This window comes from Microbacterium sp. bgisy189 (assembly GCF_965345345.1).
Taxonomy (GTDB): Bacteria; Actinomycetota; Actinomycetes; order Actinomycetales; family Microbacteriaceae; genus Microbacterium.
Window position 1 is genome coordinate 1 of the sequence record NZ_CBDRMZ010000001.1, and the last position, 54,943, is coordinate 54,943.

The 54,943-nt window shown below is 70.1% G+C and carries 59 protein-coding genes (1 of these 59 cut by a window edge); 33 read left to right on the forward strand and 26 right to left on the reverse strand.

What is annotated here, in order from left to right; translation table 11 throughout:
* The first annotated feature begins 231 nt into the window (after positions 1–231).
* The 3 genes from ACSF8R_RS00005 (at position 232) to ACSF8R_RS00015 (ending at position 2,237) form a co-directional block, all read left to right on the forward strand.
* Positions 232–510, forward strand: a complete 279-nt coding sequence (locus tag ACSF8R_RS00005) for a hypothetical protein (protein ID WP_434809779.1) — start codon at positions 232–234, stop codon at positions 508–510.
* Positions 511–705: 195 nt separating this feature from the next.
* Positions 706–1,353 (forward strand): YdeI/OmpD-associated family protein, encoded by a 648-nt coding sequence (locus ACSF8R_RS00010; protein WP_434809780.1) that lies wholly within the window; start codon positions 706–708, stop codon positions 1,351–1,353.
* Positions 1,354–1,571: 218 nt separating this feature from the next.
* Positions 1,572–2,237 carry a TetR/AcrR family transcriptional regulator gene (locus ACSF8R_RS00015; protein WP_434809781.1) on the forward strand — a complete coding sequence of 222 codons (666 nt, stop codon included), beginning with the start codon at positions 1,572–1,574 and terminating at the stop codon, positions 2,235–2,237.
* A 7-nt stretch (positions 2,238–2,244) separates the two neighbouring features.
* Here ACSF8R_RS00015 and coaBC read toward each other — a convergent pair whose 3' ends face one another.
* Positions 2,245–3,450: a bifunctional phosphopantothenoylcysteine decarboxylase/phosphopantothenate--cysteine ligase CoaBC gene (gene coaBC, locus ACSF8R_RS00020; RefSeq protein WP_434809782.1), complete on the reverse strand. Its 1,206-nt coding sequence runs from the start codon at positions 3,448–3,450 to the stop codon at positions 2,245–2,247.
* A 43-nt stretch (positions 3,451–3,493) separates the two neighbouring features.
* Between coaBC and ACSF8R_RS00025 the strand changes: the two genes are divergently transcribed.
* Positions 3,494–4,201, forward strand: a complete 708-nt coding sequence (locus ACSF8R_RS00025; RefSeq protein WP_434809783.1) for an NRDE family protein — start codon at positions 3,494–3,496, stop codon at positions 4,199–4,201.
* 10 nt (positions 4,202–4,211) lie between these two features.
* On the opposite strand, the gene ACSF8R_RS00030 is transcribed toward ACSF8R_RS00025, so the two are convergent.
* The 8 genes from ACSF8R_RS00030 to ACSF8R_RS00065 form a co-directional block, all read right to left on the reverse strand.
* Positions 4,212–5,189: a lytic transglycosylase domain-containing protein gene (locus tag ACSF8R_RS00030; RefSeq protein WP_434809784.1), complete on the reverse strand. Its 978-nt coding sequence runs from the start codon at positions 5,187–5,189 to the stop codon at positions 4,212–4,214.
* A gap of 2 nt (positions 5,190–5,191) precedes the next feature.
* Positions 5,192–6,064 (reverse strand): phospholipase, encoded by an 873-nt coding sequence (locus ACSF8R_RS00035; protein WP_434809785.1) that lies wholly within the window; start codon positions 6,062–6,064, stop codon positions 5,192–5,194.
* A 161-nt stretch (positions 6,065–6,225) separates the two neighbouring features.
* On the reverse strand, positions 6,226–7,929 hold the full coding sequence (gene pgi / locus ACSF8R_RS00040; RefSeq protein WP_434809786.1) for a glucose-6-phosphate isomerase: 1,704 nt from the start codon (positions 7,927–7,929) through the stop codon (positions 6,226–6,228).
* 222 nt (positions 7,930–8,151) lie between these two features.
* Positions 8,152–8,772 carry a hypothetical protein gene (locus tag ACSF8R_RS00045; protein ID WP_434809787.1) on the reverse strand — a complete coding sequence of 207 codons (621 nt, stop codon included), beginning with the start codon at positions 8,770–8,772 and terminating at the stop codon, positions 8,152–8,154.
* A gap of 9 nt (positions 8,773–8,781) precedes the next feature.
* Positions 8,782–10,008 carry an MFS transporter gene (locus ACSF8R_RS00050; protein ID WP_434809788.1) on the reverse strand — a complete coding sequence of 409 codons (1,227 nt, stop codon included), beginning with the start codon at positions 10,006–10,008 and terminating at the stop codon, positions 8,782–8,784.
* 41 nt (positions 10,009–10,049) lie between these two features.
* A complete protein-coding gene (locus tag ACSF8R_RS00055; protein WP_434809789.1) occupies positions 10,050–10,892 on the reverse strand; it encodes a hypothetical protein in 843 nt (280 codons plus the stop codon).
* Positions 10,889–11,566 (reverse strand): response regulator, encoded by a 678-nt coding sequence (locus ACSF8R_RS00060; protein WP_434809790.1) that lies wholly within the window; start codon positions 11,564–11,566, stop codon positions 10,889–10,891. The genes ACSF8R_RS00055 and ACSF8R_RS00060 overlap by 4 nt, the downstream gene beginning before the upstream one ends.
* On the reverse strand, positions 11,554–12,810 hold the full coding sequence (locus ACSF8R_RS00065) for a sensor histidine kinase (protein ID WP_434809791.1): 1,257 nt from the start codon (positions 12,808–12,810) through the stop codon (positions 11,554–11,556). The genes ACSF8R_RS00060 and ACSF8R_RS00065 overlap by 13 nt, the downstream gene beginning before the upstream one ends.
* 97 nt (positions 12,811–12,907) lie before the next feature.
* Between ACSF8R_RS00065 and ACSF8R_RS00070 the strand changes: the two genes are divergently transcribed.
* The gene (locus tag ACSF8R_RS00070; protein WP_434809792.1) at positions 12,908–13,714 is read left to right on the forward strand and encodes a Cof-type HAD-IIB family hydrolase; all 807 of its coding nucleotides are present in this window, start codon (positions 12,908–12,910) and stop codon (positions 13,712–13,714) included.
* Between the two features lie 12 nt (positions 13,715–13,726).
* On the opposite strand, the gene ACSF8R_RS00075 is transcribed toward ACSF8R_RS00070, so the two are convergent.
* The gene (locus ACSF8R_RS00075) at positions 13,727–14,524 is read right to left on the reverse strand and encodes a siderophore-interacting protein (protein WP_434809793.1); all 798 of its coding nucleotides are present in this window, start codon (positions 14,522–14,524) and stop codon (positions 13,727–13,729) included.
* 103 nt (positions 14,525–14,627) lie between these two features.
* Here ACSF8R_RS00075 and ACSF8R_RS00080 point away from each other — a divergent pair, with 103 nt between their 5' ends.
* The 4 genes from ACSF8R_RS00080 to ACSF8R_RS00095 all read left to right on the forward strand — a co-directional run bounded on the left by ACSF8R_RS00080 (position 14,628) and on the right by ACSF8R_RS00095 (position 18,499).
* Positions 14,628–15,620 (forward strand): siderophore ABC transporter substrate-binding protein, encoded by a 993-nt coding sequence (locus ACSF8R_RS00080; protein ID WP_434809794.1) that lies wholly within the window; start codon positions 14,628–14,630, stop codon positions 15,618–15,620.
* A gap of 107 nt (positions 15,621–15,727) precedes the next feature.
* Positions 15,728–16,723, forward strand: a complete 996-nt coding sequence (locus tag ACSF8R_RS00085) for an ABC transporter permease (RefSeq protein ID WP_434809795.1) — start codon at positions 15,728–15,730, stop codon at positions 16,721–16,723.
* Between the two features lie 79 nt (positions 16,724–16,802).
* Positions 16,803–17,747 carry an iron chelate uptake ABC transporter family permease subunit gene (locus ACSF8R_RS00090; RefSeq protein ID WP_434809796.1) on the forward strand — a complete coding sequence of 315 codons (945 nt, stop codon included), beginning with the start codon at positions 16,803–16,805 and terminating at the stop codon, positions 17,745–17,747.
* The gene (locus ACSF8R_RS00095) at positions 17,744–18,499 is read left to right on the forward strand and encodes an iron ABC transporter ATP-binding protein (RefSeq protein ID WP_434809797.1); all 756 of its coding nucleotides are present in this window, start codon (positions 17,744–17,746) and stop codon (positions 18,497–18,499) included. Before ACSF8R_RS00090 ends, ACSF8R_RS00095 begins: the two co-directional genes overlap by 4 nt.
* A gap of 25 nt (positions 18,500–18,524) precedes the next feature.
* Here the strand turns inward: ACSF8R_RS00095 and ACSF8R_RS00100 are convergent, their stop codons facing one another.
* The 4 genes from ACSF8R_RS00100 to ACSF8R_RS00115 all read right to left on the reverse strand — a co-directional run bounded on the left by ACSF8R_RS00100 (position 18,525) and on the right by ACSF8R_RS00115 (position 21,038).
* Positions 18,525–18,749 (reverse strand): hypothetical protein, encoded by a 225-nt coding sequence (locus ACSF8R_RS00100; RefSeq protein WP_434809798.1) that lies wholly within the window; start codon positions 18,747–18,749, stop codon positions 18,525–18,527.
* 38 nt (positions 18,750–18,787) lie between these two features.
* Positions 18,788–19,261 carry a VOC family protein gene (locus ACSF8R_RS00105; protein ID WP_434809799.1) on the reverse strand — a complete coding sequence of 158 codons (474 nt, stop codon included), beginning with the start codon at positions 19,259–19,261 and terminating at the stop codon, positions 18,788–18,790.
* Positions 19,262–19,286: 25 nt separating this feature from the next.
* Positions 19,287–20,252, reverse strand: coding sequence for a DNA-3-methyladenine glycosylase family protein (locus ACSF8R_RS00110; protein ID WP_434809800.1), 966 nt, complete (start codon positions 20,250–20,252; stop codon positions 19,287–19,289).
* Positions 20,253–20,324: 72 nt separating this feature from the next.
* Positions 20,325–21,038, reverse strand: a complete 714-nt coding sequence (locus ACSF8R_RS00115) for a winged helix-turn-helix domain-containing protein (protein WP_434809801.1) — start codon at positions 21,036–21,038, stop codon at positions 20,325–20,327.
* A gap of 421 nt (positions 21,039–21,459) precedes the next feature.
* Here ACSF8R_RS00115 and ACSF8R_RS00120 point away from each other — a divergent pair, with 421 nt between their 5' ends.
* Complete coding sequence (locus ACSF8R_RS00120; protein ID WP_434809802.1) at positions 21,460–21,759, forward strand: GNAT family N-acetyltransferase; 300 nt, start codon at positions 21,460–21,462, stop codon at positions 21,757–21,759.
* Between the two features lie 2 nt (positions 21,760–21,761).
* Here the strand turns inward: ACSF8R_RS00120 and ACSF8R_RS00125 are convergent, their stop codons facing one another.
* On the reverse strand, positions 21,762–22,247 hold the full coding sequence (locus ACSF8R_RS00125) for an alpha/beta fold hydrolase (protein ID WP_434810364.1): 486 nt from the start codon (positions 22,245–22,247) through the stop codon (positions 21,762–21,764).
* Positions 22,248–22,658 carry an alpha/beta fold hydrolase gene (locus tag ACSF8R_RS00130; protein ID WP_434809803.1) on the reverse strand — a complete coding sequence of 137 codons (411 nt, stop codon included), beginning with the start codon at positions 22,656–22,658 and terminating at the stop codon, positions 22,248–22,250.
* A 53-nt stretch (positions 22,659–22,711) separates the two neighbouring features.
* Here ACSF8R_RS00130 and ACSF8R_RS00135 point away from each other — a divergent pair, with 53 nt between their 5' ends.
* From ACSF8R_RS00135 to ACSF8R_RS00150, 4 genes are all read left to right on the forward strand, one after another.
* Positions 22,712–22,999 carry a DUF2277 domain-containing protein gene (locus tag ACSF8R_RS00135; protein ID WP_434809804.1) on the forward strand — a complete coding sequence of 96 codons (288 nt, stop codon included), beginning with the start codon at positions 22,712–22,714 and terminating at the stop codon, positions 22,997–22,999.
* A 26-nt stretch (positions 23,000–23,025) separates the two neighbouring features.
* A complete protein-coding gene (locus ACSF8R_RS00140) occupies positions 23,026–23,418 on the forward strand; it encodes a (deoxy)nucleoside triphosphate pyrophosphohydrolase (RefSeq protein WP_434809805.1) in 393 nt (130 codons plus the stop codon).
* Between the two features lie 69 nt (positions 23,419–23,487).
* Positions 23,488–24,636, forward strand: coding sequence for an exonuclease SbcCD subunit D (locus ACSF8R_RS00145; RefSeq protein ID WP_434809806.1), 1,149 nt, complete (start codon positions 23,488–23,490; stop codon positions 24,634–24,636).
* The gene (locus tag ACSF8R_RS00150; RefSeq protein WP_434809807.1) at positions 24,633–27,614 is read left to right on the forward strand and encodes an AAA family ATPase; all 2,982 of its coding nucleotides are present in this window, start codon (positions 24,633–24,635) and stop codon (positions 27,612–27,614) included. Before ACSF8R_RS00145 ends, ACSF8R_RS00150 begins: the two co-directional genes overlap by 4 nt.
* 8 nt (positions 27,615–27,622) lie before the next feature.
* Here ACSF8R_RS00150 and ACSF8R_RS00155 read toward each other — a convergent pair whose 3' ends face one another.
* On the reverse strand, positions 27,623–28,282 hold the full coding sequence (locus ACSF8R_RS00155) for a response regulator transcription factor (protein WP_434809808.1): 660 nt from the start codon (positions 28,280–28,282) through the stop codon (positions 27,623–27,625).
* 1 nt (position 28,283) lies between these two features.
* Complete coding sequence (locus tag ACSF8R_RS00160; RefSeq protein ID WP_434809809.1) at positions 28,284–29,774, reverse strand: ATP-binding protein; 1,491 nt, start codon at positions 29,772–29,774, stop codon at positions 28,284–28,286.
* Positions 29,775–29,864: 90 nt separating this feature from the next.
* On the opposite strand from ACSF8R_RS00160, the gene ACSF8R_RS00165 reads away from it, so the two are divergent.
* The 3 genes from ACSF8R_RS00165 (at position 29,865) to ACSF8R_RS00175 (ending at position 31,831) form a co-directional block, all read left to right on the forward strand.
* Positions 29,865–30,986, forward strand: coding sequence for a phosphotransferase (locus tag ACSF8R_RS00165; protein ID WP_434809810.1), 1,122 nt, complete (start codon positions 29,865–29,867; stop codon positions 30,984–30,986).
* 61 nt (positions 30,987–31,047) lie between these two features.
* Positions 31,048–31,542 (forward strand): hypothetical protein, encoded by a 495-nt coding sequence (locus ACSF8R_RS00170; RefSeq protein WP_434809811.1) that lies wholly within the window; start codon positions 31,048–31,050, stop codon positions 31,540–31,542.
* A 109-nt stretch (positions 31,543–31,651) separates the two neighbouring features.
* Positions 31,652–31,831, forward strand: coding sequence for a hypothetical protein (locus tag ACSF8R_RS00175; RefSeq protein ID WP_434809812.1), 180 nt, complete (start codon positions 31,652–31,654; stop codon positions 31,829–31,831).
* Here the strand turns inward: ACSF8R_RS00175 and ACSF8R_RS00180 are convergent, their stop codons facing one another.
* Positions 31,832–32,392 carry a nucleoside phosphorylase gene (locus ACSF8R_RS00180; RefSeq protein ID WP_434809813.1) on the reverse strand — a complete coding sequence of 187 codons (561 nt, stop codon included), beginning with the start codon at positions 32,390–32,392 and terminating at the stop codon, positions 31,832–31,834.
* Between the two features lie 4 nt (positions 32,393–32,396).
* Positions 32,397–33,866 (reverse strand): phytoene desaturase family protein, encoded by a 1,470-nt coding sequence (locus ACSF8R_RS00185; protein WP_434809814.1) that lies wholly within the window; start codon positions 33,864–33,866, stop codon positions 32,397–32,399.
* A gap of 97 nt (positions 33,867–33,963) precedes the next feature.
* On the opposite strand from ACSF8R_RS00185, the gene ACSF8R_RS00190 reads away from it, so the two are divergent.
* Positions 33,964–34,506 carry a hypothetical protein gene (locus ACSF8R_RS00190; protein WP_434809815.1) on the forward strand — a complete coding sequence of 181 codons (543 nt, stop codon included), beginning with the start codon at positions 33,964–33,966 and terminating at the stop codon, positions 34,504–34,506.
* Between the two features lie 139 nt (positions 34,507–34,645).
* Positions 34,646–35,824 carry a carbohydrate-binding domain-containing protein gene (locus tag ACSF8R_RS00195; protein WP_434809816.1) on the forward strand — a complete coding sequence of 393 codons (1,179 nt, stop codon included), beginning with the start codon at positions 34,646–34,648 and terminating at the stop codon, positions 35,822–35,824.
* Positions 35,825–35,955: 131 nt separating this feature from the next.
* Here the strand turns inward: ACSF8R_RS00195 and ACSF8R_RS00200 are convergent, their stop codons facing one another.
* A complete protein-coding gene (locus ACSF8R_RS00200; RefSeq protein ID WP_434809817.1) occupies positions 35,956–38,046 on the reverse strand; it encodes an NAD(+) synthase in 2,091 nt (696 codons plus the stop codon).
* Between the two features lie 90 nt (positions 38,047–38,136).
* Between ACSF8R_RS00200 and ACSF8R_RS00205 the strand changes: the two genes are divergently transcribed.
* Entirely contained in the window at positions 38,137–41,619 is a 3,483-nt protein-coding gene (locus tag ACSF8R_RS00205) for a TM0106 family RecB-like putative nuclease (RefSeq protein WP_434809818.1), read from the forward strand.
* A 35-nt stretch (positions 41,620–41,654) separates the two neighbouring features.
* Here the strand turns inward: ACSF8R_RS00205 and upp are convergent, their stop codons facing one another.
* A complete protein-coding gene (upp, locus tag ACSF8R_RS00210; RefSeq protein WP_434809819.1) occupies positions 41,655–42,287 on the reverse strand; it encodes a uracil phosphoribosyltransferase in 633 nt (210 codons plus the stop codon).
* Positions 42,288–42,337: 50 nt separating this feature from the next.
* On the opposite strand from upp, the gene ACSF8R_RS00215 reads away from it, so the two are divergent.
* Positions 42,338–42,811: a nucleoside deaminase gene (locus ACSF8R_RS00215; RefSeq protein ID WP_434809820.1), complete on the forward strand. Its 474-nt coding sequence runs from the start codon at positions 42,338–42,340 to the stop codon at positions 42,809–42,811.
* A gap of 86 nt (positions 42,812–42,897) precedes the next feature.
* Positions 42,898–43,812, forward strand: a complete 915-nt coding sequence (locus ACSF8R_RS00220; protein WP_434809821.1) for a DUF808 domain-containing protein — start codon at positions 42,898–42,900, stop codon at positions 43,810–43,812.
* A 52-nt stretch (positions 43,813–43,864) separates the two neighbouring features.
* Here the strand turns inward: ACSF8R_RS00220 and ACSF8R_RS00225 are convergent, their stop codons facing one another.
* Positions 43,865–44,977 (reverse strand): alpha/beta fold hydrolase, encoded by a 1,113-nt coding sequence (locus tag ACSF8R_RS00225; RefSeq protein ID WP_434809822.1) that lies wholly within the window; start codon positions 44,975–44,977, stop codon positions 43,865–43,867.
* A 120-nt stretch (positions 44,978–45,097) separates the two neighbouring features.
* Between ACSF8R_RS00225 and proC the strand changes: the two genes are divergently transcribed.
* Positions 45,098–45,931 (forward strand): pyrroline-5-carboxylate reductase, encoded by an 834-nt coding sequence (gene proC / locus ACSF8R_RS00230; RefSeq protein WP_434809823.1) that lies wholly within the window; start codon positions 45,098–45,100, stop codon positions 45,929–45,931.
* Between the two features lie 117 nt (positions 45,932–46,048).
* Here the strand turns inward: proC and ACSF8R_RS00235 are convergent, their stop codons facing one another.
* The gene (locus ACSF8R_RS00235; protein WP_434809824.1) at positions 46,049–46,720 is read right to left on the reverse strand and encodes a potassium channel family protein; all 672 of its coding nucleotides are present in this window, start codon (positions 46,718–46,720) and stop codon (positions 46,049–46,051) included.
* Positions 46,713–48,155, reverse strand: coding sequence for a TrkH family potassium uptake protein (locus ACSF8R_RS00240; protein WP_434809825.1), 1,443 nt, complete (start codon positions 48,153–48,155; stop codon positions 46,713–46,715). The genes ACSF8R_RS00235 and ACSF8R_RS00240 overlap by 8 nt, the downstream gene beginning before the upstream one ends.
* 80 nt (positions 48,156–48,235) lie before the next feature.
* Here ACSF8R_RS00240 and ACSF8R_RS00245 point away from each other — a divergent pair, with 80 nt between their 5' ends.
* The 5 genes from ACSF8R_RS00245 to ACSF8R_RS00265 all read left to right on the forward strand — a co-directional run bounded on the left by ACSF8R_RS00245 (position 48,236) and on the right by ACSF8R_RS00265 (position 49,807).
* The gene (locus ACSF8R_RS00245; protein ID WP_434809826.1) at positions 48,236–48,640 is read left to right on the forward strand and encodes an ArsR/SmtB family transcription factor; all 405 of its coding nucleotides are present in this window, start codon (positions 48,236–48,238) and stop codon (positions 48,638–48,640) included.
* A 155-nt stretch (positions 48,641–48,795) separates the two neighbouring features.
* Complete coding sequence (locus ACSF8R_RS00250) at positions 48,796–48,987, forward strand: helix-turn-helix domain-containing protein (RefSeq protein WP_203189579.1); 192 nt, start codon at positions 48,796–48,798, stop codon at positions 48,985–48,987.
* Positions 48,988–49,070: 83 nt separating this feature from the next.
* The gene (locus tag ACSF8R_RS00255; protein ID WP_003792170.1) at positions 49,071–49,169 is read left to right on the forward strand and encodes a 30S ribosomal protein bS22; all 99 of its coding nucleotides are present in this window, start codon (positions 49,071–49,073) and stop codon (positions 49,167–49,169) included.
* A gap of 87 nt (positions 49,170–49,256) precedes the next feature.
* Positions 49,257–49,511: a glutaredoxin family protein gene (locus tag ACSF8R_RS00260; RefSeq protein ID WP_434809827.1), complete on the forward strand. Its 255-nt coding sequence runs from the start codon at positions 49,257–49,259 to the stop codon at positions 49,509–49,511.
* Positions 49,508–49,807, forward strand: coding sequence for a Dabb family protein (locus tag ACSF8R_RS00265; RefSeq protein WP_434809828.1), 300 nt, complete (start codon positions 49,508–49,510; stop codon positions 49,805–49,807). The genes ACSF8R_RS00260 and ACSF8R_RS00265 overlap by 4 nt, the downstream gene beginning before the upstream one ends.
* Before the next feature lie 26 nt (positions 49,808–49,833).
* Here ACSF8R_RS00265 and aspS read toward each other — a convergent pair whose 3' ends face one another.
* On the reverse strand, positions 49,834–51,192 hold the full coding sequence (gene aspS / locus ACSF8R_RS00270; RefSeq protein ID WP_434809829.1) for an aspartate--tRNA(Asn) ligase: 1,359 nt from the start codon (positions 51,190–51,192) through the stop codon (positions 49,834–49,836).
* Between the two features lie 79 nt (positions 51,193–51,271).
* On the opposite strand from aspS, the gene ACSF8R_RS00275 reads away from it, so the two are divergent.
* From ACSF8R_RS00275 to resB, 5 genes are all read left to right on the forward strand, one after another.
* The gene (locus tag ACSF8R_RS00275; protein ID WP_434809830.1) at positions 51,272–52,285 is read left to right on the forward strand and encodes a DUF368 domain-containing protein; all 1,014 of its coding nucleotides are present in this window, start codon (positions 51,272–51,274) and stop codon (positions 52,283–52,285) included.
* 64 nt (positions 52,286–52,349) lie between these two features.
* The gene (locus ACSF8R_RS00280) at positions 52,350–52,979 is read left to right on the forward strand and encodes a histidine phosphatase family protein (RefSeq protein WP_434809831.1); all 630 of its coding nucleotides are present in this window, start codon (positions 52,350–52,352) and stop codon (positions 52,977–52,979) included.
* Entirely contained in the window at positions 52,979–53,575 is a 597-nt protein-coding gene (locus ACSF8R_RS00285) for a TlpA family protein disulfide reductase (RefSeq protein ID WP_434809832.1), read from the forward strand. Before ACSF8R_RS00280 ends, ACSF8R_RS00285 begins: the two co-directional genes overlap by 1 nt.
* Complete coding sequence (locus ACSF8R_RS00290; protein ID WP_434809833.1) at positions 53,572–54,414, forward strand: cytochrome c biogenesis CcdA family protein; 843 nt, start codon at positions 53,572–53,574, stop codon at positions 54,412–54,414. The genes ACSF8R_RS00285 and ACSF8R_RS00290 overlap by 4 nt, the downstream gene beginning before the upstream one ends.
* A gap of 1 nt (position 54,415) precedes the next feature.
* A protein-coding gene (resB, locus tag ACSF8R_RS00295) for a cytochrome c biogenesis protein ResB (RefSeq protein ID WP_434809834.1) crosses the window boundary here: on the forward strand, positions 54,416–54,943 show its beginning. The gene runs 1,155 nt beyond the window's last position; only the first 528 of its 1,683 coding nucleotides appear in the window; the start codon lies at positions 54,416–54,418; the stop codon falls past the right edge of the window.

Here is a 54,943-nt window from a genome sequence, read left to right on the forward strand (position 1 = left end):
CGAGCCCGGCGCCGACGACCTCGGTCCCGGCGATCACGCCGCGGCCCACGTCGCTCGCGACTACGGTGCCCGCGCCGACGACGCGCCCCACGACCACGCCCACCACGCGCCCGACGACCCGTCCGAGCGTCCCCGCAGTGAAGGCGGTGCAGCGCACCTTCCAGGTGGACCGGTACATGCCCAAGACCGCGGCTCAGGCCCGGGTCGTGGCGCGCCTCGACGACGAACGGCGTGCTGCGTTACCGCGATGACCGCGCCCTCTGGGGCGCGAACAACTGGCAGTTCGTGACGGTGCGGGTGCCCGCCGACGCGAGCAAGGCGCAGGTCATGGCCGTGATCAACGCCAAGACGTCCTCGCGTGTGGGTGACGTGCACACCGGTTCGCGCCTGCGTTCCATCACGCGTGGTCGCTCGGTGACGATCGCGTGGGAGCTCGGCAAGGGCGCCCGCCCCACCTCCGCCTGGGGTGCGAACAAGTCCGTCAACCAGATGTTCTTCGCCCGCTCCTGAGCGACCACAGGTGGGCGTGGCCATCACCACCACGCCCACCTGTGGCGGGCCTGCATCGCCGAGCCCGGCCGAGCGACGCGTCACCCTTGCGAGGGTGGCGCCGTCGCCGCATGTCGGCTCCGCCCCTCGGGGGCACGGGCGCCCGCCGGCACGGGGAGGCGGCCGAGTGTCGGCGCCGCCGCGTAGAGTCGCGGCATGCACGAGGACGGCACGACCGAACGACCAGCGGTGTTCTTCGACGACGCGACCGAGTTCAGGGCGTGGCTCGAGGCGAACCACGAGTCGGCGACCGAGCTGTGGATGGGCCTGTACCGCAAGGGCGACCCGCGGCAAGGGCTGACCTGGGCGGATGCCGTGCCCGAGGCGCTCTGCTTCGGCTGGATCGACTCGGTCAGTCAACGCATCGACGAGACCTCGCGGCGGCAGCGCTGGTCGCCGCGCAAAGCGACCAGCATCTGGAGTGACGTCAACATCGCACACGTCGAACGACTCACTGCGGAGGGCCGGATGATGCCGGCCGGCATCGCCGCGTACGAGCGCCGCAGCGCCGATCGGACCGGCGTGTACTCGCATGAGCGCCCCATCGGCTTCGACGCCGAACAGCAGGCGGCGCTCGACGCCGACCCCGCGGCGGCAGCGTTCTGGGAGGCCGCGACCGCGACATACCGCCGCATGGCGACCCACTGGGTGCAGTCCGCCAAGCGCGAGCAGACGCGGATCGACCGACTCGCGACGCTCATCTCCGACAGTGCCGCCGGGCGGTTGATCCCGCCGCAGCGGTATGGCGACACGCCTGCATGGCTGCAGCGCGCCGCGGCGGCCGCCGAGGCTGCGCGCGGCTGAGAAGCCTCGAGTGTGGGGTGGCGGCCGCGGAGCGGGGGGTGCGACGGCCGCCACCCGAATGCCGTTCTCCCGGGCCTGGCGCCGAGGCGCTTCGCCGTGCGGTGTACACAACGGGGACAGCCGCCTTACTCCCGTAAGGCGTACGGCCATGGTAGATGTACGGCTGTATGGTGTGCAACACCCGGCACCAGTGGGATGCGACCGAGGAGCATGCAGCGATGGCACATCGTGGACTGACCCAGCAGCTCGTGATCGAGGCTGCCGCTGCGGTCGCCGACCGCGGCGGGCTCGCATCCGTCAGCATGCGCACCGTCGCGGCAGAACTCGACGTGCAGGCGATGTCGCTGTACCACCACGTCGCCAACAAGCACGCGCTGCTGTTTCTGCTCGCTGACGGCGCCTACGGCGCGATGGTCGTTCCCGACGATGCCGAACCGTGGCGTGAAGGGATGCGGCGACGCGCCTGGGCCCTGCTCGACGACACCAAACGGCACCCCTGGATCCGCGATGTCTTCGGGGCGCCCGACCCCGGTCCTCTCCAGTTGGGGCATTGGGAGGCGATGTTCCGCTACCTGTCGGTGCACGGCTTTCCGACGGCGTTCGCGTCGAGCGCGCTGTACGCGATCGATTCGTACGTGCTCGGCTTCGCGACGATGACCCGCAGCGTTCCCCTCGTCGGCGAGTCGAGGCGCGACGTCGACGCGTTCGTTGCAGACCTGGCGCCGGCGATCGCGGATTATCCGCTCGTCGCAGCTGCGGTCGCGAGCAACATCGCCCAGCCTCAGGGTTCGGTCATCGAGCAGTTCGACATCGGGCTCGGCTTCATCGTCGACGGGCTCGACCGTTCCCTCGCCGCCCTTGTGGCCGAGGCTGCGCGCTCCTGACGCTCGATCAGCCCCGCACGCTCGCGACGGCATCCCACAGGCCATCCGCAACGGCGCGCTTGTCGCCCGCGACCTCGGCGCGCACGCCGTCGGAGGCGTCGAGCACGATGACTGCGTTCTCGCCCGCGCCGAACCCCTGATCCCAGCCGACCGCGTTGACGGCGAGCAGGTCGACGCCCTTGCGCGCACGTTTGCGGCGCCCGCGCTCGCGCAGCTCGGCGTCGTCGGCGGCCGTCTCAGCGGCGAAGCCGACGATCGTCTGCCCGACCTGTCGCTGTGCGACCAGTTCGGCCAGCACGTCGGGGTTGGTGACCAGGTCGAGGGTCGGGGTGCCGTCTTCCTTGCGCAGCTTGTGGTCAGAGACCTCCGCGACACGATAGTCCGCGACGGCGGCGACCATGACGGCGACGTCGGCGTCGGCGGATGCCGCGAGCATCGCGGTGCGCAATTCGACCGCCGTCGCGACCCGTACGACCGTCACGCGCGGGTGGCGCAGCGCCGCAGCGAGCACGCCCTCGTCGACGTACGCCGCGACGAGGCGCACGTGCGCGCCGCGGTCTGCGGCGGCGACGGCGACTTCGGCACCCTGCGTGCCGCTGGAGCGGTTGCCGAGAAAGCGCACCGGGTCGATCGGCTCGCGGGTGCCGCCGGTCGAGACGGCGACGGTGAGTCCGGCGAGATCGGTGCGATCCGGAACGATCGCGAGCGCCGCGGCGAGGATGTCGTCGGGTTCGCTCATGCGGCCGGGGCCGCTGTCGCCGCCGGTGAGGGGGCCGTCTTCGGGGCCGATCACCTGCACGCCGCGCGCGCGGAGCACGGCCATGTTCTCGCGCGTGGCGGGGTGCTCCCACATGGCCGTGTGCATTGCGGGCGCGACGAGCACGGGCGCGGTCGTCGCCAGCAGGGTGACGCCGAGCAGGTCGTCGGCGATGCCGGCAGCCATGCGCGCGAGCGTGTTGGCGGTGGCGGGCGCGACGATCACCAGGTCGGCGCGGGTGCCGAGTGAGACGTGCCGCACGTCGGCGACGTCGTCGTGCACGCTGGTCGTGACAGGATGGCGACTGATCGCCTCCCAGGTGGTCGTGCCGACGAAGCGGAGCGCGTCTTCGGTGGGGATGACATGCACCTCATGCCCCGCGGTGACGAGGCCCCGCACCAGTTGCACGGACTTGTAGGCGGCGATGCCGCCGCTGACACCCACGACAACGAACATGCCCCGATCCTCCCATGCGGGAGGCGTGAGACAGGAGCCGCCGATGTGCACCGTCATCGTGCGCGTGCCCGAACAGCCCGGTGCGTCGGTTCGTCTGCTCGCCGTGCGCGACGAGGACCCGACCCGATCGTGGGACCGGCTCGGCCCGTGGTGGCCTGACGAACTGCCCGGCGTCGTGGGGGTGCGCGATGCGCGGGCCGGCGGGGCGTGGCTGGCGGCCGATCCCGCCCGGAGCCGGCTCGCCGTCGTGCTGAACCGTGCGGATGTGCTCGACGACGCGCCGGCATCGCGGGGTCGGATCGTGCTGGATGCGGTGGCCGGTCGTCCGATTCCCGACCCGCCCCGCACCCACGGCTTCAACCTCGTGCAGGTGACGGCCGATGGTGTCGAGGTGACGATGTGGGACGGCGCGTCGGTGCGGACGATCGCGCTCGCCCCCGGCGTCCACATGATCGCCCACGACGACGTCGACGACGCCCAGACCCCGCGCATCGTGCACTGGCAGGGCGTGTTCGCCTCGCAGGCAGTGGATGCCGGGGCCGACTGGCGCGAGGAGTGGCTGGCGACGCTCGCGCGCAGCGCCGAGCTCACACCCACCGACGATCGCGCCATCATCCGCGACAATCGTCCGCACGGCTACCCGACCCTGTCGCTGCTGGTGTGCACCGCCGAGGTCGGGCCCGACGGTGCGGACGTCCGCTACGCGGAGTTTGCCGAGCCGGGCCGGTGGAACAGCATCCACCCCGCCTGAGCGGGCGCGATCAGTACCAGCCGACCGACTCGGAGTGCGACCAGGCGCCGCACGGGGTGTCGTAGCGCGACGAGATGTAGCCGAGGCCCCAGATGATCTGGGTCGTCGCGCTGGTCTCCCAGTCGGCTCCCGCCGAGCCCATCTTGCTGCCGGGGAGCGCCTGCGGAATGCCGTAGGCGCCGCTCGACGCGTTGTAGGCCTGGTAGTTCCAACCCGATTCGCGGTTCCACAGGTCGACGAGGCAGGAGAACTGGTCGTCGCCCCAGCCGTACTCCGACGAAGCGATCGAACGCGCGGTCGCCTGCGCGCCGGCGACCGAGTTGTCACCCGACGATGCGGCGGAACCGGCCGACAGCGACGAGCCGCCCGAGGACGACTCGGCGGCTTCTTCGGCGGCGGCTGCTTCGGCCGCAGCCTCGGCTTCGGCGGCTGCCGCGGCGGCCGCTTCTTCCTCCGCCTTCTTCTTCGCGGCGGCTTCGGCTGCCCTGCGCTTGGCCGCTGCGGCCGCGAGGCGTTCGGCCTCCGCCTGCTCGGCGGCATCCAGGGCGCCGGCGAGTTCACCGGAGGCGGCGTTGGTCAGCGAGACCTCCACCAGCAGATCCTCGGTCATCTCGGGCAGCATCAGCGACGGAATGAGCTCGTGCTGTTCGAGCTCGTCCATCGCCGCCTCGAGGTCGTCGACGTCGATCGTGACGTCGGCCGCGCCAAGGTCGAGTTCCGATGCCTTGACTTCGGCTTCAACGGCCGCGGCGTCGTCGATCGCGGCTTCTGCCTGCACGAGCGCGAACTCGACGTCGGACGCGGCCTGGGCGAAGGTCGGGGCTTCGGTGGCGGCGCTGGCGACAGCGACGGCGTACGCAGGGGCTGCCGCGCCGGCGATGACGACGCCGACGGCGGCGCCGGCGGCGAGCCGGCGCAGCGGGTGGTGCGTGTTCCGCGCTTTCAGCGAGGACCGCGTCGGTGCCTCATGCGTTTCGAGGGTGTTCATGGTCAGTACCACCCCACCGACTGCGAGTGGCCCCACGCGGAGCACGGGGTGCCGTACACCGATGAGATGTAGCCGAGGCCCCAGATGATCTGGGTGGTGGCGTTGGTCTGCCAGTCCGAACCGGCCGACGCCATCTTGCTGCCGGGCAGCGCCTGCGGAATGCCGGTCGCGCCGCTGGACGCGTTGTAGGCCTGGTAGTCCCAGCCGGACTCCTTGTTCCACAGCGACTCGAGGCACGAGAATTGGTCGCTGCCCCAGCCGTAGTCGGACGATGCGATGGATGCCGCGGTCGCCTTGGCGCCGGCGACCGTGTTGCCTTCGGCGAGGACGGCGGCCGCTGCAGCGGCTTCGCGTTCCGCCTCGGCGGCGGCCTTCTGCTCGGCAAGGGCTTCGGCGATGCGCTGGGCCTCGGTGGCCTCGGCCTCGGCGAGTGCGGTTTCGAGGGTGTCTGCGGCCGACGCGACGACGGCCGTGGCAACCAGCACGTCTTCGGTGCGCTCGGGCAGCATCAGCGACGGCACGAGATCGAGGTCTTCGACCTCGGCGAGGGCGCTGCTGAGTGCGGACGTGTCGATCGTGGCGTCGACCTCGCCGAGCGGCAGGCCGGATGCGGCAGCCGCCTCGGTGAGCGCCTGCGCGTCTGCGAGGGTCTGCTCGGCGGCCGTGACGGCCGACTCTGCGTCGGACGCAGCCTGGTCGAAGGTCGGTGTCGCCGTGACGATGGCTGCGGCCGTGGCGGCGTAGGCGGGGGCGGCCGCACCGCTGAGCGCCGTCGCGATCGCGACCGCGATGCCCACGCGACGCAGCGGGTGCTGCGTGCGGCGCCGCGAGTCGCGGCGCCGGCGGGCAGGGGTGAGCTCGGAGGTTTCGGGCATGCGGGGGGTCCTTTCGTCGGCGCGCACAAGCGCGTCGGCATCGCGCCCCTTCGGGTGAGACGCGACCCCCTACCTTGAACCGTCAGTCTGGACGGTTCAGCAGGAAACCCTGGACGACCGGTGGGAGCCCGCTATGACCGGGCTCCGACCAGCAGTCCTGATCAGCGGCGATTTTCGCGATAGTAGGCAAGCAGCGCCTGGGTCGAGGCGTCCTGCGCGGCCACGGCATCCTGGTCGCCTTCGATGGCCGGCGCGATCTGCAGCGCGAGCTGCTTGCCGAGCTCGACACCCCACTGATCGAACGAGTTGATGCCCCAGATGACGCCCTGCGTGAAGGTGATGTGCTCGTACAGCGCGACCAGCTCACCGAGGGTGCGCGGGGTCAGATCTGCCGCGAAGATCGAGGTCGTCGGGCGGTTGCCCGCGAAGGTGCGGGCGGCCACGAGGGCGCCCGTCGTGCCCTCGGCCTCGACCTCTTCGGCGGTCTTGCCGAACGCGAGCGCCTTCGTCTGCGCGAGGAAGTTCGCCAGGAACAGGCCGTGCACGTCGCGGCCGTCGTCGGCGAGCGCGTAGGCGGGGTTCACGAACGCGATGAAGTCGGCGGGGATCAGCCGGGTGCCCTGGTGGATGAGCTGGTAGAAGGCGTGCTGGCCGTTGGTGCCCGGCTCGCCCCAGAAGATCTCACCGGTGTCGCTCGTGACCGGCGTCCCGTCCCAGCGCACGCTCTTGCCGTTGGATTCCATCGTGAGCTGCTGCAGGTAGGCGGCGAACCGGCTGAGCTGCTGCGCGTACGGCAGCACAGCGTGCGACTGCGACCCGAGGAAGTTCGTGTACCAGACGTTGAGCAGACCCATCAGCACCGGTACGTTCTGTGCCAGCGGAGTGGATGCCGTGTGCTCATCGACCGCGTGGAATCCGGCGAGCAGTTCGCGGAACGCGGCGGGACCGACGGTGATCACGAGCGACAGGCCGATGGCGGAGTCGACCGAGTAGCGGCCGCCCACCCAGTCCCAGAATCCGAACGCGTTGGCGGTGTCGATGCCGAAGGCCGCGACCTTGTCGAGCGCGGTCGACACGGCGGCGAAGTGGTGCGCCACGGCATCCGTCTTCTGCGCGTCGGAGTCGTCGATCGCGCCGACGGCCTGCAGGCCAGCCCACAGCCAGTCGCGTGCGAGGCGCGCGTTGGTGAGGGTCTCGAGCGTCGTGAACGTCTTCGATGCGACGATGAACAGCGTCGTCTCGGGGTCGAGATCCTTCGTCTTGTGCGCGAGGTCGAACGGGTCGATGTTCGACACGAAGCGCGCCTGGATGCCGGCGTCGGCGAACGGCTCGAGCGCTTCGCTGATCATGACCGGGCCGAGGTCGGAGCCGCCGATGCCGATGTTGACGACGTGCGTGACCTTCTTGCCGGTGACACCGACCCAGTCGCCGCCGCGCACACGCTCGGCGAACGCGTCCATCGCATCCAGCACCTGCTGCACGTCGGTGTCGATGTCCTGTCCGTCGACGACGAGCGCGGGGCTCGCGCCGGCGGGGCGGCGAAGCGCCGTGTGCAGCACTGCGCGGTCTTCGGTCGTGTTGATGTGCTCGCCCGCGAGCATCGCGGCGTACCGCTCGGCGACGCCGGTCTGTTCGGCGAGGCGCACGAGCGCTGCGACGATCTCGTCGGTGACGAGGTTCTTCGACAGGTCGACGCGAAGGTCGGCGAGGTCGAAAGTGAGCCGCTCGACGCGGCCGGGGTCGGTGTCGAACCAACCCCGCAGATCGGGAGAGAACCCGTCGCGCAGCGCGGTCAGGTCGTTCCAGGCGGGCGTGGTCGTGGCATCGATCGGCGTGGTCACGAGCAACACGCTAGTCGGGTGCATGCGGGCCGTTCACCCGTATGACGCAAAGAGTAGGGCCGGTCGGGGAAACCATCCGACCGGCCCTGTCATCCCTTGCACCAGAGAATCGCACACAGAGGGGGGAATCTGTGTCTTACGCAGTCGGGGGAACTGCGATGACTCGACTGTATAACGGCACGGTAACGACCGCCATGCTCTCGGCTGGACCCATAACGGACGCATAGGGAGCGTTCAGGAATCCACTCATGCAGCCGGGACTGCCAACTCCCACCGGTCGCCGACGGGTGTGAAGCCGATGCGGCCGTAATACGGGTCCTTCATGCCGGCGGGAGAGAGGATGCGGGTGAACCCGCGACGCGAGAACACGTCGGAGGTGCGGAAGACGAACTCGCCCGGCGACAGATCGCGGCGGCGCGGCGTCACCCAGTCGAGCACGATCTCGACAGTGCCCTCGCCGGCGTCGCGGGCCAGTACGACGCCGACGGTCTCGTCGCCGTCGAGCACGAGGTAGGCGACATCGGCCGGCAGTCGTTCGCCTGCGAAGCCTGGGTTGTACCGGGCGATGTCGCCCGCGTGCACGGCGAGGACGTGCTGCAGGTAGCGGTCGTCGCCGTCGACCTCGAGCACCGTGTACGCGGATTCGTCATGCCGGCGCCGCAGCATGCGCAACAGGTACACGATGTTGATGACGGCGAGCACGACGTTCAAGCCGACCATCGGCCAGACGCCGACGACGGCGTTGTAGCCGATCAGCACGAGGCACCCGACGAGGTTGATCAGTCGCAGCCGCGCGACCCGGGTCTGCAGCAGTGAGACGACGAGGATGGCAGAGCCGAGCCAGCCGACCGCTTCGATGAGGTCCATGCGCCCACCCTATTGAGCGGGCCCCGCGGGCGCGGCGTGCCGTCCGTCTGCGCGCAGCCACGCGACCGCGAGCCCCGCGGCGATCGCCACCATGACCAGCACGCCGCCCGCCACTCCCGGCCACGCGAACCCTGCGAACGCGAAGCCGAGCAGCCAGCCGAACAGGCTCGACCCGCCGTAATAGCCCAGATAGTAGAGCGACGCGGCCTGCGCGCGTGCTTCGGGGGCGCTCGCGACCGGTGCCCACCCCGACGCGATGGCGTGGGCCGCGAAGAAGCCGGCCGTCATCGCGAGCAGCCCGATCACGACCGCCCAGATCGTGTCGACGAGGGTGAGGGTGAGCCCACCCGCCATGACCGCCGTCGAGGCGAGCAGCACCGGCAGTCGCCCGGAGCGTGCGCCGAGACGGCCCGCCCACGGCGAAGCCACGGTGCCCGCCAGATAGGCGAGGAACAGGAACGACACGACCCACAGGGGCAGCGCGAACGGCGGCGCCAGCAAACGGAACCCGAGGTAGTTGTACACCGCCACGAACCCGCCCATCAGTAGGAATCCCTGCGCATAGAGCGCCACCTGACGCCGGTCGCCGAGGTTCATCCGCAGCCGCGCCCACAATGACGGCCCGCCGCGACGGATGCCGGGCTCGAAGCCGCGCGCCGCCGGGATCAGCGTCAAGAACAGAACGGCTGAGACCACGCAGACGGCGGCGACGGCGAACACGCCCCACCGCCACTGCCCGATGTCGCCGAACGGTCCCGCGACCAGCCGGCCCGCGAGCCCCCCGATCGACGTGCCCGCGATGTAGCTGCCCGCCGCGGCGGCGGTGTGCCCGGCATCCACTTCTTCGGCGAGGTAGGCCAGCGCGATCGCCGGCACCGCGCCGAGTGCCACGCCTTCGAGACCCCGCGCCAGCAGGAGGAGCTCGAGCGTGGGCGAAAGTGGCGCGACCAGGCCGCACAGGGTCGCCGCGACGATGCCGACCGTCATCGCCGGCACCCGCCCGATCCGGTCGGCGACCACCGACCAGCCGATGACGGATGCCGCGAGCCCGAGCGTCGTCACCGAGACGGACAGTGCGGCATCGGCGGGCGAGGCCGAGAACTCCTCGGCGATGAACGGCAGCACCGCCTGCGTCGAGTACAGCTGTGCGAACGTTGCGATCCCGGCGAAGAAGAGCCCCGCCAGCAGGCGCCGGTACTCGCGACTGCCGGGCAGATGGCCGGTGAACGCGTGCACCCTCCCACGCTAACGGTGGAAGGGTGCACGCGGATGCCGGATCAGTCCTGTCGCAGCACGACCTCGCCGGCCGAGACGCGCACGTCGACGGTCGAGGTGGCGCCCGAAGACGTGTCGAGGTTGTTGTCGAACGTGCCGGCCGACACGTCCGAGGTGACCCGGTAGGTGCCGTCGGGGAGGGCCAGGTGCACCGAGCCCGCACTCACGCCGATGTCGAGGCTATCCGAGGGCGCTCCCGTCAACTGGCCCTTCACCGTGCCGGCACTGACGTCGATCACGACCGTGCGAGGTGCGTCGACGTCGAGGTTGACGGTGCCGGCGCTCACGTGCGTATCGAGCGATGCCACGACGCCCGACAGGTCGATCTCGCCGGCGCTCAGCTCGAGCCGTACGTCGCCGAACGCGCCCGAGGCCTCCACCGAGCCGGCGCTCACGTCGAAGGTCGCGTCGATGCCGGTGAGTTCCATCGGCAGGGTCAATACGGCGCGATCTCCTTCTGACCCGAACCAGCTCCAGCCGCCGAACCAGCCGCGGTCCACCGACACCGTCAGCTGGTCGCCGGAGCGGTCGAGCTGCCAGTCGTCGGCTCCCGGGCCTTCGACGGTGAGGGTGGCTTCGTCGACGCGTTCGAAGACGACGTCGAGTTCACCGGCTGACGTCGACGTCTCCACGGACTCGACATCGTCGGCGCTCGCCGACCGCTCGATCGTCTGGGTGGCGGCGGTGCGCAGGGCGCCGAGGATGCCGAAGACGACCGTGCCGAGAATGAGGACCGCGCCGATCACGATCGCGATGATCGCGATGGCTGTTGCGGAGCCGCGGGGCTGCGGCGCCGGGGTCGGGGGAACCTGCTCGGGCGTCGGGGGTGTGATCGTGGCGCTCATCGCGCTGCTCCGTTCTGCGGCTGGCCGCCGCCGTGTTCGAGGTGGGCGAGCACCGCCAGGACGCGGCGGTTGCCGTGCTCGTCCTGTTCGAGGTCGAGCTTCTGGAACAGCGACGTGATGTGCTTTTCGACGCTGGCCTCGGTGATGAAGAGGGTCTGTGCGATCGCCTGGTTGCTCTTGCCCTCGGCGATCAGGGCGAGCACGGTGCGCTCGCGGTCGGTCAGGCGCGACATCCGTTCGTCGCGTGCCCGTCGGGTGAGTAGCTGTGCGACGACCTCGGGGTCGAGCACCGTGGCCCCCGCGGCGATCCGGTCGATCGATGCGAGGAAGTCCTTCACATCGGCGACACGGTCCTTCAGCAGATACCCGAGGGCGGCGCCGTGGCTCGTGATGAGCTCGCTGGCGTAGCGCTCCTCGACGTACTGGCTGAGCACGAGCACCGGCAGGTCGGGGTCGGCCGTGCGCAGCGCGAGTGCGGCGCGGATGCCTTCGTCGGTGAATGTCGGCGGCAGTCGCACGTCGACGATGCACAGGTCGGGCGAGGTCTCGGTGGCCGTGTCCGACAGGTGTGTCGCGTCGGGGAGCGCGGCGACCACGTCGTGGCCGGCGTCTTCGAGCACGCGCACGAGGCCCTCCCGCAGGAGCGCGGAGTCTTCGCAGATCAGGATGCGCACGGGACGCTCACCTCCAGGGCGGTCGGGCCGCCGGTCGGGCTTTCGAGTCGGGCGGTGCCGCCGGCGGCGAGCACGCGGTTCGTGATGCCGTCGAGGCCGCCACCGGGCTGCACGTGGGCGCCGCCGATGCCGTTGTCTTCGACGCGGGCCCACAGGGTGCCGTCGTCGCGGCGTCGCACCGTGACCCGGGCCTGCGAGCCGCGGGAGTGCTTGGCCGCGTTCGTGAGCGACTCGGCGATCGCGAAATACAGGGCGGCTTCGGCGGTGGCGCTGCACCGCCCGTCGACGCGCACGTCGAGCTGCACCGGAATCGGGGAGCGTGCCGCGAGGGCCGAGAGGGCGGCATCCAGTCCGCGGTCATCGAGCACCGAAGCGTGGATGCCGCGGGCGAGCTGTCGCAGTTCGGTGATCGCCGCCTTCGTCGAGGTGTGCGCCTCGTCGACGAGCGCCTTCGCAGCTGCGGGATCGGAATCGATCTTCTGCTGTGCGAGGCCGAGCGTCATGGCGACCGACACCAAGCGGGGCTGGACGCCGTCGTGCAGGTCGCGTTCGATGCGGGTGCGCTCCACCTCGCTGGCACGGACGGCTCCGGCGCGTTGCGTCGAGGCGGCGCGCGCCTGCTCGGCGAGGATCGCCTCCCGCGACGGCACGAGGATCGCGCGGGTCAGCACAGCGTGCAGCAGCGCGACACCCAGCAGGATGGCGAGTGAGACGACGATGCCGGCGACACCGGCGGCGAGCGCCCAGCCGCTGTCGATGATGAGTCCGGTGCCGGGAAGGCGGACCGGCTCGGTGCCGCGCAGGGGAGCGAACAGCAGCCCGATGCTCGACGTCAGCCACGCGATCGTCGGCAGCACGATGAAGCCGAGGACGGTGCCGACGGCGGCGCTGGCGACACCGCGCCACATCGCGCCGTCGATGAACTGCTGCCACAGGGTGCGCAGCCATCCGCCGAATCCTGGGCGGCCGCTGCTGCGCGGTCGCAGTCGGGGAATGCCGAAGCCGTAGAGGCCCTCGACCCGCTCGTGCTCGACCCAGGCCAGGGCGAACAGCACGTAGAGGAACGCGACGAGGATCGCTGCGCCGACGACGACGATCAGCAGGCTGATGCCGACGCTGAGCAGCGTTGCGAGGAGGGAGAAGGCGAGCGCGCCGAGCAGGCCGAGCGCCGCCAGTTGCGCGAGCGCGCCGAGGTGCGTGAGCAGCCCGGGTCGTCGCTTGGGGGATACGGGTTCTGAGGTCATGGCTCCACGCTATTTTCGGCGGTCTTCGGCGGCATCCGAGGCATCCGGAGACCTGGGGTGGGGATAACCCCCGGTCTGAGCCTGACACGATGGAGGCGTGACAGCACCCGACATCCGCCTCATCGCCGTCGACATGGACGGCACGCTTCTGCTTCCCGACGGCACGATCCCCGACGGGCTGTGGCCGTTGCTTGAGCGACTGCGCGAACGGGGCATCGCCTTCGCGCCCGCCAGTGGCCGTCAGCTCGCGACCCTGCGGGGCATGTTCGGACACGTCGAGGGTGAGCTTGACATCATCGCCGAGAACGGCGCCTACGTCGTCCGCGGCGACGAGGAAGTCGGCAGCGACGCGATGGATGCCGCATTCGTCGCCGACCTGCTCACGCGCCTCGACGAACTCGGGCGCGAGTCGCTGAACATCGGTGTCGTGCTGTGCGGCAAGCGGTCGGCGTACATCCAGACGCCCGATCCGCAGATCCACGCCGAAGCGGCGAAATACTACGCGGCGCTGGAGCGTGTCGACGACCTGCGCGCCGTCGACGACCAGATCCTCAAGATCGCGATCTACGACGTCGACGGCGGCGAGGAGCACACCGCCCCGGCGTTGGCGGATCTGCGCGAGACGCACCAGGTCGTCGTCTCGGGTGCGCACTGGGTCGACGTCATGAACCAAGGCGTCGACAAAGGGGTGGCCCTGCGGGCGCTGCAGCGCGCGATCGGCATCACGACGGCGCAGACCGCCGCGTTCGGCGACTACCTGAACGACGTCGAGATGCTGCGTGCCGCCCACTGGTCGTACGCGATGGCCGACGCCCACCCCGACGTCGTCGCCGCGGCACGGTTCCGGGCGCCGTCCAACGAAGACCTCGGTGTGCTCACGGTCATCGAGGAGCTCCTGTCCTGAGGTGTCGCGGGCTCAGTGGGGCGCGTGGTACTCGCTCTCGCCGCGCTTCCAGTAGCCCTTCACGACGATCTGGTCGGCGCTGAGCCCCCATCGGTCGATCAGTAGCGCACGCCCCGTCTTGACGATCGCCTGCTCCGCCGCCACGAAGCCGAACACGTCGCCGTTCGGGCGGTCGGCGGCGGTCAGTGTGTCGAGCCGGGCCGCGAGGGCGGTGCCGGACGCGGCACCACCTCGGTGCACCTGCTCGACCGTCACGCCCGCGGGGGCGTCGATCGGGAGTTCGTGCTCGGTGTCGACCACTTCGACGATGATGCGGCCGACTGCGCCCTCGTCCATCAGATGCGCGAAGCGACGCATCGCGGGCACGGCGGTCTCGTCGCCGGCGAGCAGCCACGCGTCCGGGCGCCCGGTGATGAGCATTGATCCGCGTGGACCGCCGACGCCGGCGAACGCGCCGATCTCGGCCGTCGCTGCCCACGGCGCCGCCACGCCCTCGGCGCCGTGCAGCGCGAATTCGAGATCGAGCCACCCGGCCTCGCCGTCCCACGCGAGCGGCGTGTACTCGCGACTCGGCGCGGCGCGCAGCTCATCGACCGAGCCGGGCTCGATGTCGGGAAAGAACACACGAATGTGGTCATCGCTGCCGGGGGAGTCGAACCCGATCAGGTCGGACCCCTCGAGTCGGATCCGCACGTACCCCGGCGTGATCCACTGGCGCGCTGCGAGACGAGTGCTGCGGAACCGCAGGTCGAGGGGCTGTCGCTCCAGCCGGAAAGAGGTGGTCGCACGCAACGAATTGGGATCGCTCATAAGGTTAGGCTAACCTACACAAGCCAGGTGATATATCGTCCGCTCGTCGCAGCGGCACACCCGGCACGCACCGAAGCACACACCGTCACCAGAGGGGCCATCCATGCCTTCGCGCCGTTCCCGTTCCGCCGTCCTCGCCATCGGCACCGTCTTCGCGCTCAGCCTCGCGGGCTGTGCCAGCGCAACGACGCCCGCCTCGTCCGAGACCGAAGCCGCCGAGCCGACGACCATCACCGTCGAAGACAACCACGGCACGCAGACCGTCACCGTGCCGCCGACGAGTGTCGTCGCCACCGACAACCGCACGATCGTCACGCTCGACAGCTGGGGTGTCGAGATCGTCGCAGCGCCCCTCGACATCTTCCCGGCCGACCTCTCGTACAAGGCCGAGGGCGCCGACGTCATCAACCTCGGCAACCACGGCGAGCCCGACCTCGAGGCCGTCGTCGCGGCCGACCCCGACCTGATCATCAACGGGCAGCGATTCCAGAGCTACTACGCCGACTTCCAGACGCTCGTGCCCGACGCCACGATCGTCGAGCTCGACCCCCGCGAGGGCGAGGCGTTCGACGCCGAGCTCATCCGCCAGGTCACCGTGCTCGGCGAGATCTTCGGCAAGGAGGACGAGGCCGCGCAGCTCGTCGCCGACTTCGAGGCGTCGATCGACCGCGTCACCTCTGCGTACGACGCGGGCGACTCGGTCATGGCCGTCATCACCTCCGGCGGCGAGATCAACTACGCCGCACCCACCACGGGTCGCACGCTCGGCCCGGTGTTCGACGTCCTCGGACTGACCCCGGCGCTCGAGGTCGAAGGCTCGAGCGAGCACCAGGGCGATGACATCTCGGTCGAGGCGATCGCCGCGTCGAACCCCGACTGGATTCTGGTCATGGACCGCGACGCCGGCGTGAGCGCCAACACCGACGAGGCCTACACGCCGGCGAACAACCTCATCGGCCAGTCCGAGGCGCTGCAGAACGTCACCGCGGTCTCTGAGGGCAACATCGTGTACATGCCCGCAGGCACGTACCTCAACGAGGGCATCGAGACGTACACGGCGTTCTTCAACGCCTTCGCTGACGCGCTCGAGGGCTGAGCCCACTCGACGTTTCGTCTCGTCGCTGCGCTCCTCGCTCGACGACCGGCCCTGCATCCGGTCGTTGAGCGAGCGCAGCGAGACGAAACGCTCCCGACGAGGTACCCATGACCATCGCTTCCGCCACCGCCACCGCCACACCACGCCGCGCCCGAGGCCGCCTGTTCACCTGGCCGCTGCTGCTCGGCGTGCTCGGGGTCGGCGCGCTCGTCACCGTGTCGCTGTTCGTCGGTGTGTACGACGTCGTCGGCGAGGCAGACGGTGGCGAGATGTTCCTCATCACCCGCATCCCGCGCACGGTCGGCCTGATTCTCGCCGGTACGGCGATGGCGATGTGCGGCTTGGTGATGCAGCAGCTCACGCAGAACCGGTTCGTCGAACCCACCACGACCGGCACCACCGAATGGGCGGGCCTCGGGCTGCTGTTCGTCATGCTGCTGTTCCCCGATTCGCCGCTGATGGTCCGCATGATCGGCGCCGTCGCGATGGCCTTCGTCGGCACGATGCTGTTCTTCGCGTTCCTCCGACGGGTCATGCTGACCTCCTCGATCATCGTCCCGATCGTCGGCATGATGCTCGGCGCCGTCATCGGTGCGATCTCCACCTTCATCGCGCTGTCGACGAACATGCTGCAGAGCATGGCGATCTGGTTCACCGGCTCGTTCACCTCGGTGCTGCGCGGGCAGTACGAGCCGCTGTGGGCCGTGCTGATCGTCGTCGTGGCCGTGTTCATCGCCGCCGACCGCTTCACGATCGCCGGGCTCGGGCAGGACATCGCCACGAACGTCGGCGTGAACTATCAGCGCGTCGTTCTCATCGGCACGGCGCTGATCGCGCTGGCATCCGGTGTGGTGACCGTCGTCGTCGGCAACCTGCCATTCCTCGGACTCATCGTCCCGAATGTCGTCTCGCTCATCCGCGGCGACGACCTGCGCTCGAACCTGCCCTGGGTCGCACTCGGCGGCATCGCGCTGATCACGGCGTGCGACATCGTCGCGCGCGTGATCAACATGCCCTTCGAGGTGCCCGTCTCACTCATCCTCGCCATGATCGGCTCGGTCGTGTTCATCACTCTTCTGCTCCGGCAGCGTCGCCGTGTTTGACGCGCGTACCGCCCCGCACACCCGTCGTTGGTCGGGTCCGTTCCCGACCCCTGCGCATGCCCGCCGCTACCGGATCACAATGCTCCTGCTCGCGATCGCCGCTGTGCTGATCGCCGTCGGCATCCTCGCGTGGGACAACCCGGCCCCGGCCGGCAGCGACGGGTTCTGGCGCATCGCGGCGCTGCGGGTGTCGAGCCTCGCGGTGATCCTCGTGGTGGCGCTGTGCCAGGGGATCGCGACGATCACGTTCCAGACCGTGACCGGCAACCGCATCGTCACGCCGTCGCTCATGGGCTTCGAATCGCTCTACACCGCGATCTCCACGGCCGCCATCTTCTTCTTCGGTGCGGCGGGGGCGCTGATGGTGCAGGGGGCCGGTCCCTACTTGTTGCAGATTCTCGTCATGCTCGCCTTCTCGGGGCTGTTGTACGGCTGGCTGCTGTCGGGCCGGTACGCGAACGTGCAGATCATGCTGCTGGTCGGCATCATCCTCGGCGGCGCGCTCGCCGCATTCTCGACGTTCCTGCAGCGCATGCTCACGCCGACCGAGTTCGACCTGCTGATGGCCAGACTCATCGGCAGCGTCGCCAACGCCGACGTCACGTACCTGCCGATCGCCGTGCCGCTGGCGGGGCTCGCGGTCACAGCGCTGTGGTGGGGCGGGCGCCGCCTCGACGTGCTCGCGCTCGGTCGACCGGTCGCGCTGAACCTCGGGGTCTCGCAGCGGCGGGACTCGATCCTGGCGCTGCTGATGGTGTCGATCCTCATGGCGGTCTCGACCTCGCTCATCGGGCCGATGACGTTCTTCGGGTTCCTCGTCGCGATGCTCACCTACCAACTCGCCGACACGTACGATCACCGTCGCATGTTCGCGATGGCGTGGCTGCTGGGTGTCGTCGTGCTCGGCGGGGCCTACTTCGTGCTGAAGCACATCTTCTACGCGGCCGGCTCGGTCGGCATCATCGTCGAGATCGTCGGCGGCACCTTCTTCCTCATCCACCTGCTGCGAAAGGGACGCCTGTGATCTCGCTCACCGCCGTCGAGAAGCGCTACAGCACCGACGTCGCGATCGGCCCCGTCGACCTCCACCTGCCCGCCGGGGGCATCACCGCACTCATCGGGCCCAACGGCGCCGGAAAATCGACCCTGCTCACGATGATCGGACGCCTGCTCGAATCGGATGCCGGCACCATCTCGGTCGGCGGCCACGACATCGCGTCGACCAAGTCGCGCGAGCTCGCGAAGGTCGTCGCGATTCTGCGGCAGGAGAACCACTTCGTCACACGGCTCACGGTGCGCCAGCTCGTCGGCTTCGGACGGTACCCGTACTCGCAAGGGCGGCTCACCCGCGACGACGAGGCGATCATCGACCGGTCGATCGACTTCCTCGGTCTCGAGGGGCTCGAGGGTCGCTATCTCGACGAGCTCTCGGGCGGGCAGCGGCAGCGGGCGTATGTCGCGATGGTGCTTGCGCAAGACACCGACTACGTGCTGCTCGACGAGCCGCTCAACAACCTCGACATCCAGCATGCGGTGCAGATGATGCGCCATCTGCACCGCGCCGCCACAGAGCTCGGCCGCACCATCGTCGTCGTGCTGCACGACATCAACTTCGCGGGGCACTACGCCGACCGGGTGTGCGCCATGAAGGACGGCAAGGTCGTCGCCTTCGGCACGCCCGACGAGATCATTCGGGGTGACGTGCTGTCAGACATCTTCGACACCCAGGTCGACGTCGTCGACGGCCCGCGCGGGCGCCTCGCCGTCTACTACTGACCCCGCGGCCGCCCCGGTCCGGGTGTCAGAGGCGGGCGCCGTCGTCGAACGGGTCGTCGAGGCCGGGGGTGCGCCCCCGCCACGATTCATAGGCGATGAGCCACCCGATCGAGATGATGACGGCGAGGGTGACGCCCAGCCACACGCTCTGCAGGATGAGTCCGATCAGCACCCCGAGCCCCAGCAACACAACGGTGCCAGCCAACCACCCGATGCGACCGCGCGGCCAGCCTGTGTCTCGACCCGTCATGTGTCCAGCCTAGGCGTCGTCGGGCCTTGCGGGGCGGGTCAGGATGCGGGGGCCTGCCCGTTGAGCGCGACCATCCAGTCGATGCCGAACTTGTCCTGGAACATGCCGAATTTGCCGCCCCACGGTGGTGTCTCGTACGGCATGGTGACGGTGCCGTCCGCCGACAGTCCGTCCCAGGCCGCCTGCAGGCGATCTGCGTCGTCCCCGCTGAGCGACACCGAGATGCCGGCGGGGGCTGCGTAGGGCATGCTGCTGGGCGTGTCCGAGGCCATCAGCACGAGGCCGTCGTCGGTCGTCAGTTGACCGTGCATGACGAGGTGCGTCTCTGACGGGTCGATCCCCATGTCGGGGAACGCAGTGAAGTCGTCGACCTGCAGGTCGCCGCCGAGCACCGAATGGTAGAACTCCAGGGCGGCCCGTGCCGTGCCCTGGAACGAGATGTACGGGTTCAGGTTCACCGTGATGCCTCCGTTCGCGTCGACGCCCGGTGCGCCGCCGCGAACAGTGTCCACCCGACCTCCGACACCCGCAACGGGGTCAGCGTGAACGGTGGTCCTCTGGGTGCAGCCGCGGTGCGCGACGGGGCTCGCGTGCACCGCTCAGTCCGATGAGACGGATCACCCGCTGCCGGTGCCCCGCCCACGGTTCGAGGAGCGCACGCATTCCGTCATCGTCCACGCGGCTGCCGGTCAGGGCGTAGCCGACCTCGTGCGCCAGATGGAAGTCGCCGAAGCTCACGGCGTCGGCGTCTCCGAACGCACGGATGCGGGTCTCGGCCGCCGTCCACACGCCCACGCCGCGAAGGCTCGTGAGCACCCTGTCGCGGTCGGCCCCGGTCTCCGCCTGCGACGCGGCTCGTTCGATCGCCGCACGCCGGCGTGCGGCCTCCACCACCGTCCGGGACTGCGGCGGCTCGAGCCCCGCACGATGCCACCCCCAACTCGGCACGAGATTCCAGTCGCCGGGCGGCGCGAACATCGGCCGCGGGGTCGGCCCGGGCGCGCGCTCGCCGAACCACGTGAGGATCGCGCGCCACGCCCCGAACGCCTGCATGCCGGTCACCTTCTGCTCGAAGATCGACGAGGCCAGCGCGTCGAAGACGAGGTCGGTCGCCCCCATCCGAAGGTCGCCGTGGCGGCGGTGCACGGCTGCGACGAGCGGATGCCGCGACGCGTCGAAGCCGGTCGGATCGTCGTCGGCGCCGCACAGACGGGGGAGCTGTTCGAGTGCCCAGTCGGCGCCGGGTCCCCACGCCGCCGCGCGTGTGCGCGTGCGCTCCGGACGGATCGCGACCGTCGCGACCCCCTGCGGGGTACGGACCGCTCGCCAGATGACACCGGCGGTCGACGTCTGCGACGGATCCTGTCCGCCGCGCTGCTGCGGCCTGACGGCCCGCCACACGTCGATCGACTGTCGCGGTCGGAACTCGGTTTCGACCGGTCGCTCGTGCTGCGGTGCGGGTCGGTGCGCTGTGGCCAGCGGCATCCGCCCCATCCATGTCATGCGGTCACCTTACGCCGTCACGCCGACATCGCCGACCCCGCGTGTCGGGCTCGGCGATGTCGGCGTCGGCGCTCAGAAGCGGTCGGGCGACGGCGTGCCGTGGCCGTAGCGGATGACGACGTCGGCGTGGCGGTCGAAGCGGTAGCCCACGCCGCGCACGGTGCGCACGATGTCTTCGTAGCGGCCGAGCTTGGAGCGCAGGCGACGCACGTGCACGTCGATCGTACGCTCGCCGGGCACCTCTTCGTCGGTCGCGTGGCTCCACAGCGACGAAACCAGCTCGGTGCGCTCGATCGTGCGGCCCTCGCGCAGCACGAGATACTGCAGCAGCTCGAACTCCTTGAAGGTGAGCGCGGCCGACTCGCCGTCGATGTGCACGCGGCGGCGCGAGATGTCGATCGTGACGCCACCGGGAACGTGGTCGATCTCGGGCTCTTCGGGCTTGGTGCGGGCCACGGCGCTGGGCTCGTGGAGTGCGAGGCGCACGACGTCGACGTCGCGTCCACCGGCGGCGGCCGGGGCGAGCGCGACGGTCGCGTAGGACTCGGCGTGCGGGGCGAGCTCCGCCAGTGTGCGGCGCAGCGCGGTGACCAGGGTCGAGAGGCTGACACCGTCGGCGGCGGCCTTGACCTCATCGATGCCGACGTACAGGGCGAAGCCGCGAGGCAGGGTTCCGGTGGGCAGGCCGGACGAGGGCGATGCCGCGGCTGCGGAGGCCGCAACCTCTTCGACGGCGTGGAGGTGACGGGGTGTTGAGGGGCGGGAGAGAAGCGCGGTGGTCGACATGAGGATGTCCTTCGGGGCGGAACCCGGGCGAAATGCCGGAAGCGGGTTCGGGCGGTGTTGCCTGGTGGCCGATGCGGCCGATGTGCGAGGCAACCGGAATCCGCGTTGTGCGCGGGCGTATCCGGGTGCCTCGGGGGTCTGCGCGTTCAGAAGCGGCAGGACCCGGCGGGGATCACCGTGTCAGCGACACATTCGGCAACACATGACATCGCGCGCAGGCATCATGATGCCCACGGTTCCGTTCGCCTCCCGGGCGGACAGAGTGCGTGCGATGTCAGTCATGGGGACGATTATGACGAATCGTGTCTGAACGTGTCAAACCGCGTAGCAGGCGCGGCGGATTCGTGACGGAATGTGACAGAGTGCTCAATCGGGTTGCGTCGGCATCCGCAAGGTCCGACGTGCGGCGTACGGTGTGGGTATGACGGAACTGCAGTTCGCGCACGAACCCGACGCGTCGCGCTACACGCTCCATCACGGCTCCGACCTCGTGAGCGTGCTCGACTACCGCGACGACGGGCGAACGGTCGCCCTCACCCGCGCCTACACGATCCCGACATTCCGGGGGAGCGGATACGCGGGCGAACTCGTCGACCGCGCCGTCGCGCACCTCGAGCAGGCCGGCGAGCGCCGGGTCAGTCCGGTCTGCTGGTACGTCGCCGACTGGTTCGCCGCCAACCCGCAGCGCTCGGGCATCCTCGTCGAACGACGCGCCGGCTGACGTCAGCGCTCGCCGTCGCCCACGATGACGGATGCCGCCGGCGCGGCGTCACGGATGAGCGTCTCGTGGCCGCGCCCGGGTACCTCGTACAGCTTCGCGTCCGCCACGCCGGCGACGATCTGCTCGCACCATTCGCGCGGTGAAACGGGGTCGTGCTCGCCGCGCATGACGAGTGTCGGCGCGGTGATCGCACCGAGCGCGTCCTCCGGCCGGTGGACGAGCATGGCGCGCATCTTGCGACGCAGGTGAGGCCCGGCGCGCAGATATTCGCGCGCGCCCAGTAGCAGCACCTTCGGGCTCTCGTCGAGCAGGTCGACGCCCAGCCGCCACAACTGCGTGCGCGCCTGGCGACCGCGCGGGTCGACGGTCGGGGCGACCAGCACCAGTCTGGCGACGAGTTCGGGGTGGCGTGCGGCGGTCTCGACCGCGACCTGTGCGCCCATCGAATGGCCGATCAGCACGACCGGGCCCCGGTCGACGTGTCGCAGTTAGGCGGCGAGCAGGTCGGCGGTGCGGGCCATGGTCGGGGTGCGCTTCGGCTCGGGCGCCTCCCCGTAGCCCGGCTGGTCGACGGCGATCACGAGCCCGTGGGACTGCAGCCGGTGCGTCAGGTCGGCGAAGACCTTGCGCCCCATCCCGATGCCGTGCACGAGCACGAAGGTCGTGTCGGATGCGGTGTCGCCGCGCTGCTCGGCGATCAACGTCGCGCCGGCGTGGCGGAACTGCTCGATCGGACCGTCGACGACGGGGACGCCGGTCAGGACGTCGATCGTGCGGTCGGCGTCGGCGCCGAGCCGCTGCAACCGCCGTTGCGCCTGCGAACGCGCATCGCGCAGCATCCGCTCGGCCGCAGCGCGGATCTCGGCGAGGCGACGCGCGGGATCGGTGGCGGATGACATGGATTCGAGCGTACGCCTGGTCGGATCCGCGTCCGCGGCGTACCGTGGCCCGCATGTGTCGCAACATCCACACGCTCCACAACTTCGAGCCCGCCGCCTCAGAAGACGAGGTGCACGCTGCCGCGTTGCAGTACGTGCGCAAGATCGCGGGTACGACCAAGCCGTCGAAGGCGAACCAGGCCGCCTTCGACCACGCCGTCGCCGAGATCGCGCACGCGACGCGGCATTTGCTCGAGGGCCTCGTGGCGGTCAGCCCGCCGAAGAATCGCGAGGAAGAGGCGGCCAAGGCCCGCGCCCGTGCCGAGAAGAGCGGACGGTACGCGCCCCGCATCGCGTCGTGACGGCAATCGGCGCGTAGTCTGCAACGGTGACCCGACCGCTCATTCCCGTCGTCGGCGCCGTCATCGAGCGCGACGGGCTGGTGCTGTGCGCGCGTCGCGGCGGCGGTCCGCTCGCCGGGTGGTGGGAGTTTCCCGGCGGCAAGGTCGAACCGGGTGAAGCGGATGCCGAGGCGCTCATCCGCGAGATCTCTGAAGAGCTCGCGTGCCGCATCGCGGTGGGCGAGCAGGTGACGGGAGCGAAGCACGACGCGCCGCACGTGTCGATCGAGCTGACGACGTACCGCTGCAGGCTCATCGCGGGTGAGCCGATCGCTTCAGAGCACTCCGAGCTCGTGTGGCTCCCCGTTGCGCGGCTGCGCGAGTTGGCGTGGGCGCCGGCAGACCTGCCCACCGTGCAGGTCTTGGAATCTGCGGACTGACACCGCCGGTTCGGCCACGCGCCGACCCGGCTGGGGAGGGATGTCGGAGGCTGCTCGTACCGTGAGGACATGCGCATCCTGCACACCTCCGACTGGCACATCGGGCGGACCTTCCACGGTCACTCCACGCTCGATGCGCTGCGCGGCGTGCTCGAGGCGCTGACCGAGCAGGTGCGCACCCACGATGTCGATCTCGTGATCGTCGCCGGCGACGTCTTCGACTCGGCGACCCCCTCTGCGGGCTGCTATCCGCTGCTCACTGACACGCTCGCCGCGTTCCGCGACGCGGGTGCGACCGTCGTCGTGACGAGCGGCAACCACGACTCCGCGGCTCGGCTCGGGTTTCAGGCAGGACTCCTGCGCGACGGCATCCACGTCCTCACCGACACCCAGCAGGTGGGCACCCCCATCACCCTCAGCGACGAGCACGGTCCCGTGCACGTGTACGGCATTCCGTATCTCGAGCCCGCGCTCGTGCGCCACCAGTGGCCGGGCGTGCGCACGCAGGCCGCCGCGCTCGGTCACGCCATGGACCTCGTCCGCGCCGACCTCGCGGCCCGGGGCGGCCGGTCGGTCGCGATCGCCCACTGCTTCGCGGCCGGCGTCGCTCCGACGCCGAGCCTCGAGCGCGACATCCAACAGGGCGGCCTCGATGTGGTTCCGCTGCAGACGTTCGACGGCGTCGACTACATGGCGCTCGGCCACATCCACGGCAGGCAGCAGCTCGCGCCGCACATCCGGTACGCCGGTGCACCGCTGCACTACAGCTTCGGTGAGGGCGACAAGCCGCGCGGCTCGTGGCTCGTCGACATCGACGCCCAAGGCTTCGGCGAGGCGACCTGGCTCGAACTTCCCGTGCCGCGCCGACTCGTGACGCTGACCGCGTCGCTCGAAGACCTTCTCGCAGACGAGCGGTTCGCGGCCGACGAAGCCGCGTGGGTCTGCGCACAGTACACCGACACCCTGCCGCAGCGCGACCCGCTGCGCCGGCTGCAGGCTCGCTTTCCGCACTGCGCGTCGGTCGTGCACCTGCCCGAACAGCAGGAGCACGATGACGCCCGCACCTACGTGCAGCGCGTGCGGGCCGCGCAGACCGATCGCGAACTGATCGAGGCGTTCCTCGTGCATGTGCGCGCCGGGGAGGGTGCAACCGAGCGCGAGAGCGACCTGTTGCGCGACCTGCTCGACGAGCAAGCGCTCGCCGAGGCGCACGCGTGAAGCTGCACCGGCTCGAACTGACCGGGTTCGGGCCGTTCCGTGAGCGGCAGGTCGTCGACTTCGACGCCTTCGACGGCGACGGCGTGTTCCTCATCACCGGCCGCACCGGCGCCGGAAAATCCAGCATCCTCGACGGTGTGAGCTTCGCGCTCTACGGCTCGGTGCCCCGCTACGACGGCGGCGACCGACGACTGCGAAGCGACCACTGCCACCTCGACGATCCGACCGAAGTGCGGCTCGAATTCACCGTCGGAGGGGCACGTTGGCGCGTCACGCGTGCGCCCGACTACGAACGGCCGGCCAAACGGGGCGGCGGTGTGACGGTCGAACCGGCGCACGTCGAGATTGAGGAGCTGGTAGAGGGTGCCTGGATCGGCTGTGCCGCGCGCGCCCGCGAAGCGGCGCACCTGCTCGATGAGGTGCTCGGACTCAACGCGCAGCAGTTCCAACAGGTCATCCTGCTCGCCCAGAACAAGTTCTCGCGGTTCCTCCTCGCGGGCAACAACGAACGGCAGCAACTGCTGCGCACCCTGTTCGGCACCCGCCGATTCGAGCAGTACAAGGACGACCTCGATCTGCGGCGCCGAGAGGCCCAGCGATCGCTCGACACGGCAGGGGAGCGTCTTGCGACCCTCCTCGACCTCGTCGAACAGCGCATCGACACCGCCGATCTGAACGTCGACGGCGATCCCGATCGTCCCGACGATCTGACCGGACGGCGTGAGGCGGCCGCCCGAGCCGAACGTCGTGCCGCCTACCGCGCCGAAGTCGCAGCGCAGGGCCGTCGCGACGCAGACGAACGGGCGACTGCTGCAGCCGCGGCGCTCGCCGACAATGTCGCACGGGCGCGGACTCTGGCAGATCTCGCGCTCGCACGGGAGCGGATGACCCAGCTCGACGCTCGCACCGACGAGATTGCGGAAGACCGCAAGACACTCCAATCGGCGCGTGCGGCCGACGTGCTCCGCGGCACCATCGAGACAGCCGAGCGCGCCGCCAACGATCTCGCCGCGGCCGAACGCGAACGCGAACGCGCCACGTCGGCATGGCGCGCGGTCGCACCCGATGAGTCCGCGAGCGCCGCCGACGAGCGGATCACCGGCGAACTCGCCGTCTGGTCGGCCGCCCTGGCACAGGAACTCGCGCTTCCCGCCGATGAAGCGGGGCTCGCGGCAGCGGCGGCAGACATCGACCGGCTGACCGGTGAACGCGACGAGCTGCTCGCGCAGGGCGCGCTCGTCCCCGCCGAGCGGCAACGGATCGACGATGCGCTCCGCGTCGCACGCGACCTCGCCGCACCGCGCGAACATCACGAACAGCACCTGCGCGAACTCCGCGACGCGCACACCGCCGCCGAGCAGGCCGCAAGCCTTGCCACCACGGCACGCGCGGCCGACATCGCCTACGCCGACGCGAGCGAAGTCGCGGCCGCGGCCGCAACCGCGCTGTCTGACCTGCTGCGGCGCCGACTCGACGGCTACGCGGGCGAACTCGCCGCCGCGCTCGTCGACGGCACCCCGTGCGCCGTCTGCGGCTCGACCACCCACCCGGCACCCGCCGACCACGGTGCGCCGATCACCGATGACGACATCGCCGTCGCCGAGGCCCTGCGCACCCGTACGGCAGAGGCCGAACGCGCCGCCGAAGCCGCCGCGCGCGAAGCACGAAGCGCCGCGGCCACCGCAGCCGCTGCGGCGGGTGGGCGACAGCCCGAAGAACTCGCGACCGCCCGCGACGCGGCTGCGGCAGCAGTCGACCGGGCCGTCGCGGCGGCGGCCGACGCCGAGCGTCTCGCCGGCGAACGCGCCGAACTCGACGACCTCGCCGCGGCGGCCGACACCGCCAGAGAGGCGCTCACGCTGCAGATCGCCGCGGCCCGAGAGGCCCACGCCGGCCGGCACGCCGCCGTCGCCGCGCGGCGCGATGCGGTGCACGCAGCCCGCGGCGACTTCGAAACGGTCGCCGCCCGCGTCGCCGCAGCCGAATCGCTCCGCGACCTCGCCCGCGCCGCCGTGCGGGCCGACGAGCAGCACGGTGAGCGCCGACGCGCCGCCGAGACGGCCGAGGCGGAGCGCGACGAACGGGTCGCCGCATCGCCGTTCGATGACGTGGAGCAGGTCGTGGCGGCAGTGCGCGATCCGGCCGATCGCGACGAACTCGACCAGCGCCTCGCGGCCTACGACGGCGACCTCGCCGCCACCCGGGCCCGTCTGCTCGACCTCGAACTGGCAGCGGTCGACATCGACCCTGCAGCCGTCGACGTCGTCGCTGCCGAGGCGGCGCACGAGGCCGCCGACGCGCACCGTAGCGAAGCGGTCGCGGCAGAACGCGACGCCGTGAATCTCGCGTCGGGTCTGCGAGACCTCATCCAGCAGATCGACGGCGCGCACACCGCAGTGGCCGCTGTTGCCGACGACGCCGCCGCCGTCACCCGGCTCGCCGACACCGTCGCCGGGCGTGCCCCGAACACCAAGAAGATGGACCTCGAGACCTTCGTCCTCGCCGCCGAACTCGAAGAGATCGTCGTCGCCGCGAACCTGCGCCTCGCCGACATGTCGTCAGGGCGCTACAGCCTGCACCACTCCGACGCACGTGCTGCGCGGGGTGCCGCATCCGGACTTGGCATCGACGTGCTCGACGCCCACACCGGCCTCCGACGCTCACCGCAGTCGCTCTCGGGCGGCGAGACATTCCTCGCATCCCTCGCGCTCGCACTCGGTCTCGCCGAAGTCGTCACCTCGCGTGCCGGCGGCATCCGGCTCGATACGCTCTTCATCGACGAAGGGTTCGGGTCGCTCGACCCCGAAACCCTCGAACTGGCGATGCACACGCTCGACGAACTGCGCACCGGCGGGCGCACCGTCGGGCTCATCAGCCATGTCGAAGCGATGAAGGAGCAGATCCCCGGGCAGCTCACCGTCGAGGCGACCCCCGAGGGTCCGAGCGTCGTCCACCAGGACGACGTCGCGGCGCGGTGACGGCGCCGTCAGACCAGGCGATACCCGACCCCGCGCACGGTTTCGATCAGTCCGGCCCCGAGCTTCTGCCGCAGGTACCCGACGTACACGTCAGCCACGTTCGAACCCGGGTCGAAATCGTACCCCCACACGCGACTGAGCAGCTGCTCCCTGCTGAGCACCTGCCCCGGATTGCGCACGAACTCCTCGGCCAACGAGAATTCACGTGAAGACAGCTCCACCGAATGCGTGCCGACCCGCGCGCGCCGGGTGCGCACATCGAGCTCCAACTCGCCGTGCCGCAGTGTCACCACCGCCCCGGTGTCGTCGTCGCGTCGCATGCGCAACCGGATCCGGGCCAGCAGTTCGTCGAAACGGAACGGCTTGCCGAGGTAGTCATCGGCGCCGCCCTCGAGCCCCGCGACCGTGTCGTGCAGCTCGACGCGCGCCGTCAGCATGATCACCGGCATCCGCGAACCGCTGCCGCGCAACGCCTCCAGCACGGCGAACCCGTCGATGCCGGGAAGGTTCACGTCGAGCACGAGCAGATCGAACTCGTCGCTCTGCGCCAGATGCAGCGCCTCGGTTCCCGTCGGCGCGACGCGCGTCGCGAAGCCCGCCGCCCGCAGGCCCTTCTCGACGAAGGTCGCGATGCGCGCCTCATCTTCAGCGATCAGAATCGATGCCAACTCACGCGCCCCCAGCCGTCACCGGCAGCGGTGGACGCGGCGGCACCACCACCCCGTCGATCTCACGCCACCCACCGTCGCGAACCGCACCCGGCAACACGATCGTGAACATCGCACCGCCGCCGACCGCGTCGGAGACGGATGCCGCCCCGCCGTGGGCCCGCGCGATCACCTGTACGATGTGCAACCCCAACCCGCTGCCGCCCGCGGCGCCGCGATGGAACCGGTCGAAGACGATGGACTGGTCCGCACCGGCAACACCGGGCCCGTGGTCGCGCACCCGCAGATGCAGCGCGTCGTCGACCACCGCGCTGCCGATCGCCACGTGCCCACCACCGTGCGTCACCGCGTTCTGGGCCAGCTGCAGCATCGCCTGCGTGATGCGGTCGGGATCGAGCCACGCAACGACATCTGCCACCGCGACCGCATCGACGGTGGCACCCTCGATCGCCGCAGCCTTGTGCACGATGCCCCGCACGAGGTCTCCGGCATCCACTTCGCGCGGCGCGATCGGGGCGGGGCCGTGCAGGGCTGCAGCACGAGAGAGATCGTCGACGAGTTTGCCCATGCGTTCGAGCTCGTCGACCGCCAGCTCGCGCGTCTGGGTGACGTCGTCGCGATCGCGCGCATCCATCACCTCGAGGTGCCCCCGCACGACCGTGATGGGAGTCTTCAGCTCGTGTCCTACGTCGCTGAGCAGTTCGCGCTGCGAGTCGAGTGCGGCATCCAGCCGGTCGAGCATCGCGTTCATCGTCGCCGCCAGATCGGCCACGTCGTCTCGACCATCGACCGGCAGTCGCTCCGACAACGACCGTGCCGTGATGCGGTCGGCGGTCTCTCGCATGCGGCGCAGCGGGCGCAGCAGCCGCGTCGAGACGATCGTTGCGACGGCGGTGATCGCGACCAGCGCGATCGCCGCCGAGATGAGGTAGGCGTTGGCCGCGTCGTTGATCTCGGCGAACTCACCCTCGACGTCGTAGACCATCGCGAACACGACCTCGGCGGGACCATCGCCCGACACGGCGATCGGCGCCGCGAGGAACCGCCACGTGACGTCGCCTTCGGCGAACGTGCCCACGACAGGCTCGCCGGCCGACGCGGCCTCGGCGGCATGGGTCGCGAACGCCGGCACCTCCAGCAGGTCGACGTCGAGGGGCACGGGCGGGGCCAACGTCGGCTGACCCCGCACGATGCCGAGCGCGCCGGTGCTGTCATCGGGGCTCATCCGCTGCACGACGGCGGCAAGGGCCTCGTCGGCGCTCGTCCAGGCGCCGTTCTGGTCGTCGTCGCCGGCCTCGACGATGTGTCGCGCCGACTCCAGGTTCGCGGCCAGTCGCTCGTCGATGCTCTCGAGGATGCGTGAGCGCTCGACCAGGTAGGCCGAGATGCCGACGCTGAGCAGGGCGACCGCTGAGACGAGGGTGATGGCTGCCACGATGCGGGTGCGCACGGTCATGCGCCACCATCGCCGCCCGTCGTCGTGCTCGTCCATGCACTCAGTATTCCGGCCGCGCCGCCGGCAGATCCGGACACTAAGAGAGGTCTCATCGGTCGGCGCGCCTCGACGTGCTGGAATCGGAGGATGCCCCACCCCGCATCGGCCCTGCTGACGGACGCGCTCGATATCGAACCCGACACGGCTCGGATGCTGAGCAGCGAACCGTTCGGCGACGGCGCCGTGACGGGCTTCGCCCTCCCGGACGACACGATCGCCTACGTCGACACCTCCGGGGTCGCTGTATCCGCAGAGACGGGGTGGGTCGCCGACGCAGGCGCACGCGAGCGCATCTGGATCCACCCTGCCGACCCTCATCTGCCTGCCCTGGCGCCCGTCGCGTTCGGAGAGACCGCCGGCATCCTGCTCGCTCGGCTCGGCATCGAGGCGGCGGGGGCGCCCGAGATGGTCGGCTACCGGCCGGGGCGGCGTGCGGTGCTGCGCGTCGAGACGACGGCCGGGGCGTCGTGGGTCAAGGTCGTCCGCCCGAGCCGCGTCGAACGCATCGTCGACCTGCATCGGCACCTCACGGCGGGCGGGATGCCGGTGCCGGAGGTGCTCGGCTGGTCGCCCCTGGGCGTGCTCGTCCTGTCGGCAGCCGCAGGAACCCCGGCGACCGACCTCGACGGCGACCCCGCAGCCCTGCTCGACGCGATCGACGCCCTGCGCGCCGGCCTCGCACGGGTCGCGTTGCCCGGCACCGCACGCACGTCGCTCGCCGCGCGCGCAGATTGGTACGCCCAGACCCTCGGCGACATGGACCGCGAAGCCGCCGTCGTCGCCCGCCGTGTCGCAGCGTCGGTCGACCGCGCCGAAGCACAGTCTGGCTCCGCCACGATCCACGGCGACCTGCATCTCGGACAGCTGTTCCTCGATACGGACGGGCAGGTGAGCGGGCTCATCGACGTCGATACCGCGGGTACCGGCGACCCGAGCGACGACTCCGCCGCGTTCATCGCCCACGCGCTCGCCAGCGCACTCGCCTCGGCAGCCGGACCGGCAGAGCGTGCACGTGGAATCGCCCACGAAGCGGCGCGGCGGTGGGGCGATTCGCCCCGTGTCGCCGTGCTCACGGCAGTCCACCTCGTCGGTCACGCCGTCGGCGCCATGTCGACCGGTGACGGGGCGCGGGCGCACCGGTTGCTGCGCTGGGCCGACAGTGCGGCGACGCCTAAGAGGCGTCTCATCGACGCCTTGGATGCGGCTTAGCCCGCGACGTCAGGCTGGTGGTACGCGGTCACCGGATCGCGGATTCAGGCAAGGAGCTGACATGAGCAAGAAGTGGATCGCCTACGGGGTCACCGGAGTGGTCGGCCTCGGCATCATCGCCGGCGGGGCTGCGGCCGCCGCCGCCACCATGGACCTGCGCACGACCGACGGTGAGACCATCCCGGGCGGCGCCATCACCGGCAAGGACGGCTCGGTACTCGACAAGCCGGCCCTGCAACTGCGCGTGACCGACACGTCGGTGACCGTCGTCACCGCGCCGACCCCGGCGCAGATCTCGGCGGCGAGCACCGCGACCCCCGGTTCGCCGGGGACGGCGGCGAGCGTCGTCTCGCCCGTCACGCAGCACAGCCCGGCATCGGCCGCGTCGCCGGTCTCGGCGGCGACCCCGGCATCGCCGGTCAGCGCCGTCTCGCCCGCGACGCCCGCATCGCCCGTCTCGCCGGCAACCCCCGCGTCTCCGGCGTCACCGGCATCCCCGGCCAGCCCGGTCAGTGCGGCGTCGGCAGGTTCGATCGCCTCGGCGGCGTCGAACTGACCATCCGCGTCACCCCCCCCCGGACGGGATGGAGGAGGTCGCCCCGGCAGGTGCCGGGGCGACCTCGCTTTTCAGCGTTCTGCGGGGTCAGCATCGGTAGGCTCGAGACATGACCAAGAGCTCCGTGTGGACCATCGTCGGCGTCATCGTGGCGGTCGTCATCGCCTGGGTGCTGCTCGACGTCGTCCTCAAGCTGGCGTTCCTGCTCGTGAAGGTCGCCCTCGTCGTCGTGATCGCCGCGGTCGTGTTCTTCGCGCTGCGGTCGATGTTCGCGCGCCGCAGCGACTGATCAGACCCCGTACAGTTCGCGCATCCGGGCGTACAGCCGCACGCTGCACGCGGCGACGGCCGCCCGCCAGTCGGTGATCGCGTCATCCTGCGCGTTGTCCGAGACGGCCTTCAGCACGCGGATCGGCACGTCAAACTGCTGCGCCACCCAGATGTAGGCGTACGTCTCCATGTCGACGAGTGCCCCACCGAGCGTGCGGATGATCTCGACGGCGGCAGCGTCGTCGACGAAGTTGTCGCCGGTCGCGATGGTGACACCGCCCGCGGCGCCGGTCGTCACCCGCGGCGGCAGCGACACGTGCTGGCCGACGATGCCGTCGAGGTCGGTGACATCGTGCTGGATCGCGGCCGTCACGTCGTGCACCTCGTCGGGGAGCGTCGCATCGACCGCGCCGGCCGTGCCGACGACGACGATCTCGTCGTAGTTGCCGCCGGCGAGCGCCCGGGTCAGTTCGTACGCGGCCCGCAGTTTGCCGGGGCCGGTGATGAGGCGATCGAAACCGGGAAGGGATGCGGGGAACGCGGCGACTTCGGAGTCCAGCGCGGCGACGAGAAGTTTCACTGGTTCATTCTCTCAGGCGTGAGCGGTCGAACAGATCACCCAGGCCCGTCGGGCGACCGGCATCGTGCAGGACGGTGCGGGCGGCGTGCCACCCGGCCATTCCGTGTACGCCGGGACCGGGGGCGGTCGCCGCAGACGCGAGATACACGCCCGGCACGGGGGTGCGCCACGGCGCCGTCGACCACACCGGGCGCCGGGCGAGCTGAGTGAGCGAGAGCGACCCGCCGAGGCCATCGCCGCCGATCGCCGCCGGATTCGACGCGGCCAGGTCAACCGCTCGCGCGACGTGCCGTCCGACCACCAGATCGCGCACCCCGGGGGCGAACCGCTCGATCCGGCGCAACACGAGGTCTGTCGGATCGACCGTGCTGCCCAGCGGCACGTGCAGGTAGGCCCATACCGTGGCGCCGCCCTGGGGTGCACGCGTGTCGTCGACGACGGACGGCTGCACCAGCAGCAGATACGGGTCGCGGGCGAGACGCCCGTTGAGGACGGCGCGTTCCGCGGCGGCGATCTGCGCCGACGTGCCGCCCAGGTGCACCGTCGGGCTCGACGACACCCGAGGGTCGCGCCACGGCACCGGCTCGCTGAGTGCGAGGTCGACTTTCGCCACTGCGGGGCCGTAGCGGTAGCCGCGCACCGCGCGCGCGTACGCGGCCGGCACGCCGGGGAGGGTCGCGGCCAGCCGCGGCGCCCCGGCGAGCAGCAGCACATCACCGGCCGCCGGATCTCCGCGGTCCAGCTGCGCGAGATCGCGCACCGTGACACCAGTCTCAACGACCCCGCCGTGTGCGCGCAGGTCGGCCAGCAGTGCGTCGGCGATCGACCCTGCGCCGCCCCGCGGCACGGGCCACCCTGTCGCCGTGTGGGCGTGCGCCGCCAGCAGCAGACCCGTCGCCGCGCCCGCGAGCGACGGCTGGCGCGCGGGGGCGTGTGCGACGACACCCGCCCACAGCGCCCTCGCGTGCACTGTGCGCAACGGCGGTCCGGCAAGCCCTGTCGCGGCGACGCGCACGCCCAGCCGGGCGAGGGCACGTGGGTGCCGCGGTGCCGATAGGATCGATCCGCCGGTCACGGCCAGCACGCTGTCGAGATCGGCCGCCAGCGGTTCCAGCATCCACCGCCACGCCCGTCCGTCTTCGCCGAGCTCGTCCGTCGTGCGATCGAGATCGCGCCACGCCACGGCGGCAGGCCCGTCTTCGAGCGGATGAGCGTACGACGCCTCGGGTACGAGCCACTCGATGCGGTCGGCGAGGCCGAACGCCCGGAACCACGCGGAGGTGGCTGCCAGCGGATGCACTGCCGAGGCCAGATCGTGCACGAACCCGTCGACCGTGATCGCCTCGCTGCGGATGCCGCCACCCGGCCGTGAAGCCGCCTCGAGCACCCGCACGTCGTACCCGGCGCGCGCGAGCGAGACGGCCGCGACGAGCCCGTTCGGGCCGCTGCCGACCACGGTTGCGCGAGGGGTCACCGTTCCATCCTCGCCGACCGCACCCGTCCGCGCCGAACCCCTCCACGGCGGGCCCGCACTGCGCCATGATGGGAAGACGGACGACACGGAGGGCGACATGCTGAACACGGTGCTTCTCGACACTCCCGAGCACGTCACTGCGCGGCTCGGGTGGGATCCTGCGACGACGGTGCACGACCGCCGACGCCTCATCGCCAAAGAACTCATCGCCGATCGTCTCGGGTGCGAGACCACCGAGGTGAAGATCGAGCGCGAAGAGCCTCGCGGCTTCGGATACCACACGCGGCTCATCGCGTCCCGTGGCGGGGCGGAACTGCCGTTGGCGATCGTCACGGCGAGCTTTCGGGCTGCGACCGTCGTCGCGATCTGCGACCCAGGGCACCCGCTGGGCATCGACATCCGTGACCGCGACCCCGAGCCTGCCGAGTTGCACCGCATGCGCAAGCACTCGCACCTGTTCGACGAGAACGACCTCGATGACCTGCTGCGCCACTGGACGCGCGTGCAGGCGGTGCTCGAGGCCGACGGCCGCGCGTCGCGCCCGACCACGTGCTGCTCGACATGGGGCGGCGCACCGGGTGGATTCCGGACCGATCGATGCGATACGCCCTCACCGACGCGTCGCGCGACGGGTGGGTGATCACGGTGGCGTCCGGCATCCTGCCCGCCGCGTGAACAGCAGGCGATCAAGAACTCGTGCGGGGAGCATAGACCGCGCATAGGAGGCGCATAGGGGTCCGCGGTGCACTGGAAATCCGCCACCACGAAGGACCCCGATCATGAGACGACTCACCCTCACCGCCGCCGCGCTCGCCGCTTCTGTGCTGCTGGTCACCGGCTGCGCTGCAACCCTCAGCACCGACGTGACCACCACTGACAAGTCCGCCTCGTCCAGCACGACGACAACGACCGACACCTCGACGTCGACCTCGACCGACACCGGCAGCACGAGCGGCGACATCGACTGGAGCGCGTTGCCGTCGACCGAGGTCGAGCTCACCGACGAAGGCCTCACGATCACCGAGCCCGGTACTTACGTGCTGAGCGGCTCGACCACCGGGCAGATCGTCGTCAACACCGACGGCAACGTGCGCATCATCCTGAACGGCGTCACGCTCGACAGCGCCGACGGCGCCGCCATCCAGGTCGACAGCGCAGAGAACACCGTCATCGAGCTCGCCGACGGCACGACCAACTCGATCTCCGACGCCGCCACCCGCTCCGACGAAGAGATCGACGGCGCCATCTACTCCGCAGACGACCTGCTCATCACGGGTACCGGCGAACTGACCGTGACGGCGAACTTCGCCGACGGCATCGTCGGCAAGGACGACCTGTGGATCGAGTCGGGCACGATCACCGTGACGAGCGTCGACGATGGCATCCGCGGCACCGACTCGCTGACCGTCAGCGGCGGCACCATCACGGTGGATGCCGAGGGCGACGGCCTCAAGTCGACCAACGACACCGATGCCGGCGAGGGCCAGCTCGTCATCTCGGGCGGCGACATCACGGTCACGTCCGGTGACGACGCGGTCAAGGCCGAGCAGCAGGTGACGATCACCGGCGGCACGATCGACGTGGTCTCGTCGGTCGAAGGCATCGAGGCGCCCGTCATCGTCATCGACGACGGCACGATCTCGATCAACGCCTCCGACGACGGCATCAACGCCGCGGCATCCGCCATCGTCACGAGCGGCCTGAACGTCACCATCAACGGCGGCGACATCACGATCGTCATGGGGTCGGGTGACACCGACGCGATCGACAGCAACGGCGACATCACGATCACCGGCGGCACGATCGACATCACGGCGCAGTCGGCCACTGACTTCGACGGCACCGGCACTCTGTCCGGCGGCACCCTCATCGTCAACGGCTCCGAGGTCACCGAATTGACGAGCCAGATGATGGGCGGTGGCGGTGGCATGGGCGGTGGCGGCGGCCAGCGTCCCTGACCTCCGGCGCAGAGATCCCCCGCAGTGCACAACTGCGGGGATTTCTGGCGTCTTGCGGCGTGTTGCCGGCGCGCTTCGGCGTGTCGGCGACGATCCCCGCAGTTGTGCACGCGAGGGGGTGGATGCCGAGGTCAGGCCGGGTCAGCGAGTTCCGGCAGCGCGGTGCGGAGCTCGGCGAGCCAGGCCTCGGCGTTGCCGTCGGAGGGGGCGCGCCAGTCGCCGCGGGGCGAGAGCGATCCGATGGGGGAGACCTTTGGCCCGTTCGGGATCGCCGAGCGCTTGAACTGCGCGAACCCGAAGAAGCGCTTCAGGAACACCTGCAGCCACTTGACGATCTCGGCCCGGTCGTAGCCGTAGCGGTCGGACTCGGGGAACCCGGGCGGCCAGGCGCCGGCGGCAGGGTCGCGCCACGCGTGCTCGGCGAGGAAGACGATCTTCGACGGCCGCGCGCCGTGGCGCAGCGCGAGCGCGAGCGCGAAGTCATGCAGCGCGTACGGGCCGATCGTGTCTTCGGTGGACTGCACCTTGCCGTCCTGGCCGGCGGGCACGAGTTCGGGGCTGATCTCGGTGTCGAGCACCGACTGCAGCACGTCCTTCGCGGCATCCGTCAGCGACGTGCCCGACTCGTCGTCGGTGCTGTGCGCGATGACCCAGCGGATGACGTGCTGGATGAGCGTCTTCGGCACGCCCGCGTTGACCGCGTAGTGGCTCATGTGGTCGCCGACGCCGTACGTCGCCCAGCCGAGGGCGAGCTCGGACAGGTCGGACGTGCCGATCACGAATCCGCCGTGCTGATTCGCGAGCCGGAACAGGAAGTCGGTGCGCACGCCCGCCTGCACGTTCTCGAAGGTGACGTCGTAGACCGGCTCACCGCCCGCGAACGGATGTCCGATGCCCTCGAGGATCTGCGTCGCGGTGGGGCGGATGTCGATCGTCTCGATGCTCGCGCCGATCGCTTCGGCCAGCGCCACCGCGTTCGATCGGGTGTGGTCGCTGGTCGCGAACCCCGGCATCGTGTACGCGAGGATGTCGCTGCGCGGCCTGCCCATCCGGTCCATCGCCCGCGCGACGACCAGCAGCGCGTGGGTGGAGTCGAGTCCGCCCGAGACGCCGATGACGGGCTTGGGGGAGCCGATCGCGCGCATGCGCTGCTCGAGCCCCGACACCTGGATGTTGAACGCCTCGTAGCAGTCCTGGTCGAGTCGTGCCGGGTCGTCGGGCACGAACGGAAAGCGGTCGAGCGGCCGGCGCAGCCCGATGTCGGATGGCGGCGGGTCGAGCGTGAACTCGTAGGTGACGTAATCGTCGACCTGTTCGGTCGAGCCGAGCTCGTTGAGCCGGTTGTCGTCGAAAGTGCCCTGGCGGATGCGGTCCTGCCGCAGCCGGTCGAGGTCGACGTCGGCGACCGACCGGCGCGGACCGTCGGGGAAGCGCTCGGTCTCGGCGAGCAGCGCGCCGCCCTCGTAGATCATGGTCTGACCGTCCCAGGAGACGTCGTTGGTCGACTCGCCCTGGCCGGCAGCGGCATACGCGTAGGCGGCGAGGCACCGCAGCGACTGCGACTGCACGAGCGCGCGGCGGTCTTCGGCGCGGGCGATCGTGATGGGGCTGCCGGAGAGGTTCACGATGACGGTCGCCCCGGCCAGCGCGGCACGCGAGGACGGTGGCACCGGCACCCACACGTCTTCGCAGATCTCCACCGCGAGCACGAGCCCGGGCAGGTCGCTCGCGCGGAACAGCAGGTTGCTGCCGAACATCGTCTCGACGCCGGCGATCTCGACGCTGTCGTCGAAGGCGGGGCCCGAGGCGTACCAGCGACGCTCGTAGAACTCGCGATACGTCGGCAGGTACGTCTTCGGCACGACGCCCATGACGGTGCCGGCATGGATGACGACGGCGCAGTTGTAGAGGCGGTTGCGCACTCGCAGCGGCGCGCCCACGACGAGCACCGGGGTGAGGTCGACGGATGCTTCGACGATCCGCTCCAGGGCCGCGAGAACGCCATCGAGCAGCACGTCCTGCAGCACGAGGTCGTCGATCGCGTACCCCGACAGGCACAGCTCGGGGAAGACCGCGACGGCGACGCCCTCGTCGTGGCACTCACGCGCCGATGCGAGCACGGCATCCGCGTTGGCGTCGGGATCGGCGATCGCCACCGGGATCGTGCAGGCGGCCACGCGCGCGAATCCGTGCCGGTATGCGCTGTCGAAAGGCAGGCTCATGGCACCAGTCTGGCACTGTCGCGACCGTCTGCCCGGGTCGGATCCGGTGGTGTCGCACCCCGCGGCTAGGGTCGTTGCGGGAAGGGACCCATGCGATACATCGAAGACGAAGGCCGGATCGTCTGGAGCGCGAGCGATCTGAAGGCCGCCGCCGAGTGCGAGTACGCCTGGCTGCGCGCCATCGACGCGAAGCTCGGGCGCGTGCCCGCGGTGGACGACCCCGAAGACCTCACGCTCGAGCGCGCCGGGCGGCTCGGCACGCAGCACGAGCTGAGGGTGCTGGCGGCCTACCAGCAGGCGCACCGCGGCGGGGTGGTGGTCATCCCCGACACCCGATCGTCCGACGTCGAAGGACTGGCGGCCGCCGTCGCCGCGACCAACGACGCGCTCGCGTCGGATGCCCGCGTCATCTTCCAGGCGGCGTTCTCGACCGACGACTTCGTTGGGTTCGCCGACTTCCTCGTGCGCGACGAGCAGGAGCGGTGGGTCGTGCAGGACACCAAACTCGCCCGTCACGCCCGCGTCACGGCGCTCATGCAGCTCGCGGCATACGTCGCGCAGCTCGACCGCCTCGGGGTGCCCCGATCTGACCGCGTCGAACTGCTCCTGGGAGACGGCACGACCTCGACCCACGAGGTGCGTGACCTGCTGCCGGTGTTCGGGCTGCGCCGCGCCCGCCTGCTCGCCCTCATCGCCGACCGTGATGTGTCCGCAGGTTCCGCGGGCACGCCGATCGCGTGGGGTGATGCGCGGGGCGCACTGCGGGTGATGGCGTGCGGCCGATGCGCGACATGCGACCTCGACGTCGTCGCGCAGCGCGATCTGCTGCTCGTCGCGGGGATGCGGCCGGTGCAGCGCGAGCGGATGCGGGCCGCCGGCATCCACACGGTCGACGACCTCGCGGCCGCGCGCGAGGCGCCAGAGCGCATGTCGTGGGACACGTTCGCCGGGCTCCGCACGCAGGCCCGGCTGCAGCTCGACAGCCCGGCTGGTGGGGTCCTGCCCGCCGTCGAGGGCGAACCGGTCCCGGTGCCGACCTTCGACGTCGTGCTGCCGCAGGCGATCGCCGCCCTGCCGCGCCCCGACCACGGCGACATCTTCTTCGACTTCGAAGGCGACCCGCTGTACACCGAGGGGCCGGCGACGCAGTGGGGGATCGACTACCTCTTCGGCTGGGTCGACACCCGCGACACGTACTCGGCATTGTGGGCGCACTCGTTCGCCGAGGAGCGCGAGGCGCTCGAACGATTCCTCGACCTCGTCGCGCTGCGCCGCCGCGAGCAGCCCGGCATGCACATCTACCACTACGCGCCGTACGAGCCGTCGCATCTGCTGGCGATGGCCGCGCGGCACGGTGTGCGCGAAGCCGAGGTCGACCGGCTGCTCGCCGACGGCGTCTTCGTGGACCTGTATCCGATCGTGCGGCGCGCGCTGCGGGTCGGGTCGCGGTCGTATTCGATCAAGAAGCTCGAGCCGCTGTACATGGGCGAGGACGTGCGCACGAGCGACGTGCAGCGCGGCGACGACTCGATCGTGAAGTACGTCGAGGCCCGGGCGCTGCTCGAGGCGGGCGACGAGGCAGCCGGCGCCGCGATCCTCGATGACCTCGCCGACTACAACCGCTACGACTGCGTCTCGACGAGGCGACTGCGGGACTGGCTCGTCGAGCGCGCCCGCGAGACCGGCCTGCGGCCCTCGATCGACCCCGAGTCACCGGAAGGCGCGTACGAGCCGTCGGTGCGTGCCGAGACCCTCGCCCGCCGCGCCACGGCCACCGACGACGAGATCTCGGCGCAGGCGCTCCGGCTCGGCTCGGCGGCGATCGACTACTACCCCCGCGAGGCGAAGACGTTCTGGGCGTCGCACTTCTTGCGCCTGCGTGAGCCCGTGTCGATCTGGGAAGACACCCGCGACGTCGTCGTCATCGATCGCGATCGCTGCCGCATCCTCACCGACTGGCATCGGCCCGAGGGCGCGAGGGTCGACCGTCGTGTCGTCGAGCTGCGCGGACAGCTCGCGCCCGGCACCCGGCTCTCCGATGGCGCGGAGCCGTTCGCCCTGTACGAGATTCCTGCGCCGTTCCCGGCGACCCCGCATCCGCGCATGATCCACGTGCCACGCACGGTCAAGGTGGTCGATGTCCTCGAAGACGGTGTCGTCGTCGAGGAGTACGCCGTGCAGGGGTTCACGTGGCAAGAGCTGCCCGTCGCACTCACCCCGGCCGCGCCACCGAAGGCCGGTTCGCAGCAGGCGGCGATCGACGAGTGGGCCGACGGTGTGATCGCTGCGGACCCGGGCTTGCCCGAAGACCCCGCGACCGATCTGCTGTTGCGCCGTGCGCCCCGACTGCCGGGTGGTCTCGTGCGCGGCGGCGAAGACGACGTCGCTGACATCGCCGCATCCCTCGCCGCCCTCGACCGCAGCTACCTGGCCGTGCAGGGGCCTCCCGGCACGGGCAAGACCTACGTCGGCTCGCACGTCGTGGCGCGGCTCGTCGCCGAACGCGGCTTCCGCGTCGGCGTGGTCGCGCAGTCGCATGCCGTCGTCGAGCACATGCTCGATCGGATCGTGGATGCCGGTGTCCCGCGCGCGCAGGTCGCCAAGGCGCCGAAGTCGTCGGCCACCGGCGACGCGGCAGACCCGTCGTTCACGCCGATCGCGAAGAACGGCATGGCCGAGTACATCGGGTCGCAGTCGGCCGGGTTCGTCGTCGGCGGTACCGCTTGGGACTTCAGTCACCCGGGGCGCATCGCGCGCGGCGGACTCGACCTGCTCGTCATCGACGAGGCAGGCCAGTTCTCGCTCGCCTCCACCATCGCCGTGTCGGTCGCCGCTCCCCGTCTGCTGCTGCTCGGCGATCCGCAGCAGCTGCCGCAGGTCTCGCAGGGCACGCACCCGGAGCCGGTCGACACGTCGGCGCTCGGCTGGGTGATGGACGGCGCATCGGTGATCGACGCCGACCGCGGGTACTTCCTCGCGCAGACCCGGCGCATGCGTCCCGAGGTCGCCGAAGCTGTCTCGCAACTGTCCTATGAAGGACGACTCGCGGCGTACCCGTCGACGAGTGATCGGGTGCTCGAAGGCGTCCCGGCGGGCATCGTCACGGTGCCCCTCGCACACACCGGCAACGCCACGCAGTCGCCCGAAGAGGCGGCCCAGGTCGTCGAGTTGGTCCGGGGCCTCGTCGGTCGTGCCTGGCATCCGGGCGACGGGGATGCCAGACCGCTGACCGCGTCCGACATCATCGTCGTCACGCCCTACAACGCGCAGCAGCTCCTCGTGGAGGAGGCGCTGGTCGCCGCGGGATTCGGCGAGGTGGCCGTCGGCACGGTCGACCGGTTCCAGGGGCAGGAGGCGGCGGTGTCGATCGTGTCGCTCGCGGCATCCTCGGGTCGCGACGCGCCTCGCGGGCTGGAGTTCCTGCTGCTGCAGAACCGGCTCAACGTCGCAGTGTCACGCGCGAAGCACACTGCCTACGTCGTCTACGGCACCGGCCTGCTCGACGACCTGCCCCGCACGCCCGACGGCGTGGTGCGCCTCAGCGCCTTCGCCCGCCTTGTCGGCGCAGCCTGACGGTCACGCCCGGATGCGCGGCGGGCCGAGTTTCGTCAGACGGTGCCGTAGAGGCGGTCGCCGGCGTCGCCGAGGCCGGGCACGATGTAGCCCTTCTCGTTGAGGCGCTCGTCGACGGCGCCCAGCACGAGGGTCACATCGTGGTCGCCGACCTGGCGTTCGATCGCGGCGACGCCCTCGGGGGCGGCGAGGATGCAGATGGCGGTGACGTCCTGCGCGCCCCGCGTGAACAGGAAGTCGATCGCCGCGCCCAGCGAACCGCCGGTCGCGAGCATCGGGTCGAGCACGAAGCACTGCCGATCACTGAGGTCATCGGGCAGTCGCTCGGCGTAGGTCGTCGGCTCGAAGGTCTCCTCGTTGCGCGCCATGCCGAGGAAGCCCACCTCGGCAGTCGGCAGCAGCTTGACCATGCCCTCGAGCATCCCGAGACCGGCACGCAGGATCGGCACCACGATCGGTCGCGGCTCGCTGATCTTCACGCCCATCGTCGTGGTGACCGGCGTCTGGATCTCGACCTGCTCCACCCGCACGGAGCGAGTCGCCTCATAGGCCAGCAGGGTCACGAGCTCTTCGGTCAGCTGACGGAACACCGGCGACGGGGTCGCCTCGTCACGCAGGACGGAGAGCTTGTGGGTGATGAGGGGGTGGTCGGCCACGTGCACGCGCATGCGTCAAGGCTACCCGGGCGCGGCTCGAACGCCTGCTCTAGTCTGAGGGCGTGAGCCTGCCCGCGCGCGAGACCGACGTCGCCGCGATGTCCCGCGCGCTCGAGCTCGCCGACGAGGCCGCCGCGCACGGCGACATCCCGGTCGGCGCCGTCGTCACCGACCTCGCGGGCAACATCATCGGCGAAGGTCGCAACCTCCGGGAGCGCGACGGCGACCCGCTCGCGCACGCCGAGCTCATCGCGCTGCGCGCCGCGGCATCCGCCGGCAACGGCTGGAACCTCGAGCACTGCACGTTGATCGTGACACTCGAACCGTGCCTCATGTGCGCCGGAGCGATCCTGCAGTCCCGCATCGATCGGGTCGTGTTCGGGGCATGGGATGCCAAGGCAGGGGCGGCCGGATCTGTCTACGACGTGCTGCGCGACCGGCGCCTGCCGCACCGCGCCGAGGTCGTCGGCGGGGTGCGCGACGCCGAAGCATCCGCCCGCCTGCGGGCCTTCTTCGACGCGCGCCGCCGCCCCTGACCGGGCGCGATCAGCGGATGCCGGAGCGGCTGCCGGTACGCTGACACCGCGGACTCTCGCATCCCGTTCCCACTCCAGGAGGCCCCATGTCGGTCGGACTGCTCGCTGTCGTCGACGACGTGCTCAGCGCGGCGATGAAAGCGTCGGCCAAGACCGCGGGCGTCGTCATCGACGACGCCGCCGTGACGCCGCAGTACGTACAGGGCATCACCCCGGCGCGTGAGCTGCCGGTCGTGGGCAAGATCGCGCTCGGCTCACTCGTGAACAAGTTCGTGATCATCATTCCGATCGCACTGCTGCTCACGGCGTTTGCTCCGTGGATCCTGCCGTTCCTGCTCCTCATCGGCGGCACCTACCTGTGCTTCGAGGGCGCCGAGAAGGTACTGGAGTGGTTCGGGTTCGCGCACGGCCACGAAGAGGGCGCCCGCGATGAGCGCAAGCTCGTGCTCGGTGCCGTCCGCACCGACCTCATCCTCTCGACCGAGATCATGCTCATCTCGCTCGCGAGCCTCGACGAGGACATGAGCATCTGGATGACCCTCGCGGTCCTCGCGGTCATCGGCCTCGCGATGACGGGCGTCGTCTACGGCGCGGTCGCCCTGCTCGTGAAGATCGACGACATCGGTCTGAAGATGGCCAAGAGCCGAGAGGCGAAGGTGCGTCACACCGGCGCGCGTATCGTCCGATCGATGCCTGCCGTGTTCCGCGTGATCAGCGTCGTCGGCACCGTCGCGATGCTCTGGGTCGGCGGTCACCTCGTGCTACACAACCTCGCCGAGGTCGGGGTCGCGCCGGTCGGCGACTTCATCCACGCCATCGAACACGCGCTCGAACCGCTCGGCGGCTTCGTCGCCTGGCTCGGCGACACGCTCGTCTCCGAGATCGCCGGACTCGCGCTCGGGCTGCTGGTCGTCGGCGTCGTGCTGCTCATCGGCAAGCTCATCGGCAAGCGTCCCAGCTTCACCGAGGGCGGCGAATCGCCGGCAGCGGCGCACCACTGAGCCGTTTCGTCTCGTCGCTGCGCTCCTCGCGGGCGACCGGAGAGAACCCGCGTCAGTCCGACGAACTGATGATGATCGCCTCGGTCGGCGGCGCCGGGTGCTGCGCGAGACCGATGTAGCCGATGCGGGTCAGCAGCGCACGCCGGAACTCGGCGGGGCGCTCGAGGTGCGGGGAGTGCCCCACGCCCTCCATGACGAGTTCGGTCACGTCGCCGCCGCGCTCGCGGTACGTGTCGAGCACATCGCGGGTCTGCGAGATCATCGGCTGCGCCGGTGCGACCTCCTCGCCCGGCCAGCCCGGGATCACGCCGAGCGCGCCGAGGTGGTTCAGATCGAAGAACGAGGCATCCGACACGATCGCGTCGGCCGTGCCGCGTACCCACAGCACCGGAGGCTTCGGGTCGAGATCGACGATCGACGACGCGTTGAAGTAGCGGGGCGCCATCGTGTTCAACACGCCGCGGGTGCCCGCCGCGAAGCCGGGCCAGTGCTCGCTGGCCGCACTGTCGCCGGGGTAGTTGCCCTCGGCCGTCGAGGTGGTGAGCATCGACGCGACCCAAACGTCCTCGTGCTCGGTCGCGTAGTCGGGATTGACGTAGCTCGACCGCAGCACCGAGCGGGGTGAGGTGGGCGCATCGGCGCTGGTGTCGCCGTCGGTGAGGCGCTGGACGAAGTCCGGATTCGCGCCGCCTCCGCCGCAGCCCGCGTCGTCGTTGGTGAGGCGGCTGCCGTCACGTCGAGTGCCGCCGAATCCGTAGGGCGACACAGGTGCCTGCAGCGTGAGCGAACGCACCGGGTGGTCGATCGCGTACTGCATGGCGACGCCGCCGCCCATCGACCAGCCGACCAGGTGCGGGCCGTCGATGCCCAGGGTGGTGAGGGTCGCGTGCACGTCGTCGCTGAAGTCGCGAAGTCCGCGGGTGGCGTCGACGGGGAGGTGCTCGCTGCCGCCGAACCCGCGCAGGTCGATCGCGATGACGCGAAGGTCGCTCGGCAGGTCCTCCATAAGCTCCTGCCAGAACAGCGACGACGACACATTGCCGTGGATCAGCACGACGGTTCGGTCGGCGGGTGTCGCCGGGTCGTCGTGATCGCGCTCGAGGATGTTCACGCCGAGTCGGTCGGTCTCGACCAGTCGTGCGGTGATTCCGTCGAAGAGGGTCATGTGCGGGTGCCTCCGGGTGCGTGCGTCGGCGCGTCCTCACGCCGTGCTCCCGATGATATCGCCGCAGCCTGAGCGAACTGAACCGACTCTCAGGTTCTCCTCGGGTGACAGGATGGGGGCATGACCGAATCGCTTCCCGCTCTTGCCATCCTCGGTGCCGGTTCGATGGGCGGTGCGATCCTCCAGGGCCTGGTCGCTTCGGGCGTTGCGGGCCCCGTCGTCGTGACGAATCGCACGCGCGAGAAGGCGAACACGCTCGCCGGTCTCGATGGCGTGCACTCGGTCGCCCTCGAGGATGAGCCCAACGGCAACCGTGCCGCGGTGCGCGATGCCCGTATCGTGCTCGTGGGCGTCAAGCCCGCGATGGTGCCGGACCTGCTCCGCGAGATCGCCGGAGACCTGCGAGCGGACGCCGTCGTCGTGAGCCTCGCGGCCGGTGTCACGATCGCGACGATCGAGTCGGTGCTGCCCGCGGGTGTCGCGGTGGTGCGGTCCATGCCGAACACGCCGGCCGTCGTCGGCAAGGCCGTCACCGGGATCGCCGCGGGCACACATGCGGATGCCGAGGTCATGGCGCTCGTCCGCGCCGTCTTCGAGACGTGCGGCGCGGTCGTCGAGGTGCCGGAGGAGCAGATCGACCCGCTGGGCACCATCTCAGGATCTGGGCCGGCGTATGTCTTCCTGCTCATCGAGGAACTCACCCGGGCCGCCGTCGGCAAGGGGTTCAGCCACGAGCAGGCGCGCCTCATGGTGCAGCAGACCTTCATCGGCGCGACGGCACTGCTGGAGGCTTCGGGTGAGGATCCGGCCGAGCTGCGCCGCCGCGTCACGAGCCCCAGGGGCACGACCGAGCGCGCCATCGCCGTGTTGCACGACGCGCATCTCGACGAGGTCTTCGCCGCGGCGACCGACGCGGCCCTCGCCCGTTCGCGCGAGCTCGCCCGCGGCGCCTGACGCACACCCGCCAGGGCGCAACGAACGCGGGGACTTGCGCGCGTTGAGGCGTTCGCCCAGCTGCGCGCTGAGTCGAAACGCCGGCGTGGGATGCCGGGGCCGCGCCCTCCGCGCCGCTCAGCGGTCGAGGCCAGCGAAGCGTTCGATGTCGCTGTTGGTGCCCGAGACGATGATGAGGTCGTGGTTGGTGACGACCGTGTTCGCCTCGGCGTACCGGAACGGCTTGCCGGGGCTCTTCACACCCACGACCGTCACGTTGTACTTCGTGCGCACGCCCGACTCGTTCAGACCGACGCCGCGGATGAACCGCGGCGGGTACATCTTCGCGAGCACGAAGTCGTCGTCGAAGCGGATGAAGTCGAGCATCCGCCCGCTCACGAGGTGCGCGACGCGCTCGCCGGCCTCGCGCTCGGGGTAGATGACGTGGTTCGCGCCGACGCGGGCGAGGATCTTGCCGTGCGACTGCGAGACCGCCTTCGCCCAGATCTGCGGCACCTTGAGGTCGACCAGGTTGGCGGTGATGAGGACCGACGCCTCGATCGAGGAGCCGACGGCGACGACGGCCACCTGGAAGTCTGCTGCGCCGACCTGCTTGAGCGCCTCGAAGCTGCGGGCATCGGCCTGCACGGTGTGGGTGACGCGCTCCGACCACTTCTGTACGAGATCGAGGCTCTCGTCGATCGCGAGCACCTCGCGGTCGAGGCGATCGAGCTCGCCGGCGCAGGCGGCTCCGAAGCGACCGAGGCCGATGACGAGGACGGGAGCGTCGCCCCGGATCTGCTCAACCAACGATCGGCCTCTCGACGGGCAGCGAATACAGCTGCGAACGGCTCGTCGCGGCGACCGCCGCGGCGAGAGTCACTGTACCAACGCGGCCCATCAGCATGGTCAACGCCAGCACGTACACGGCGGGGTCCGGCAGCTGCGCGGTGAGCCCGGTCGACAGACCGACCGTGCCGAATCCCGAGATGACGTCGAACAGCACGTTGGCGATGGGTGCCTTCGTGATCTGGGCGATGATGATCGTCGACAGGGCGACGATCGTCGCGCCCCACGCCACGACCGACAGCGCGACGCGCTGCACGTCGGAGGGGATGCGTCGACCGAAGGCCTGCACCGACTGGCGTCCCTTGGCCTCCGACCAGACGGCGAGGGCGAGGATCGCGAGGGTGGTCACCTTGATGCCGCCGGCGGTCGACGCGGAGCCGCCGCCCACGAACATCAGCATCGATCCCACGACGAGTGAGGAGCCGTGCAGTTCGGAGATGTCGACGACGGAGAAGCCCCCGGACCGGGTCATCGCCGACAAGAAGAAGGACTGGAAGAACGTGTCCCACGCATCCATCGAGCCGAATGTCCCGGGGTTGTCGAACTCGAGCGCGAGGAAGGCGATCGCTCCCGCGAAGAACAGCACGACGGTCGTGATGATGGTGAGCTTCGCGTGCAGCGACCAGAGCCGGTAGCGCCACTGGTGCCGCCAGAGCGTGTAGATGACGGGGAAGCCGATCGAGCCGAGGAAAACGGCGACCATGAGGATCGACAAGAAGATGTAGTTCGTCGCGAACGGCTCGAGCCCCTCGGGGTTCGGGGTGAAGCCCGTGTTGGTGAACGCCATCGCCGCGTAGTACGGCGCCTCCCACAGTGCCGTGAGCGGTGCGATGCCGCTGGCGAGCATCGTCGGGTACAGCATGACGGCGATGACCGCCTCGATCACCAGCGTCGACAGCGCGACCGTTCGCAGCAGCTGGCCGACTTCACCGAGCCGCACGGTCTGGCCCTCGTTCACCGGGCCACCGTGCGCGCGAAGCGGGTTCGTGTCGCCCGCGGCGATGAGCTTCGCTCGCAGGCCCAACCGCTTGGAGATCACCAGGCCGAGGATCGACGCAAGGGTGAGCACGCCCATCGCGCCGACGTTCACCCCGACGTAGATGATGACGTGGCCGAGTGGTGACCAGTGCGTCCCCATGTTGACGGTCGTGAGTCCGGTGACGCAGATGGTCGACACGGCGGTGAACACGGCATCGGCCAGGGGGGTGCGTCGTCCGTCGGCCGCTGCCGCGGGCAACGACAGCAGGGCAGTGAAGACCAGAATGAGGGTGACGAAGACGAGCACCGCGAATCGCGAGGGGGAGGCCATCGCCAGATCGCGGGCCCCGGCGAGCACGATGTGGGAGATGTCGACGACCCTGCGCCGCGCGCGTGCGAGGACGGAGTCGTCCGTCATCCGCGCCCCTCTCGTCGCCGTCGCCTGTCGGCCAGGCCGTTGTCATGGTACTCCGCACCGGGCACGGCTAACCTATGGGCATGGCGGACATCTTCGACGTGATCGCCGACGGTACCCGTCGGGACATTCTGCAACTGCTGCTTGCCCGTCGTCAGGGCGGTCAGAACGGCACGAGCGTCTCGCAGATCGTCAGCTCGCTCGGGGTCAGCCAGCCCACCGTGTCGAAGCACTTGAAGGTGCTGCGGGATTCGGATCTCGTCTCGGTGCGTGAGGAGGGCCAGCACCGGTACTACAGCCTGTCGCCGGCGCCGCTGGATGCCGTGGACGACTGGCTGGTGCCGTTCCTGATCGACGAGGGCGAGACGGATGCCGTGGTCGCATCGCTGCCCGACTCGGCTGTCCACGCCGCCGACCTCGTCGGGCGTGCGGCGGCGTCTGCGAAGCACGCCGTGACGAGCGTGTGGAGCAAGCTGCCCGGCCGCTGATCGCGTTCAGCGGCGCGCACCGCTGCGGCGGTCGAAATTCGCGAGATCTGCCGTTGACGTCAGTCACATGCGGCTCATAGGTTTACACGCGTCCCGGCCAGGCTCTAGGCTGGATCCACCATTTCTGGGGAACATGAAAGAACGTAGGTGGCACGATGTCGGAACTGTCTGACGTGCGCTTTCTCACGGTCGCGGAGGTCGCTGACCTCATGCGCGTCTCGAAGATGACCGTGTACCGACTCGTGCACGCCGGCGAGCTGCCCGCGGTGCGCTTCGGTCGCAGCTACCGCGTACCCGAGACGGCTGTGACGGCGGCTCTGCAACGCCCTATCGCCGACGTCGGCTAGACTCTCCTGAGGCATTCTCCTGTAGAGGCCGTTCCCGGACGTGCACCCTGTGCGTCCAGACCCCCGACTGAGTGAGGTTTTCCGTGGGTTCTGTCATCAAGAAGCGCCGCAAGCGCATGGCGAAGAAGAAGCACCGCAAGCTGCTTCGCAAGACTCGCCACCAGCGCCGCAACAAGAAGTAAGCGGCATCGACACCAAGCGCCTGTCCTTCCGGATGGGCGCTTCGTGTCTGTGCGCCCGCTGACCTCGCCCGGTGCAAGGATGGAATCGTGACGACCCTGACCCTCATCGGCAAGCCCGACTGCCACCTGTGCGACGTGGCGCGAGAGATCGTCGATGCTGTCGTCGCCGACTTTCCGGACGACGCCGTGGCCGTGCGCGAAGCCTCCATCCTCGACGACCCCGCGCTGTACGAACAGTGGTGGGAGAAGATCCCCGTCGTCCTGATCGACGACCGGCTGCACGCGCATTGGCGTGTGTCTCCCGACCGCTTGCGCGCAGCCTTGAAGGAGCACACCGCATGATCCGCCACATCGTCGCGTTCGCGATGGCATCCGATGACGCCGCCGAGCGCGCCGCGCACGCGGCCGAGGGTGCTGCGCGGCTGAACGCCCTCGTCGGTGTCGTGCCGAGCCTTCGCGCCATGACGGCCGGTGGCAACGTGCTGGCGCTCGGCCAGAACTGGGACCTCGCGCTCGTCGCCGACTTCGACGACGAGGACGGCCTGAACGCGTACCTCGTCCACCCCGCGCACGAGGCCGCAGCCGCCTACATCGGATCGGTGCGCGGCGATCGCGTCGCCGTCGACATCGTCATCTGACCTCGCGCGAGGTCAGATGACGGTTGTCAGGGGGCCAGACGCGTCGGTCCGCGGAAGAGGTAGGTGACCTCGCGGATCGAGTCCTGACCGAGCAGCAGCATCATGACGCGCGCAAGACCCATGCCGAAGCCACCGTGCGGCGGGGCGCCGTAGCGGAAGAAGTCGAGGTAGAAGTCGAGGTGCTCGGGGTCGAGCCCCTTCTCCTTGGCCTGCTCGATGAGCACGTCGACGCGGTGCTCGCGCTGCGCGCCGGTCGTGATCTCGACGCCCTTGAACAGCAGGTCGTACGACTTCGTGAGCCCGGTCGCCTCGTCGCGCATGTGGTAGAACGCGCGGATCTCGGGGTGGTAGTCGGTGATGAACACGAACTGGTGGCCGAACTGCTCCTGCACGTGCGCGGCGATCTGCCGCTCGCCCTCGGGGTCGAGGTCGCCGTCGGTGCGGGGGATGTCGTAGCCGCGTGCCGCGACGATCTCGCGAGCTTCGGCCAGCGGGATGCGCGGGAATGGGATCGACGGAACGACGACCTCGAAGCCGAAGAGCTCTTCGATCTCGGCGCCGTGCTTGTCGGCGACGGCCTGGATCGCCGTCTGCAGCAGTTCCTCCTGCATGCGGGCGACGTCTTCGTGCGAGTCGATCCAGCTGATCTCGGCGTCGATCGAGGTGAACTCGGTCGCGTGGCGGCTCGTGAACGAGGGGTCGGCGCGGAACGCCGGTGCGATCTCGAAGATCTTGCCGAAGCCGGCGACCTGTGCCATCTGCTTGAAGAACTGCGGCGACTGCGCGAGGTACGCGGTCTGCTCCTCGAAGTAGGGCACCTCGAACAGTTCGGCGTTCGACTCGGATGCCGAGGCCATGAGCTTGGGGGAGTGCACCTCGATGTAGTCCCGCTCGATCCAGTAGGTGCGCATCGCGTGCTCGAGGGTGGTCTGCACGCGGAAGATGAGGTTGTTGCGACGCTGACGAAGGTCGAGGAAGCGCCAGTCCATGCGCTTGTCGAGCCCGCTGTCGGCAGCGATCGGCGTCTCGGGGAGCGCTGCGGCCGACACGTCGAGCGCGCCGATCTTGATCTCCACGCCGCCGAGCTTGACGCGCTCATCGTGCTTGAGGTCGCCGGTCACTGTCAGGAACGTGCCGGTCGAAAGGTTCGAGATGAGGTCGGTGAGGGCGAGCGCCGCGGCATCCTGGGTTTCAACAGGCTCAACCGCCGGGGAGGTCTCCACGGGACGAGTCGCCGGGTTGACGAGCTGCACGGCGCCGGTCTCATCGCGCAGGATGACGAACTGCACCTTCTTCTGATCGCGGACGGTCTCGACCCATCCGGACACAGAGACCGGTCCGTCGGAGAGACCCTGAAGCTGGTTGACGAGAACGCGTTCACTCACGATCGACCAGTCTACGTGGGGTGCTTGTTCATGGCCGACGCACAGGTTCTGGAAATCTCCGCGCCGTAACGTCGAAGCCATGACGACGCCCGCCACGCCGCCGCCGACCACTCCGATTCGGCACGCCCTCACCTGGCGGACCCTTCCCGCGCTCCTGCTGAACGCCCTGCGCGGCGCGCTCATCGGCATCGCGGAGCTGCTTCCGGGCATCTCCGGCGGAACGATCGCGCTCATCACCGGTGTGTACGAGCGCCTCATCCGATCGGCCTCGCACGTCGTGCGCGCGGTGCGTCGACTCGCGTCGGGACCGGACCGCCGTGACGGCTTCCGCGACGAGATCCGCCGCGTCGAATGGATGCTGGTGATCCCACTCATCCTCGGCATGGCGGTCATGGTGCTCACCCTCGCAGGGATCGTCGAAGGGCTCGTCTCGAGCTACCCGGAGCAGGCTCGCGGCCTGTTCTTCGGCCTCGTCGCCGCGAGCATCGCCGTGCCCCTCATGATGCTGCCCCGCGTACGCCACAGCGTCGGTGCCCGGATCGGCGGGGTCGCCGTGTTCGTCGTGGCAGCGGTCGCCGCATACTTCGCCGTCGACCTGGCGAGCGGTTCGCTCGTGGCAGAGCCCCCGATGTGGGCCGTGTTCCTGGCGGCGATGGTCGCCGTGTGCGCGCTTGTGCTTCCCGGCATCTCGGGGTCGTTCTTCCTCCTCGCGGTCGGCCTTTACTCGCCCACGTTGCGGGCCGTCGATGAGCTCGATCTGGGCTACCTCGCGGTCTTCGCGGCGGGCGCCCTCGTCGGGCTCGTGACGATCGTGCAGGTCATGACGTGGCTGCTCAACCACCACCGGCGCCTCACGCTCATCGCGATGGCGGGGCTCATGCTCGGGTCGCTTCGCGCCCTGTGGCCGTGGCAGACGATGCCGGCCGGTGAGTCACACGGCATCGGCGCGCTCGCGGCGCCGGCCGATCCCATCCTCGGCCCCATCCTGCTCGCCCTGCTCGGTGCGGCGATCGTCGCGGCGCTCGTGTTCGCCGAGAAGCGGCTGCACGCGCGGTCGGCCGCCGCGCACCCGCCGGTACCCGTCTCCGTCTGAGCGGTGCAGGGGTGAGCCCCGGCATCCAGGCGATGCATAGGAGGCTCCCACGTAGGATCGAGGTATGCCCGCCGATCGCCTCCACCTCGTCCGCCATGGAGAGGTCCACAACCCTCGCCGCGTGCTGTACGGGCGACTCCCCGGGTACCGCCTCTCCGACGACGGCCGCAGCATGGCCCACGCCGCAGCAGCGCACATCCAGCATCTCGACCGGCCCGTGACGGGGCTGTACGCCTCGCCGCTGCAGCGCGCCCAGGAGTCGGCCGAGCCGTTCACCGAACTGTTCGGACTCGACCCTGTGACCGAAGATCGCGTCATCGAGCCGACCAACGTCTTCGAGGGGCAGCGGATGACCCGCGCGCTGCGCAACCCGGTCAACTGGTTCCACCTGCGAGACCCCGACCTGCCCAGTTGGGGCGAGCCGTACCGTGCCGTCGTCGCACGGATGGACGCGGCGATGCGCGACGCCTGGAACGCGGCGGCGTCGGGCGACGTCGTCCTCGTCTCGCACCAGCTGCCGATCTGGATCACCCACCTGGCGGTCGAGGGGGAGCGGCTGCGTCACGACCCGCGCCGTCGCCGGTGCGCGCTGTCGTCCGTGACGAGCTTCGAACTGTCTGGCGATCGGTGGCGCGAAGTGTCATACGTCGAGCCGGCCTCGACCGCCGGCGCCGTCGACGTGGGAGCCGTGTGATGCGCCGCATCGTCGCAGGCATCGCCGCGCTCGCGCTCGCCGTCACGCTCACCGCGTGTACGAGCGAGAACGACGACCTCGCCGACCAGTATCGGGAGGGCAGCAACCAGGGCTTCATCTCGGGCGACGGCACCGTCGAAGAGATCGCGGTCGCCGACCGCGGGGAACCCATCGTCTTCACCGGAACCGGCGTCGACGGCGAGACGATCTCGAGCGACGACTACGCCGGAGACGTGCTCGTCGTCAACTTCTGGTACGCCGCATGCGGCCCCTGCCGTGTCGAAGCGCCCATCCTCGAGAGCGTCTTCCAGGCCACGCAGGATGCCGGGGCGGACTTCGTCGGCGTCAACATCTACGACGGACCCGAGCAGGCGACCTCGTTCGAGGAGAAGTACGGGGTGACCTACCCGTCGATGCTCCTGCGTGAAGACACCGACCTCAAGCTCACCTTCGCGTCGCTCACGACGATCCAGGCGGCGCCGACGACCCTCGTGCTCGACACCCAGGGCCGTGTGGCCGCGCGCTTCATCGGTGCCGTGCAGAGCGAGTCGATCCTGCGGTCGGTCGTCACCGACCTCGTCGCGGAGGACTCGTGAACCCCGGATCCGTCGTCCTCGACGGTGCGCTCTGGCTCGCGATCCCGATCGCCGTGCTCGCTGGGCTCCTTTCGTTCCTGTCTCCGTGCGTGCTGCCGCTCGTCCCCGGCTACCTCGGGTTCATCAGCGGCGCCGTCGCCCCGGCGTCCGCCCGTTCCTCGGCGTCGCAGATTCGGACATCGTCGCCGGATTCGGATGCCGCGGGCTCCACGATCCGAATCCGCGAACAATCTCCGAATCCGGTGACGCCGGCGGCGGCCTCCCGGGGTCGCCTGCTGCTGGGCGTCGGACTGTTCATCGCGGGGTTCACCGTTGTGTTCCTCGTGCTGATCGTGTTCGGTGCCACCCTCGGCCGCGCGTTCATCGCTTACCAGGATGCGATCACCCGCATCCTCGGCATCGTCGTCATCGCGATGGGGCTCGTCTTCATCGGCGTCTTCGGCTTCGCGCAGCGCACCTTCCGGCCGCAGCTGCGGCAGGGCCTGGGGCTGGCGGGCGCACCGCTGCTGGGCATCGCGATGGGCATCGGCTGGGCGCCGTGCATCGGCCCGACGCTTACCGCGATCCTGTCGATCGCGATCTCGCAGGCCGACCCGTGGCGGGCGGGTGTGCTCGCGATCGCGTACTCGCTCGGCCTCGGCATCCCGTTCCTGCTGCTGGCCATCGGGTTCGGCTGGGCCTCGCGCACGGTCGGGTTCCTCAAGCGCCACATCCGCGCCGTCAACATCGTCGGAGGAGTGCTGCTGATCGTGCTCGGACTGCTCATGGTCACGGGACTGTGGACCGAGCTCATGTCGCGTCTGGCGGGGGTGGTCGGCAGTGTCCAGCTCCCGCTCTGACGTGACCGATCCGCTGCGACCGTCCGACCACGCAGACGGTGCCGGCGACGACGCCGGCACGCCGGTGCGCCTCGGTCTCGTCGGATGGCTGCGCTGGGGGTGGCGCCAGCTCACCAGCATGCGCACCGCACTCGTGCTGCTGCTGCTGCTGGCCATCGCTGCGATCCCCGGATCGATCGTTCCGCAGCGCAGCGCCGATCCCAACGGCGTCAGCCAGTACCGCAGCGACAATCCCGACCTGTTCCCGATCCTCGACGCCATGCAGCTGTTCGACGTGTACACGTCGGCATGGTTCTCGGCGATCTACATCCTGCTGTTCATCTCGCTCATCGGCTGCGTCATTCCGCGCACGAAGCACCACTGGAAGGCGCTGCGCTCGCGCCCGCCGCGCACGCCCGCACGACTGTCGCGGCTGGCCGACCACCTGACTGAGTCGGTGCCGGTGAGCGTGGATGCCGAGGCCGAAGCGTCCGCTGTGATCGATGCCGCGAGCGAGCAGCTGCGCAAGGCGGGGTACCGCGTCGAGCGC

What these genes read in the sequence shown, in the direction of transcription:
- ACSF8R_RS00190 (WP_434809815.1), top strand. Translation starts at nt 33,964, where the DNA reads ATGCTGAACACGGTGCTTCTCGACACTCCCGAGCACGTCACTGCGCGG.
- ACSF8R_RS00285 (WP_434809832.1), top strand. Translation starts at nt 52,979, where the DNA reads ATGCGCCGCATCGTCGCAGGCATCGCCGCGCTCGCGCTCGCCGTCACG.
- pgi (WP_434809786.1), bottom strand. Translation starts at nt 7,929, where the DNA reads ATGCACCCGACTAGCGTGTTGCTCGTGACCACGCCGATCGATGCCACG.
- ACSF8R_RS00175 (WP_434809812.1), top strand. Translation starts at nt 31,652, where the DNA reads ATGACCAAGAGCTCCGTGTGGACCATCGTCGGCGTCATCGTGGCGGTC.
- ACSF8R_RS00170 (WP_434809811.1), top strand. Translation starts at nt 31,048, where the DNA reads ATGAGCAAGAAGTGGATCGCCTACGGGGTCACCGGAGTGGTCGGCCTC.
- ACSF8R_RS00225 (WP_434809822.1), bottom strand. Translation starts at nt 44,977, where the DNA reads ATGACCCTCTTCGACGGAATCACCGCACGACTGGTCGAGACCGACCGA.
- ACSF8R_RS00030 (WP_434809784.1), bottom strand. Translation starts at nt 5,189, where the DNA reads ATGAACACCCTCGAAACGCATGAGGCACCGACGCGGTCCTCGCTGAAA.
- ACSF8R_RS00265 (WP_434809828.1), top strand. Translation starts at nt 49,508, where the DNA reads ATGATCCGCCACATCGTCGCGTTCGCGATGGCATCCGATGACGCCGCC.
- ACSF8R_RS00045 (WP_434809787.1), bottom strand. Translation starts at nt 8,772, where the DNA reads ATGGACCTCATCGAAGCGGTCGGCTGGCTCGGCTCTGCCATCCTCGTC.
- ACSF8R_RS00245 (WP_434809826.1), top strand. Translation starts at nt 48,236, where the DNA reads ATGGCGGACATCTTCGACGTGATCGCCGACGGTACCCGTCGGGACATT.
- ACSF8R_RS00165 (WP_434809810.1), top strand. Translation starts at nt 29,865, where the DNA reads ATGCCCCACCCCGCATCGGCCCTGCTGACGGACGCGCTCGATATCGAA.
- ACSF8R_RS00160 (WP_434809809.1), bottom strand. Translation starts at nt 29,774, where the DNA reads ATGGACGAGCACGACGACGGGCGGCGATGGTGGCGCATGACCGTGCGC.
- ACSF8R_RS00080 (WP_434809794.1), top strand. Translation starts at nt 14,628, where the DNA reads ATGCCTTCGCGCCGTTCCCGTTCCGCCGTCCTCGCCATCGGCACCGTC.
- ACSF8R_RS00130 (WP_434809803.1), bottom strand. Translation starts at nt 22,658, where the DNA reads ATGTCATCCGCCACCGATCCCGCGCGTCGCCTCGCCGAGATCCGCGCT.
- ACSF8R_RS00200 (WP_434809817.1), bottom strand. Translation starts at nt 38,046, where the DNA reads ATGAGCCTGCCTTTCGACAGCGCATACCGGCACGGATTCGCGCGCGTG.
- ACSF8R_RS00100 (WP_434809798.1), bottom strand. Translation starts at nt 18,749, where the DNA reads ATGACGGGTCGAGACACAGGCTGGCCGCGCGGTCGCATCGGGTGGTTG.
- ACSF8R_RS00275 (WP_434809830.1), top strand. Translation starts at nt 51,272, where the DNA reads ATGACGACGCCCGCCACGCCGCCGCCGACCACTCCGATTCGGCACGCC.
- ACSF8R_RS00250 (WP_203189579.1), top strand. Translation starts at nt 48,796, where the DNA reads ATGTCGGAACTGTCTGACGTGCGCTTTCTCACGGTCGCGGAGGTCGCT.
- ACSF8R_RS00135 (WP_434809804.1), top strand. Translation starts at nt 22,712, where the DNA reads ATGTGTCGCAACATCCACACGCTCCACAACTTCGAGCCCGCCGCCTCA.
- ACSF8R_RS00055 (WP_434809789.1), bottom strand. Translation starts at nt 10,892, where the DNA reads ATGAGCGCCACGATCACACCCCCGACGCCCGAGCAGGTTCCCCCGACC.
- ACSF8R_RS00075 (WP_434809793.1), bottom strand. Translation starts at nt 14,524, where the DNA reads ATGAGCGATCCCAATTCGTTGCGTGCGACCACCTCTTTCCGGCTGGAG.
- ACSF8R_RS00240 (WP_434809825.1), bottom strand. Translation starts at nt 48,155, where the DNA reads ATGACGGACGACTCCGTCCTCGCACGCGCGCGGCGCAGGGTCGTCGAC.
- ACSF8R_RS00090 (WP_434809796.1), top strand. Translation starts at nt 16,803, where the DNA reads ATGCTCCTGCTCGCGATCGCCGCTGTGCTGATCGCCGTCGGCATCCTC.
- ACSF8R_RS00205 (WP_434809818.1), top strand. Translation starts at nt 38,137, where the DNA reads ATGCGATACATCGAAGACGAAGGCCGGATCGTCTGGAGCGCGAGCGAT.
- ACSF8R_RS00025 (WP_434809783.1), top strand. Translation starts at nt 3,494, where the DNA reads ATGTGCACCGTCATCGTGCGCGTGCCCGAACAGCCCGGTGCGTCGGTT.
- ACSF8R_RS00110 (WP_434809800.1), bottom strand. Translation starts at nt 20,252, where the DNA reads ATGACATGGATGGGGCGGATGCCGCTGGCCACAGCGCACCGACCCGCA.
- ACSF8R_RS00280 (WP_434809831.1), top strand. Translation starts at nt 52,350, where the DNA reads ATGCCCGCCGATCGCCTCCACCTCGTCCGCCATGGAGAGGTCCACAAC.
- ACSF8R_RS00035 (WP_434809785.1), bottom strand. Translation starts at nt 6,064, where the DNA reads ATGCCCGAAACCTCCGAGCTCACCCCTGCCCGCCGGCGCCGCGACTCG.
- ACSF8R_RS00065 (WP_434809791.1), bottom strand. Translation starts at nt 12,810, where the DNA reads ATGACCTCAGAACCCGTATCCCCCAAGCGACGACCCGGGCTGCTCACG.
- ACSF8R_RS00010 (WP_434809780.1), top strand. Translation starts at nt 706, where the DNA reads ATGCACGAGGACGGCACGACCGAACGACCAGCGGTGTTCTTCGACGAC.
- ACSF8R_RS00195 (WP_434809816.1), top strand. Translation starts at nt 34,646, where the DNA reads ATGAGACGACTCACCCTCACCGCCGCCGCGCTCGCCGCTTCTGTGCTG.
- upp (WP_434809819.1), bottom strand. Translation starts at nt 42,287, where the DNA reads ATGCGCGTGCACGTGGCCGACCACCCCCTCATCACCCACAAGCTCTCC.
- coaBC (WP_434809782.1), bottom strand. Translation starts at nt 3,450, where the DNA reads ATGTTCGTTGTCGTGGGTGTCAGCGGCGGCATCGCCGCCTACAAGTCC.
- ACSF8R_RS00115 (WP_434809801.1), bottom strand. Translation starts at nt 21,038, where the DNA reads ATGTCGACCACCGCGCTTCTCTCCCGCCCCTCAACACCCCGTCACCTC.
- proC (WP_434809823.1), top strand. Translation starts at nt 45,098, where the DNA reads ATGACCGAATCGCTTCCCGCTCTTGCCATCCTCGGTGCCGGTTCGATG.
- ACSF8R_RS00015 (WP_434809781.1), top strand. Translation starts at nt 1,572, where the DNA reads ATGGCACATCGTGGACTGACCCAGCAGCTCGTGATCGAGGCTGCCGCT.
- ACSF8R_RS00085 (WP_434809795.1), top strand. Translation starts at nt 15,728, where the DNA reads ATGACCATCGCTTCCGCCACCGCCACCGCCACACCACGCCGCGCCCGA.
- ACSF8R_RS00220 (WP_434809821.1), top strand. Translation starts at nt 42,898, where the DNA reads ATGTCGGTCGGACTGCTCGCTGTCGTCGACGACGTGCTCAGCGCGGCG.
- ACSF8R_RS00120 (WP_434809802.1), top strand. Translation starts at nt 21,460, where the DNA reads ATGACGGAACTGCAGTTCGCGCACGAACCCGACGCGTCGCGCTACACG.
- ACSF8R_RS00145 (WP_434809806.1), top strand. Translation starts at nt 23,488, where the DNA reads ATGCGCATCCTGCACACCTCCGACTGGCACATCGGGCGGACCTTCCAC.